A 56192-nucleotide genomic window follows, 5' to 3' on the forward strand; every position below is an offset into this window, starting at 1 on the left:
CACCGCGCTGTTCAGGGCCGGAAGGTTCGAGCCCTTGTGCCCGTTGAGCAGGATGATCCGGTCGAACCCGTGGCGCGCCAGGCTGCGGGCCACGTCGCGGATCAGCAGGGTCAGCGTGTCGGGGCGGATGGTGATGGTCCCGGGGAACGCGCCGTGGTGCGACGAGTCGCCGTACCAGATCGGGGGTGCCACCAGCACGCCCGTGCGCTCGGCCACGTCCTCGGCAAGCGTCATCGCCACGTAGGAGTCGACGCCGAGCACGCCGGCGGGGCCGTGCTGCTCGGTGCTCCCAACGGGCACGATGACGATGCGCTCGTGCTGGAGGTAGGAGTCAACTTCTTCCCAGGTCAGGTCCTGGATCCAGACCGAGGGTCGGTCGGCGGTCATGGCGACTCTCACTTTCGAAGGGTAGACGTCTGACGTCTAACCTAGACTCGCTCGAGGCCGAGAGCGAGGAGTGTGATGGACGGCGCGACCAGCACGGATGAGTCCACCGACGGGGAACGCCGGGCGGTGCGGCTCCGGGTGCCTCCGCTCCTGGGGGCCGCCGTCCTGATGGCGATGAGCGCGGCCGGTCCCGGCTTCATCACCCAGACCGCCTCGTTCACCGTTCTCTACGGTGCCTCGTTCGCCTGTGCGGTGGTGGTGTCGATGCTCATCGACATCGCGGTGCAGATGAACGTGTGGCGGATCCTCGGGATCTCCGGCCAACGGGCTCAGGACCTGGCCAGCAAGGTCTTCCCCGGCGCGGGCCAGGTGCTCACCGTGTTCGTGGTGCTGGGCGCAATCGTGTTCAACATCGGCAACATCGCGGGCGCGGGCCTCGGCCTGCACGACCTGCTGGGCATCGACAGCCGGATCGGGGCCGCGATCAGCGGCTGCCTCGCCATCGCGATCTTCCTCGGCAAGGCGGTCTTCACCGCCGTCGACCGGGTGATGGTGGTGCTCGGCCTCGTCAAGATCTGCCTGATCATCGTCCTGGTGGTGGTCACGGCTCCGCCGGTGGGGCAGGCCGTGGTTGGCGTCGTGGCCCCGCACGGGCTGCCGTTCCTGCCGATCCTCACCCTCATCGGCGGCACGGTCGGCGGCTTCATCACCTACTCCGGGGCCCACCGGCTGATCGACTCGGGCATCACCGGGGCCGACAACGTCTCGCGGATCAACCGCGGGGCACTCACCGGCATCCTCGTGGCGTGCGTGCTGCGGATCGTGCTGTTCCTCGGGTTCTTCGGGGTGGTGGCCACCGGGGTGCACCTCGCCAACGCCAACGACGCGGCGGGCTCGAGCTTCCTGGCCGCGTTCGGCCCGGTGGGTCTGCACCTGTTCGGCCTGGTGTTCTGGGCAGCGGGGATGACCAGCACCATCGGCAACTCCTACACCACCGCGACGTTCCTGCGGTCCTACGCGGCTCCGATCCGGCGGCACATGAACCGCACGGTGATCGTGCTCGTCGCGCTGGCCACCGTCGTGTTCGTCGCCGCCGGGCAGACGCCGCAGTCCATGCTGGTGTTCGCGGGAGCCATCAACGGCCTGGTCCTGCCGATCGGCCTGGCCATCATCCTGTGGGTCGCGCTGCGCCGGCGAGACCTCATCGCCCACCACACGTATCCGAAGGTCCTGCTCGGCGCAGGCGTCGCGGCCTGGCTGTTCACCGCCTACGCCGCGGTGGTGTCGCTGACGTCGATCGGATCGATCTTCCACTGAGGAGCACCATGACGATCCAGGCCCCGACCGGCGCCGCTGACGCCGCCCCCGCCACGATCAGCCCCGCGCAGGCGCGCAGCCGGTTCCGCGCCGGGGCACGGGTGCCCACCGCGGGCTGGGCTCCCGGCTACGCCCAGGCCAACATGATCATCGTCCCGCGGGAGTACGCCTACGAGACGCTGCTGTTCGGGCAGCGCAACCCCAAGCCGTGCCCGATCATCGACGTGACCGAGCCCGGCAGCCCGTACACGGCGCTCGCCGAGGGTGCCGACCTGCGCACCGACCTGCCCGCCTACCGCGTCTGGCGCGACGGGGAGCTGGTCGACGAACCCGACGAGATCACCCGCTACTGGTCCGACGACCTGGTGGCGTTCCTCATCGGGTGCAGCTTCACCTTCGAGACGCCGATGCTCGCCGCCGGCATCGAGGTGCGCCACATCAGCGCCGGGAGCAACGTGTCGATGTACAGCACCAACCGCCCCTGCCGCCCCGCCGGGCGGCTGCGCGGGCCGCTGGTCGTGTCGATGCGGCCCATCGCCGCCGACCGCGTGGCCGAGGCCGTGCGGATCAGCGGCCGGTTCCCGGCCGTGCACGGCGCGCCGGTGCACATCGGCGAGCCGGAGGCACTGGGCATCACCGACCTGTCGAAGCCCGACTTCGGCGACCCCGTGGAGATCCGCGAGGGCGAGGTGCCGGTCTTCTGGGCCTGCGGGGTCACGCCGCAGGCGGCGATCATGACGTCCCGGCCGCCGTTCGCGATCACCCACGCGCCGGGGCACATGTTCATCACCGACGTGCCCGACCACACCTACGCGGTCTGACCGCGGAGGCTCATTCCGGCCAGTCGGAGCCCAGGATCACCTCGACGAAGTCACCACGGCGGAAGCCCGGCACGAAGTGGGCGAGCACGTCGGCGTTCACGGTGCCGAACGTGGTGGCCGGTCGGTCCTTCATGCCGTCGGTGAACGCCGCGAGGATCTCGTTCTTGAAGTTCGGGCGCGGGTGCGCCGCGACGACCGCGGCGCGCTGCGCGTCGGTGATCGCGTCGTAGCCGATCCCGAGCACGTCCAGCTCGACCCCGCGGGTGACCAGCGCGATCTCCGGCGCCATGTGCAGCGGGGTCTCCGGGGTGGTGTGCAGCGCGATGGCGGTCCACACGAGCTCGGCGTGCGAGGCGTCGAGTCCGTGCTCGAGCAGGAACCGGCGCGCCTCGTCGGCCCCGTCGATCTCGAAGCGCTGGTCGGTGCGCCGGTACGTCGTGGTCAGCCCGAGGTCGTGGAACATGGCGCCCACGTAGAGCAGCTCGGGGTCGAACTGCAGTTTCTGCTCCCGGCCCCGCAGACTGGCGAACAGGTAGACCCGCCGGGAATGGTGGTAGATCAACGGAGGTGCCGCCTCGCGCACCAGCTCGGTGGCCTCGGCGACCAGTCGGGTGTCCGGGATCTCGATGTCGGAAATCGTCTCTGTCATGCGTCCAGCATCGTCGGTGGCGGCATCAGGCACCATGTCGTCAGGGACGGGACAACCACAGATCCGGACACGGGCGGAGGACGGGGCGTGGCACCACATCGGGTCGGGATCCTCGTGTTCGACGGGGTGACCATGCTCGACGTCAGCGGTCCGGCCGAGGTGCTGGGAAAGGCATGCCAGTTCGGCTCGTCCTACGAGGTCGTCCTGCTCTCCCCGCGCGGGGGCGACGTGCAGACCTCGGCCGGGCTGCGGCTCGGCCCCACGACGGCCGCCCACGAGGTAGGCGCGTTGGACACCGCGATCATCGCCGGCGGCGACCGGCTGCCGGTGCAGCTCATCGAGGAGGAGCTGCTCGCCGCCGCCCGGCTGGTCGTCTCGGCGGCGGGCCGGGTGGCGTCGGTCTGTACGGGGGCGTTCGTGCTGGCCGCGCTCGGGGAGCTGGACGGGCGCCGCGCCACCACGCACTGGCGCCACGCGGAGCGCCTGGAGCGGCGGTACCCGAAGGTGCTCGTCGAACCCGACGCGATCTTCGTGGCGGACGGCGAGGTGGTGACCTCGGCCGGGGTGAGCGCCGGCATCGACCTCGCGCTGGCACTGGTGGAGCACGACGAGGGCGCGGAGGTGGCGCGGCAGATCGCCCAGGAGCTCGTGGTCTTTCTGCAGCGACCGGGGGGCCAGTCCCAGTTCTCCGTGGCCACCACCACGCCCGTGCCCCGGAGCGCGCCGATCCGGGCACTGCTCGCCACCGTGGTCGCCGCCCCGGACGGCGACCACTCGCTCACGGCGATGGCCGCCGCCATCCCGACGAGCACCCGCCACCTGGCGCGCCTGTTCCAGGACGAGGTGGGCACCACCCCGGCGCGCTGGGTGGAGCGCACCCGGTTGGAAGCGGCTCAGCGGCTCCTGCTCGAAGGTCACAGCATCACCGCTGCCGCCCGGCGCAGCGGTCTGGGCAGCGACGAGTCCCTGCGCCGTGCCTTCGGCAGGCACCTCGGCATCACCCCGACCGAGTACCGGCAGCGGTTCGCCAGCACACGGCGGCAGCCGAGCCGGCCGTGAGCGATCACGACGGCTGATAGCCGCCAGCGGGGCACCGGTCCGGCCGGACAACATCAGCGAGTGACCACGACGACGACCGCGTTCCGGATCCACACCGTTCCCGACGAGGTCCTGCACAGCGCGCGGAACAGCGGGGCCGATGCCTTCGGCACTCCCGTCGAGCATGTCACCGCGGAAGGCGACGAACCTCTGCGATGCTGCCTGCGCGACGCCCGGCCCGGCGAGGAAATGATCCTCTTCGGCTACGAGCCGCCGATCCCGTCCAGCCCCTACCGCGAGATCGGGGCGGTCCTCGCCCACGCCGAGCCCTGCGCCGGCCCCGACAGCCTCGAGCGCTACCCGCCGGACTGGTACGGCCGCCCCCAGGTCCTGCGCGCCTACGACCACCGCGGCTGGATCCACGCCGCCACGACGGACCACGACGGCCGGCACCCCGAGGCGCTGATCGCCGCACTGCTCGCCGAGCCCGGTGTGGCGCAGATCCACAGTCGCAACAGGAACTGGGGCTGCTGGATGTTCACCATCACCCGAGCGGAGTGACCCCCCGGGCGGCGCGCGGTCAGGCCCAGCTGGGGTTGTCGGCCGGTTCCTTCACGGTGACGTTGAGGCGGTTGAAGAAGTTGATCGTGGCGATCATCAGGACGATGCCGGCGAGCTGTTGCTCGTCGTAGTGCTCGCCTGCCGCGTCCCAGACCTCGTCGGGCACGCTCTCGCCGGGGTGGTCGGCGAGGCGGGTGGCGCACTCGGCGAGCGCCAGCGCGGCGCGTTCGGCGTCGGTGAAGAACGGCGCGTCCCGCCAGACCGCCACGGTGGCCAGCCGTTCGGCGGTCTCGCCCGCCTTCTCGAGCACCTGCACATGACCGACCACACAGGCGCTGCAGCCGTTGATCTGACTGGCTCGCAGGGCGACCAGTTCGAGGGTCGAGCCGGGCACGTTGCTCCGGCTCGTGGCCGTGAGCAGGTGCTGGATGCCCGTCATGGCGTCAGGGAGGACGAGAGCCGGGTTCTTCATGCGTGCGGTCATGCTGGTTCTCCTCGGGGTGTTGGTCGTGTGTCACATCGACGGCGTCCTGCGGGTCACTGCTCTGACACCGGGCGACGGAGGAATGTGACGGATGGACCAGCACGACTTTCTGGCGGCGCGCTTCGAGGAACACCGACCCCACCTGCGGTCGGTGGCCTACCGGCTCCTCGGCTCGCTGAGCGAGGCCGACGATGCGGTCCAGGAGACCTGGCTGAGGCTCAGCCGCTCCGACACCGATGAGGTGGCGAACCTGGGCGGGTTTCTCACCACGGTCGTCGGCCGGGTGGCCCTCAACATGCTGCGGTCCCGCAACCAGCGACGCGAGGAGCCCCTCGACGTCCGGGTTCCCGACCCCATCGTGACCCGGCTGGACGGTGGTGACCCCGAGCACGAGGCGCTGCTGGCCGACTCGGTCGGCCTCGCCCTGCTCGTGGTGCTGGAGACCCTGACACCGGCGGAGCGGCTCGCGTTCGTCCTGCACGACCTGTTCGCCATGCCCTTCGACGAGATCGCCGCCGTGGTCGGGCGCACCGAGCCCGCGACCCGCCAACTCGCCAGCCGTGCCCGCCGCCGGGTGCAGGGAGCGGCCCCCACCCCGGACCGTGACCGGGCCCGTCAGCGCGAGGTCATCGACGCCTTCCTCGCCGCCTCGCGGGGCGGCGACATCGACGGGCTCCTCGCGATCCTCGATCCCGACGTCGTGGTGCGTTCCGACGGAGGCGCCCTGCGCCCGAGCAGCGTCCTGCGGGGATCGGAGGCCGTGGCCCGGGGTGCTGTCGTTTTCGCGCAGATCGCCGAGCTCACCCGCCCCGCACTCGTCAACGGAGCGGTCGGGGCCGTGGCTATGTCGGAGGGCCGTCCGCTGTCGGTCGCCGCGTTCACGGTGGTGGGCGGGAAGGTGGCGCGGCTCGACATCCTCAGCGACCCCGAGCGACTGGCCCGGATCGACCTCTCGGTGCTCGACGAGCCATGATCGTTCCGAGATCCGGCTGTGCGCCCTGGTGGGGGCGGATGTGCGGATCTCGCAGCGTTGGCTCCGATTCTGTCGGGGCAGGCAGCTATTATCGAACGTATGTTCGAGATCGACTCTCACTGGCTGGTGCCGCGGTCCGCGCCACTGGTGTGGACCGAGGTCGCTCCCGACGGTATGGCGGCGATGGTGCTGGACCAGGCCGCTCCGCCCGTTGATTCGTTCGAGGCGTTGGAGCGGATCGGGGCGTGGGAGAAGGTCATCGCCTGGGCGCAGGCCCGCCAGTTCGCAGAGATCGCCCAGTTCGTCGCGGCCGCCGAGGCTGCTCCGGCTGCGGGACTCACGGCGGCGCAGGCGGTGGAGTCCGCGCAGGCCGAGGTCGGGATGATGCTGCGGCTCTCGCCCGGCGGCACCGCGTGGCGGGTCGGGGAAGCCCGGCAGTTGGTGGAGGAGTTCCCGGACACGTTCGCCTCCCTGGCGACCGGGGCGATCACATTGCCGAAGGCGCGGATCATCGCCGAGGCCTGTACCGACCTCGACCCTGTGGCCGCTGCGGCGGTGGAACAGAAGGTGTTGCCGCGGGCGCCGCAGCAGATCACCGGGCAGCTGCGGGCCGCGCTGCGGCGGGCGGTGCTGCGCGCCGACAGTGAAGCCGTCGCCCGGCGTCGTGAGCGCAAGCGGCGCGAGCGTGCTGTGGTGTTGTATCCCGAGCGCGATGGGATGGCCACCCTGTCGGCGACGTTGGCGGCGGCGGAGGCGGTGGGGGTGTTCGCGGTGCTGGATCAGCACGCCCGCGGCTGCGGCAGTGCTGATGAGCGGCCGATGGCGGCCCGGCGGGCCGATGCGCTGGTCGACCTGGTGCTGCGAGAGACGGGGTTCTGCAGCACCGCGGCGGCAACGGCCTGCTCGGCCGACGGTCTGACCGGCGATGAGAGCTCAGCACCGTCCGCGCCCGGCTCGGACCGGCTGCCCGGGCTGGCGCCCGAGGGTGGTGTCCCCACCGTCACCAACAAGGTGTCGATACAGATCCGGGTCACCGTCCCCCTCGACACCCTGCGCGGCGTCTCCGAGGAACCTGGTGAACTCGCCGGGTACGGCCCCATCCCCGCCGACCACGCCCGCCAGTTGGCCGCCGACCCCGACAGCGTCTGGCGACGCCTGGTCACCGACCCTCTCAGCGGCGCATTGCTCGACTACGGCACCACCCGCTACCGGCCACCCCCGCACCTGACCGAACACGTCATCGCGCGGCACCAGTACTGCCAAGGGCCGGGCTGCCGGGTGCCCGCGAACCGGTGCGACCTCGACCACAACGTCCCCTTCGACCCCGTCGCCGGGGAAGGTCCGACGTCGGCGGCCAACCTCGGCCCGAAATGCCGGCCGCATCACCGGTTGAAGGGCATGCCGGGCTGGAGCGTGAGCCAGTACCCCGACGGATCGATCCTCTGGACCACACCCAGCGGCCACACCTACCGGGTCGAACCACCACCACTCACCGAACCCCGCACCCCGAAGGAGGCCACGAGCACCGGCGCCGACGAACCACCACCCTTCTAGCGCATGTCCTGATCCCGGTATGAGCTACTTCGTTCCCTCGGGCAGAGTCTCGGTCGGCGGAGTGCCCTTCGCCTTCACGTAGAAGACGGCTAGTTTTGCGGGTTGTGTCGCACTGGCATTGCGGCTCACGAGGTGAATATCTGTAGGAGACTCGTAGTAGGCGCCGCCGGTGTTGATCGTCTGGGGGTTGCCGCCCTTCAGTTGTGTCACGACACTTCCTTCGAGCACGTAGACGAAAAGATCGCAGTTGTGTCGATGCACCTGGGAGGCTTCGCCCGGAGCGGAATCGACGATTTCGATCATGCCCTCCTTACCGGGCACATCGGGGAGGTCCTGGGTCATCACACGGGTCACCGACCCCGCACCGATGCGATGGACGCCCCCCTGGTCATGGGCGCCGTCGGCCGCTGGGGCGCTGCCGGCCGCTGGGGGACTGGCAGGCGCTTGGCCCGTGCCCGTGCCCGTGCCCGTGCCGCACGCCATCACGCTGCCGAACGCCAGCACGGAAACCAGTCCCATCTTGACTACGCTGTTCATGTCCTGCTCTCCTTCGTCGGATCGTTGTCGTGTTACCGGAAATCGTGACCTTGTACGCCTCGGCAGTGAGCTTCACGCATCCCACGCTCGATGCGTGGACCGGGAGGAACTCCGTGTCTTCCGGTGCGCTGCTCGTTGTCACATCTGCGACGCTACGGGCCCGATAGCGCTGGGATCTGGGTCATTCCCTCGGCAGATTGCTGGGCCAATTCAGTGGCCGGCCCATCCGCGTTCGCTACCGGCAGCCGGCCTGGGGGCGATTCCGCCGATGGCGAAATGAGGTCGCAGGACCCGTTCAGCTGTCTACGGTCGCAAGCCTCGGACCGAGGGGGAGGCATGGAGACGATCACCGGTACTGCGGCAGGCGTGCCGTTCACGGCGCTGCCACCGGCCGGAGCCGGCGACGGCCCCGCGCCGTTGATCGTGACGTGGCACATGCTGGACGCGCCGCGTACGGACGCGGCATTCGCGGCCGCCCTGCCGATGACCGGGGTGCCTGCCTGGCGGGTGCACCTGGGCATGCCGATGTGTGGGGCGCGGATGGTCGACGGCGGCGTCGACGCCGTCATCGAACTCGCCCGCGAGGACGCGCTGATGGCCTTTCTGGCCCCGTTCACCCATCAGGCGGCCGCCGAGTTCCCGGCCGCGCTCACCGCGCTGCGCGAACAGCTACCGGTCGACGACGAGCTGGTCGGTGTTCTCGGCGCATCGCTCGGCGGAGCCGTGGCGCTGCAGGTACTGGCCGCGGGCGAGGTTCCGATCGCGTCGGTCGCGCTGGTCAACCCGGCCGTGCGGATACGGTCGGCCGTCGGGCTCGTCGAGGACCTCGCCGGGCGGGCGTACCGGTGGACCGCGGAGTCGCGCACGGCTGCCGACGAACTGGACTTCGTCGCCCGTGCCGGGGACTTCACGACACAACCGCCACTGCTGCTGGTCAGCGGGGAGAGGGACCACCCGGAACTGCGCACGGACGCGGCCGCCCTCGTCGATGCACTGCGCGAGCGCTATGCGCACCCCGAGGAGGTCGAGCTGGTCACCGTGGCGGACCTGGCGCATCCGTTGGCCGATGAACCGGGCCTGGAACCGGCTCCCCAGCTGCCCACGGCGAGGGTGGTCGACGAGGTCGTGACGCGGTGGTGGCGCCGGCAGCTCGCGGGCTGACGTGACGGCGGTGCCGATCCTCAGCCCGCTCCACGGCCGGCCAGCTGCCCGGAGAGCCAGCCGAACATCCGGTGTGCGGTCTGGCGGGGTGCGAGGGGCTGGCAGTGGAAGTTCGCCCCGTCGGCCACGCCGAACGACGCGATCTCGTGGGGGGCTGTGAGCAGGGCCGCGAGCTGCTCGGACTGGCCGGGCCAGAACTGCTCGTCCTCGGGGTCGGTGATCAGCAGGGGAGTGCGGATCTGCGCGGCGACGTCGCGGAGCTGGTAGGTGCGCAGGGTCGTGAACAGGTCGAAGGGGTCGTCGATGCCGTACGGGCGGGCGCGGAACGCGAACGTCCGGTCCATGTCGGGGTCGCTGCCGGCGAACTCGGCCATGTACCCGTTGAACGTGTCCTTCCGACCGCCGTCGAGCAGGGCGATCATCTCCGGCGGCATGTGGTCCAGCCACGAGGTCGAGACGTCGACGACCCCCGGATCGGCGACGGCGGCGACGAACCGGTGCTCGAACGCCAGTGCCCGGGGGAGCCAGTAGCCGGCCTGGCTGATCCCGTACGCGGTCAGAGCGGAGGGGTCGACGTCGGCCCGGGCGACCAGCGTGTCGACCACGGGGGTGAGCACGGCCTCCCAGTCCGGCCGGAACGGCACGCCGCGCTCGAACAGCAGGGACTGCTGGCCCGGCCCGTCGTAGACGAAGGCGTTCCAGCCGCGCGCGAGAGCCTCCGCTGCCCCGCTCGACCACAGACTGCTCAGCGGACCGTCGCTGCCGTTGGTCATGACGAAGGTGGGGCGCGCTGCTCCGCCGGCATCAGGGCGCAGCAGGTAGCCCGGCAGGGTGTCGCCGTCGTAGGGGATCGCGACCCGGACGAACCTGCCGCCCGATGCGTCGATCATCGCGTCCCACGCCCGGCGGGAGCTGCGGAACGTCGGGAGCATGACCGCGCCGGTCCGGTCCCGCGGCAGGCCGTCCACCGCCCCGAGTGCCTGGGAGTAGGCGGCGGAGGCCGCGAGGTACGCCCACATCGCCCCGGGTGCGTCGCCGTCGCCGTCGGCGGCCGCACCGAGCGCGGAGAACCGGTCGCCCCGCTGCGACCACGCGGTGAACCAGCCCGGGCGGTCGCCGTCGGCGATGCCGGCGACGGTGGCGAGCACGCTGCCCGGGTCGCCGACGCCGTAGGTCGTGGCGCCGAGCGCCAGCCGGGTCTCGAAGTCGAAGTCGGGGTCGCCGAAGAACCCGGTCGTGAGGGCGTGGGAGGCTGCGGGACGGACGGACGGCGAGGTCGTCATGGTCGGTCCTTCCGCGGGGCCGCGCCGGTCATGCCGTCCGGCCGGACGGCCGCTCCGCCGGGTGGCCCGGGCCCGGCCGGGTGGTGTCGTCCGGGCGCTTGCTGAGCCGGTTGGTGTAGCGCACCGCCCACCAGATCAGCGCTATCGGGAGAACCCAGTTGAAGACGAGGTCGAGCGGCCGGGACGGCACCGTGGTGCCCGGTTCCGCGCCGCGCAGCAGCGAGGCCACCAGGTGGCCCACCCCCGTCGAGGCGATCGCGACGCCCCACGCCGCGCTGATGCGCCGGTTGACCGACCGGAACCGCTCGGTGTGCCAGAACTCCTTCGGCACGCTCTCCCTGGCGTACTGCTCGGTGAACGGCATGATCGGCAGCATCGCGAAGATCACGACGGCCAGCGTCCACGTGGCGATCGAGCGGCCGTAGGCGGCCAGGAACGCGTCCGCCCGCGGGTCGACCAGGGACGCGACGGCGATCCCGGCGAAGGCGACGGCCCCCGTCACCTCGAGCACCTTCGGTGACTCGCCGCGGAGGACGGACCGGAGGATGAAAGCCGCCGCGACGAGGAACGCCAGGAACCCGGCCGTGGCGACCGCTCCCGTCCCCGTCCGGGTCGCGACGAGGCTGAAGACGATCCAGGGTACGAATCCGGCGAACACCTTGAGCATCGACATGCGGCAACTCTTCCGCCGCGTAGGCGCCGGGGCAGCCGCCGAACCGCTCCTTTCCGGGGGCGATCTGCCGCCATTCCAGCGAAGCGGGATGTGCAATCGGTCCATTCCTCGGCAGAGCTGGACCGGACGGTGCCCCGGCCCGCCGCGGCGAACCGGGGCCCGCAGCGGACTACATGTCCATTCCGCCGTTGACCGAGACCACGGAACCGGTGATGTAGCCGGCCTCGTCCTCGATGAGGAACTGCACCGCGCGCGCGATCTCGTGCGCCTGCCCGAGCCGGCCCACGGGGATTCCCGTGATGATCTTCTCGAGCGCCTTCTCGGGTACCGCGGCCACCATCTCCGTCTCGATGTAACCGGGCGCCACGCAGTTCACGGTGATTCCCTTGCGGGCCACCTCACGGGCGAGGCTCTGAGTCATCCCGAAGAGGCCGGATTTCGACGCCGCGTAGTTGACCTGGCCGATGTTGCCCGTCTGCCCGATCACCGAGCTGATGTTGACGATGCGTCCCGACCCGCGTTCGAGCATGTGGTCGAGCACGGCTTTGGACATGTAGAAAGCGCCTGACAGGTTGATCCGGAGCACGGCGTGCCAGTCGTCCACCGACATCTTCCGCATCGTCTTGTCGACGGTGATACCGGCGTTGTTGACCAGGTGGTCGACGCGGCCGCGCTCGGCCAGCACCTCGTCGACCACCCGCTGGCAGTCCTCGGGCTCGCCGACGTTGCCCTGGTGCACCGACACCGAGCAGCCGTCGGCCTTGAGCTTCTCGGCCAACTCCTCGGCCGCCTGGTTGTTGCTGCTGTACCCGGCTGCGACGTGCACACCCGAGCGGGCGAGTGATGTGGTGATCGCCGCGCCGATCCCGCGCGCGCCCCCGGTAACGATGGCCACCTTCTGGTCGGTCATGTCGCGTACCTCCTCGTCGACGTGCACCCCGCCCCGTGGCCTGCCGGCTCCGGGCCGTCCTCCAGTCGTCCTCGCCCGGGCCCGTGCCGTGGCCCCGACGCCGTGCCGTGCTCACCTGCCGCGCCGTGCTGAGCTGCTGTGACGTGAGCTGCCGTGACGTGCCGTGCTGCCGTGACGTGCCGTGCTGCCGTGACGTGCCGTTTCTCAGACGCCGTGCCGTTCCGGACGCCGTGCCGTTCTCATTCGCCGAAGGCGACGCGGACGTCCTCGCTCGTGGTGGAGACCGACGTGCGCATCGCGGACGCCGTCCCGTTCCCGTCGGGGCCGGCCTCCGGCGCGATGATCGCCGGATCCATCGTGAGCACCGCGTAGCCGCCGACGGCGCCGGCGCCGAAGCCGGGCGCGAACACGCGGGTCGGACCGGTGATCACCCCGTCGGTGACGGCGTCGTGCAGCGCGATGGGGATGCTCGCCGCCGAGACGTTGCCCATGGTGGCGATGTTGAAGTAGAGCTGTTCCTCCTTGAGCCCGGCCTTGCCGGCGAGGTCGACGATCATCGTCTTGTTGGCCTGGTGGGGCACGATCAGCTCGATGCTGTCGAGCAGCGACCTGTCGGAGGCGTCCGGGTCGCTCTGTTCCTCGAGCTCGGAGATCATCTGGGCGAGGTAGCGCCGCACCAGTGACTTCACCTCCGGCCCGTAGACCGTGATGTCGTTGTCGAACTCCGGGTTGGGCCAGACGATGGAGTTCACCTCGGTGCCCGGGCCGCTGGCGTAGGTCTGGAGCACCTGCACGTCGCCTGTATCGCCTGGTTCAGCAGGTGCGACGACGATGGCCGCGGCGCCGTCGCCGAAGATCATGCGGGAGGTCCGGACGCTGCCGATCTTGTCTGAGAACTTCTCGACGCACACGAGCAGGACCGGACGGCGTACCTCCTGCAGCAGCCGCACCGCCTCCGAGAGCCCGTAGGGCAACCCGGCGCACGCCGCGACCAGGTCGACCGACGCATGGGTCTGCAACATCCCGAGCTCGCCCGAGAGCCAGCAGGCCGTGGACGGGATCAGGCGGTCGCTGGTGCAGGTGGCCACGAGCACCGCGCCGATCTCCTCCGGTGCCCGCCCGGCGTGGGTGAGCGCCGCCAGCGACGCGTCGAGCGCGAGCTGCTCGATCGGGCGGCCGGAGTAGCGGCGCTGGTCGATGCCGGTCTTCGCGCTGATCTCCGCGGCACTCATCGGAGACCAGGAGAAGCTGGAGTTGCGGATGACGTCGTCGTTGCTGCAGATGTGCTCGCCACGGACGACGGAGAGCGCCTCCAGCTTCGGCATCACGGTGAACGTCTCCCGCACGCGGACGGGCGGGTACGGCCGCACCGGAGGGCGGGCGTCGAACGCCGGGACGCTCGCCTGCCGGGTCGCGGCCGGTGCGGCGTCGGACTCGGCCGCCCGCACCCTGTCGATGAACGCCAGCACCTCGCGGTCCCGCGGGTGGTAGAGGATCACGAAGTCGTCGTCACCGATCGTGCTCACCGGGCGCAGCTCCCCGTCCGAGCGTTCCCACGGGTACTGGTTGTGCAGCACCATCGACCACCGCAGGAGCGCCTCGAGCTCGGGCACCTCCTCGTTCGCGTCGAGGATCTCGTCGGGGGTGAACACCCGGTAGTCCGGGTCGTGGCGGGGCAGGACGAGGGTCAGTGCCTCCGGCCGGGCGAGCGCCTCGGCCACGGTCGGCGGGATCGGCGGCAGTTCGGTGGCGTGGTGGCGCTTGTGCCGGAAGACGTCGAAGAGCAGCGCGAAGACGCGGTCCTCGGCGTCGGCGTCCCACCGTGCCGGCAGCGCGTCGTAGGCGCTCTCGACGGCCGAGATCTTCCGGTCGGCGTCCTCCCAGGGGGTGAGCAGGGGCAGGAAGAGATCAGGGCGGTGGCGCGGAACGTCACGCCAGCGGGTCGGCTGCTTCTCGAACATGGGCAGCGTGTAGCGGTTGACCCAGTACAGGTTCTGGCCCAGCTCTCGTAGCAGGGCAAAGCGGTTCCGGTACTCGCCGGACGCGACGTGGGTCAGGATGTCGGTGCCGGTCGGGGCCTTGGCCTCGAAGTCGCGTCCGATCACCGCCCGGAACTGGTCGATGGTGTCGATCACTGAGAAGTCGAGTGCCCCGAGCACGTTTGCCGGGAAAACCATCCGCCCATGTCGGTTCACGACGAACGGCTTCATCGCAACCACCCCCTCCTGCGATGAGGCTTACCCAACTCGCCGGAGCCACGGACGCGCAACCGACGAGTGGGGGAACCCCGTCGCCGGATCGCGCGGCCCCGGCGGCCGGGCCCTCCGGGTGGTCGCCGGGTGATCGGCGCATACGGTCTACACCTGCAGTGACTGTGCTGACGCCGAGAGAGTCGTGCCTCGATCGTGTCGTCTCGGTGTCGCTTCAGCGTCCGATCCTTAGTATGAGTTCATGCCTCAGTCATCATTATTTATCTTTGGTGTTTCGCCCCGTCTCCTGGATATTGACGGTAGCTTCACAGCTACTGGAGATCATCCCCTTCGCGGTGATTCCTCATGATGGTGCGGAATACGGGTCTGGAGGGCGTTTTGGTCCTCGAACCGACCCCTCACCGGGATTCTCGTGGTTTCTTCACCCGTACGTTCGACGTCGCTGTCGCCCATGCTGCGGGGCTGCGGCCGGAAGCGTTCGTGCAGGACTCCCAGTCCCGTTCATATCGGGGAGTCGTGCGCGGTCTGCACGGGCGGGGCGGGGACGGCGAGGCGAAACTGGTGCGCTGCTCGTTCGGCGCGGTCCACGACATCGTCGTGGACGCCAGGCCGGAGTCGGCCACCTTCGGACGCTGGATGGCCACGCGGCTCGACGACCAGGACCTGGTGCACCTCTACATCCCGCCCGGGTTCCTGCACGGCTTCCAGGCGCTGACCGAGGTGGCCGACGTCTGCTACCGGATCGACCGCGAGCACGAACCCGCGGAGGACCTGGCCGTCCACTTCGAGGACGCGGACCTCGGCATCCACTGGCCTGCCGCGGTCGGGTGCGTCAGTGAGCGGGACAGGAACGCGGGTAGCTGGTCGGAACTGTGCCGGCTGCTGGCGAGCCGCGTCGCATGATCTGGACAGAACGTATTTTCAGAACCAACCAGACATCAGGGACATCGAGTTCTCGCCCTGAGAGGAATGGTGTTCGTTGACTACTTCCGACCAGGTCGACGTCGTGGTCATCGGGTCCGGCTCGGCCGGTTCCGTGCTGGCCAACCGGCTCAGCGCCGACCCGGCCAACCGCGTTCTGCTGCTGGAGGCCGGGCGGCCCGATCACCTGTGGGACCTCGTCGTGCACATGCCGGGGGCGCTGGGGTTCCCGGTGGGCAGCCGGTTCCACGACTGGTGCTACGAGTCCGAGCCCGAGCCGCACATGCACGGCAGGCGGCTGCAGCATCCGCGCGGCAAGTTGATCGGTGGTTCCAGCAGCATCAACGCGATGGTCTTCCAGCGTGGCCACCCGCTGGACTACGACCGGTGGGGCGCCGACCCCGGCATGGACGGCTGGGACTACGCCCACTGCCTGCCGTACTTCAAGCGGCTGGAGAGCAGCGCGATCGGTTCGGCCGGCTCGGTCCGTGGCTACGGCGGGCCGCTGCGGCTCGAGCGGGGCCCCGTCACCAACCCCCTCTTCGACGCGCTGTTCGCCGCTGCCGAGCAGGCCGGTCATCGGCTCGCCGCGGACCTCAACGGCCTCGACCCGGAGGGTTTCGGGGCCTGGGAGCGCACGATCCGGCGGGGCCGGAGGCTGTCGGCGGCGCGCGCGTTCCTCCACCCGGTGACCGATCGGCCCAACCTGCAGGTGCGCTCGAACGCACTGGTCACGCAGGTGCGGATCGCGGGCACGAGGGCGGTCGGTGTGCGGTACGAGCACCGCTCGGGCCGGGTCGTCGACGTCACGGCAGGCGAGGTCGTGCTGGCCGGCGGGGCCTTCAACTCCCCGCATCTCCTGCAGCTGTCGGGGATCGGCGACGCCCGCGCGCTCGCGGCGGCCGGGGTCCGCGTGGTGCACGACCTGCCGGGTGTCGGGGCCAACCTGCAGGACCACCTGGTGGCCAAGGTCCAGCACGCCTGCACGGAGCCGATCTCGATGGGCGCGATGCGGCACAAGCGCAACTGGCCGGGGATCGGGCTGCAGTGGCTGGCCGGCCGGGGGCCGGCGGCCACCAACCTCTTCGAGGCGGGCGGGTTCGTCCGCAGCCACCCGGAGGCGCCCTACCCGGACCTCATGCTCGGCTTCGCGCCCGTCGCCATGAACTTCCACGACGGCGCCCCGGAGCACGGCTACCAGCTGATCATGGCCGGCATGCGGGCCGAGGCCACGGGCACCGTCCGGATCGCCTCGGCCGACCCGCACCGGCCGCCCGTCCTGCAGTTCAACTACCTGTCCACCGAGCCCGACCGGCGGTTCTGGGTCGACGCGTTGCGGATCACCCGGGAGATCCTGGGGCAGGACGCGTTCCGCCGCCTCGACGCGGGCGAGACCTGGCCCGGGCCGGCCGTGACGGCCGACGAGGACGTCGTCGACTGGGTCCGGAGGACGGGTGAGACGGACATGCACCCGACGAGCACCTGCCGGCTGGGCGTCGGGGACGACGCCGTCCTCGACCCGTCGACGATGCGGGTGCACGGCCTCGACGGCCTGCGGGTGGTGGACGCCTCGGTGATGCCCTACTGCCCGAACAGCGCCACCCACGCTGCCACCATGATGGTCGCGGAGAAGGCGGCGGACCTCATCCTCGGCAACACCCCTCTACCGCCGGAGCGGCCACCACGGCCCCCGGCGAGCGAGGAGCCGGGACGACGGGTCCCGCTGTAGCAGTGTGCGCAGGCCTGCCGCGGAGGGCGGCGTGGACGTCGTACCCGTGGATCCAGGCGAGGTCCTGAGGGAGGCGGGCCAGCGCGCGGTCGCGTTCGTCGGCCGCGGGGCCGTCCGGCAGGTGCAGCAGGGCGTTGGTCGTCCAGGAGCTGCGCTGGATGCGACGGGTCCGGGCGCGCCGCAGGGTCTGGTAGGCCGCGAGGGCCCCGGGTAGGCCGGTGGCCGTGCTCTCCCGCGCGATGAGCGCGGCGAGCGCGACGGCGTCCTCCACGGTCGTGTTCGCGCCCTGGCCCTGGTGGGGGAGCATCGCGTGCGCGGCGTCGCCGAGCAGGACGGCCCGGCCCCGGTGCCACCGCCGCAGCGGTGCCACGGCGAACAACCCCCACCGGACGGTGTGCGTGACCGCTGCGATCATCGAGGTGACGGCCGGGTGCCAGCCCTCGAACGCCCGAAGCGGGACGTCCCCGGCCACCTCGGCCGTCCAGCCCTCCGATCCGGTCCACGCCGCCGGCCCCTCGACGACCGCGAGGAAGTTCACGAGCTCGCCGGACGAGCCGATCGCGTAGTGGAGCAGGTGGGCGCCGGGACCCATCCAGAACTGGATGGCGCCCGGGTCCGGGAGGTCCGGGAGCCGGTCGACCGGCACGATCCCGCGAAAGCCGCTGGTGCCGGAGTAGATCTCGTGGGCGCCGCCTGCGACCCACCGCCGGACGGTCGAGCGGATCCCGTCGGCACCGACCACGAGTTCCGCGTGCTCGGCGCGCCCGTCGGCGAACCGGAGCACCATCCCGTCGGAGCGCTCGCCGAGCTCGACGAGACGGCAGCCCAGGTGCACCGTCCCCGGACCGAGAGCGGCGGCCAGTACCGCCTGCAGATGGGCCCGATGGATGCCGTGGAAGGGAGCGTGGAAGCGGTCCCGGTACCAGGACCCGGTGCCCACGGGGTGCGCGGCAACCTTCCTGCCGTCCCGCCAGCGCCGGTGGATCAGCTCCGTTGGCGTGGTCGACGCCGCGGCGAGGCCGGCACCCAGCCCGATCCGCTCGAGCTCGCGCGTCGCGTTCGCCGACAGCGCCACGGCCGCACCGATCTCGGCGAGCCGGGGTGCCTGCTCGTACACGTCCGCGGTCAGTCCTCGTTCCCGCAGCGCGAGAGCGAGGGTCAACCCGCCGATCCCGCCGCCGATGATCGCCACTCTCGGTGTCGCAGCCATGACGGAAACCGTAAGTGGAAAGGACGGACTCCACGTATGGGTCGAACGCATCCCCCGGTCCGGGCCTGCCACAACAGGCGCGAATCAGCCATCCTGCACGGCATGCGTCCGAGACCACTCGTCATCGCCTGCCTGCTGTGCGTGCCGATCGCCGGGTGCGTGAGCGGCACAAACCCCGCCCCGTCAGCGGCTCCGGCCCCCAATGAGCCCGCGGGTGTCGGGCAGGCGAGCGGGACGTTCTCCGCTCCTCCCGGGCTCGCGGTGACCTATGACCAGGCGCTCGTCCCGGTCGGCGCGACCGCTGCCGTGAACACGACAGAGGACGACGGCAAGACCTCGGTCAGCCTGGACGTCACCGGGCTCCAGCCGAACCGGCGGTACGGCGTGCACGCGCACACGATGGCGTGCGGTGCCACGGGAGCGGACGCCGGACCGCACTTCCAGCTCAGGCCCGATCCGGTCACGCCCAGCGTCGACCCGGCCTACGCCAACCCCCAGAACGAGATCTGGCTCGACCTGACCACCGACGCCCAGGGCGCCGGCGAGTCCACCTCGACCGTCGACTGGGAGATCCCGGCCGACCGCCGCCCCGCGTCCGTGGTCATCCACTCCCTGCCGACCTCCACCGAGCCCGGCAAGGCGGGGATGGCGGGGGACCGCGCCGCCTGCATCACGGTGCCCTTCTAGGAGACCCCGCGGCCAGGAGACCCGGCGGCGCCCGTCAGTAGTGGATGCTGCCGCGGCTGCCGCCTCCGACGGCGATCGCGTCGCCGCTGATCGCGACGCTGCGGGGCGAGGCGAGGAACGTCACGACGTCGGCCACCTCCTCGGCGGTGATCAGCCGTCCGATGCTCGTGGCGGCGGTGAAGCGCGCGGCGACATCCTGCTCGGTGACGCCGTCGCGCTCGGCCAGACCCGCGAAGAGCTGCGGAAGACGCTCGGTCACGGTCATCCCCGGGTGGACCGCGGTGACCGTGATCCCGCTCGGCCCGAGCTCGTCGGCGAGGTTCTTCGTCATCGCGGCCACGGCCACGTTCCGGACGGACCCCACGATCGAGCCGGTCTGGCGGGCGTTGAGCCCGCTGACGTTGATGATGCGGCCGAAGCCCTGGGCGACCATGTGCGGCGCCACCGCGCGGGCGCAGCGCAGGTAGCCGAGCACCTTCGTCTCCATCTCCGACCGGAGCGCATCGTCGGACAGTTCGGCGAGCGACGGCACGGGGTCACCGGCCGGCTCCGCGGCGGCGTTCACCAGGATGTCGACCCCGCCCAGCGTGCCCACGACCTCCGCCACCATGGCCCGGACCGCCGCGTCGTCGCGCGTGTCGGTGGGGCGCGCCAGCACGGTGGTGCCGTGCCGCCCCACCCGCGCGGCAGCCTGTTCGAGCACGTCCTTGTCGCGGGCCACCAGCGTGACCGCTGCCCCTTCCGCGGCGAGCTGATCGGCCACCGCCAGTCCGATGCCGCGACTGCCGCCCGTCACCACGGCGCGCTTTCCGGTGAGTTCCAGGTCCACGCGCTCATCTCTACCACTCGCCGCGCCGGGGTCCCGCGGCGTCGCCCGGTGGGGGTGGTCACCGCAGTCGGCGGTATGTCGCATCTGCGCAATACCACACTGTGGATCATCGGTGTCCGCCGGGTTCATCACTCTTGCCGCGGCGGTCTGTTCGGGTGATGATCTCTTCGCACCGTGAGGAGCACCTCCATCACGGAGAGTGATAAGCGGTGGGTACGGCGGCAAGGGAGACGACGATGTCGGGCGATCACGAGTACTCCGGTGATTACGGCTACGACCTGCTCCACGAGGTGCGGACCGCGGTCCACATCCCCGCCGCCCGCACGGTTCTGCCGGTCCGCGGCCTCCGCGCCCCTGGTGCAGAGCTCGACCCGGACGGCGACCTCGGCTACGACCAGGCGCACGAGCGCTAGCAGCGCTCGTCCGGACGGTCGGGCCCGGCGGCACTGCGGGCCGACGGTCAGATCGCGCCACCGTTGGCGTAGAGCACCTGGCCGTTGATCCATCGGCCGGGACCGGCCAGGAACGCGACGATCTCGGCAAGGTCGGCGGGCTGACCCAGCCGCCCCAGCGGCGACTCGCCCGCGATCCTGGTGATCAGCTCGTCGCTCTTGCCGTCGAGGAACAGCGCCGTCGCCGTCGGACCCGGCGCCACGGTGTTCACGGTGATGTCGCGTCCTCGCAGCTCCCTGGCCAGGATGAGGGTGATGGCCTCGACCGCGCCCTTGCTCGCGCCGTATGCCGTGTACCCGGGCCGGGAGAACCGGGTGAGCGAGCTCGAGAAGTTGATGATCGCGCCGCCGGGCCGCAGCCGCCTGGCCGCCTGCTGGTCCACCACGAACGTCCCACGGACGTTGGTCCGCAGCACCCGGTCCAGCACGTCCAGGTCCAGGTCCACCAGTGGGGCCAGCGGCATGATGCCAGCGGCGTGCACCACGACGTCGACCCCTCCGAAGGTCGACTCCGCCTGGTCGAACATGCTCGCCACGGCCACCTCGTCGGCCACGTCGGCCTGGAATGCGATGGCTCGGGCGCCTGCCCGCTCGAGGTCCTCGACGGCCGCGTCGGCCTCGACCTTGTTCGAGGCGTAGTTCACGACCACGGCGAACCCGTCGTCGGCCAGGCGCGCCGCAGTCTGCCTGCCGATGCCACGTGACCCACCCGTCACGATCGCCACCCTGTCAGCCGTCCTCGGTGCGGTCATGGTGCTTCCTTCCTCTCGAGGGTCTGTGACTCGTCGTCGGTGGTGCCGAACGGCCAGCGCCGCGCGATCCCGACGTGCAGCACCACGGAGATGCCGATGCTGGTGAGGACGACGTGTCCGACCCATTGCTCGGGGGTCGCCATGGTCCAGGCCAGGTTGTCGGCCAGAATCGTGAACAGCGCGTAGAGGGCCACGGCGAGGAGCAGGATCGCCAGGAACAAGCCGGTTCTCGACCGGATCCAGCCCTCGAACAGCATGCCGATCACGAGTCCGGCGGCGATGAACGAGCCGGCCACCGCGGTGATCGTGGACGTGGGCAGGCCGGCGAGCCCGTAGCCGACCCCGAAGGTCAGAACGCCACCGCCGAGCACGGCGACGTTGCCCGCCACGATCCGCTGCCAGCGATGATGCCACTCCGCGAACGGCCAGCCCCGCCAGGCGACGAAGAGCAGCACCTGCCAGGCCCCGATCACGACGAGCACGGCCCCGACCTCGGCGCCGGAGAGCGGGCCGCTGTGGGCGGTCACGCCCGAGCCCGGCGGAGCCTCGACGCGGACGACCACGACGTACAGGGCCAGCGCGACGGCCCACGACACCACCAGGGCCGCGACCCCGGCGGTGAACCGTCCCAGCCGTCGCAGTGGCCAGCCCTCGCAGACGAGCGTCAGCTGGAGCATCGCGGCGAAGGCTGCACCGGCCAGCGGCAGCGTGGCCGGGTACGTCGGGAGGTGCCCCGGTCCCGGCGTGGGATCGAAGAGTCCGCGCAGGTCCACGTGTCCCACGACGAGCTGGCCGAGCATGGCCAGCAGGATCGCGGCGATGATGACGAGGCCGGTGTCGAGCAGCCCCGACCAGCCGGGACGCAGGCTCGAGCCCGGCCAGTCCTCCCACCAGAAGGCGATCATCGCCGCCGCCGGGAGCGCGAACGTGACCAGCGGCCCGAGCACCAGTGCCGAGGGTTCGGGCCCGCCCGCGCCCACCGCGACGAGGACGGCCACCGGGACGACGAGCACCAGGCCGGCCAGCCCGAGGCCCGGCTGCTGTGCGAAGAGCCCGCGCCCGCGGTGGGCGGACGGCTTCCGCGCCCGCGCGGGCGCGCTGATCGTCGGGCGGTCCGGGAGGTGCCGCCGGCGCGTCCTGACGAGATCCATCACTGCTCCTCGGAACGAGTCGGTCGGACCCGGACGTCCACCGGCGGGAGCCGCTGCGCTCAGCGTCCCAGCGGGAGCCGGCCCGCAGCGCCGCCGGAGGTCTCCCTGCCGGGGCGGACGGTCCGGACGATCGTGGCGGTGCCCGCCATGAACAGCCACAGAATGGCCGGGTACGCGGCGACCCGGTCCATGCCGCCCGGGCCGAGGCCGAGATAGAAGCCGGGACCGGCGTACTCGCCGACCGTCGAGAGGACGGTGCCCGCCAGCCCCAGGAGTCCCAGCACCAACCCGGCCACGCCGAGCCACCGGTCGGTCCGGCTGATCATCAAGAGGATGGCGACGCTGCCGAGCGGGACGTTCAGCGAGCCCATCAGGTGCAGGCCGATGTCCGTGTTCTCCGGGGCGAAGCCGATGAGGATCTTGCCGAAGCCCAGGAGGATCCAGAGGACCATGGCCGCGTCGATGAGCCATCCCGTCGGCCAGAACCTCCGGAGCAGGAGTGCCCCGACGATCACCAGTACGCCCGTGAGCACGAACGACGCGTTCACCACGTCGTGCAGCGGGGAGCACACGTATGTGGGGGAGGCGTTCGGCGCCGCGAACAACCCGCACTGCGTGTTCGCGAGGTTGCTCGTGCCGTTGTGCAGCCAGTCGTACCGCGGGACGGTCCACGCGTTCGCCGCGACGACGTGCGTCACCGCGTACTGGAGAGCCGCGAGGGCCCACAGGGACCCACCCGTCACGACGGCCGCGCGGGAGACCCCGCAGGCTTCGCCGCCGGTCCTCACGCGGTAGATGATCTCGTCACTTGCCGTGGTCACTGCCTTGCTCGCCTGTCTCTCGTCGGTGCTTCTCGGGGCCGCCTCACGGCGATGTGGCGGGCGGCAGTCGGGGCCGAGTCTTCCGGCAGGCCCCCGATCCGGACATCAGTCATGTGACTACATGAACGGGCACAATGTGGTCGGCGGACGCCGGTCCCGCTCGTTCCTCGCGAACCGGGGGTGTCACGCAGCCAGGCCGAGGCGGCGCTTGCTGCTGTGGTAGCGAGCGACCAGGAGCGGCCGCAGCGCGCGGGTGCGGAACGGGATGCTGCTGAACATCGCCGCGTAGCCGACGGTCGGGGTCGGGTCGCCCATGAGCCCGAGGACCAGGTCGGGACGCGTGCCGGGGGCTTTGCTCACCGCGGCGGCGCGCAGGGTGCGGATGACCGGTTCGTCCAGCAACGGGAACAGCGCCTTCAGCAGCGCCTCCTCCTCGTCGAGATGGTCGACGAGGGTCCGGCTCGCGGCGTCCAGAGCGGCCGATGCGGCGGCGACGGCTTCCCGGTCGGGCCGGCCCGGCGTCGTACAGCGCTCCGTGAGGCGCTCGAGGCGCCGGGCGAGCCGGTCCAGCTCCCGGTCGATCTGGATGTGCTGAAGCGTCAGGTCGTGGAGCTCGCACTCGTCGGCAGGGGAGGCGGCGGCCAGCGGCTGCCACAGGATGTCGGCCTCGTTGCGTTGATGCTGGTGGATGTAGCCGACCAGCCACCGCCCGAGCCCCACGCAGGTGTCGACCTCGACGGCGGTGGCCGGGGGCAGGTCCAGGGCGGCCTTCAGCATGGCTGCTCCTCGGCGCACGACCGTGTGCACGGCGATCATCTCGTCGTAGAGCCGCTGGCTCTCGGACTGCGCGGTCGTCATCGCGGGTCTCCTCCGCAGGGACGCACTGAGGGGTGGAGGTCCGAGTGTGGGTGGGTGTCCGCACCTGAACATCCGTCAAATGACTCCGGGATCGGACGCGCATGACCTGCGTCGACGGCTCGTTCACGGTGAGCGACCGGGCCGCTGCGCTCCGGTGGTGGGGCACGGCTTGTGAGGGCGAAACCTCTCGCGCATGATGCACTCCCCGGTGCGCGGCGATCATCATCGTCGGCCGGGCCGCAGCCTGACCGCCGCAGTGGCGCGCTCGGGAAGGAACGAGAGGACTGCTGCCCATGACCGCCGACCCGGTCCCGTCCGAGCCGGTCCGTGTCCCGATGAGCACGGCGCTGCTGGCCACCCGGGTGGTGGCCATCCTCCGTGCAGGGGACTCCGCACGGGCCGAGGCGGTCGTCGACGTCCTGGTGGACGGCGGCATCCGCTGCATCGAGCTGACGATGACCACTCCTGGCGCCCTCGACGTCGTCGAGCGGCTCGCGGCGCGGGTTGCCGACGTCGTCGATCTCGGGGTCGGCACGGTGCTCACCGCCGCGGAGGTCGACCGCGCCGTCGACGCCGGCGCGTGCTTCGTGGTGTCGCCGTCGGTCGTGCCCGCGGTGATCGGGGCGGCCGCGCGCCACGGCATCGCGAGCTACCCCGGAGCGCTGACGCCCACCGAGATCCACGGTGCGTGGTCGCTCGGCGCGAGTGCGGTGAAGCTGTTCCCCGCCGGCTCGTTCGGTCCCGGCTATCTGGCGGCGCTGCGTGCGCCGCTGCCCCACATCCCGATCGTGCCCACGGGAGGGATCGGGGCCGGGGAGGCGGCGGCCTGGCTGGACGCGGGCGCCGCGGCCCTCGGCATGGGCGGGCCGCTGATCGGGGACGCCATGACGGCGACCGGTGATCTCGGGGCGCTGGCCGAGCGGGTCCGCGCGGTGTGCGCCGCCGTGGCGGGAGCGGGGCGGTGACCGGCGCCGGGGATGCGCAGGGGACCGGGCTGGTCACGGTGGGCGAGACGCTCGGGCTGCTCGTCGCCGAGGATGTCGGGCCGCTCTCGCTCGCCCGCGGGATGCGGCTGAGCATGGGAGGCGCGGAGTCCAACGTCGCCATCGGGGTGGCCCGGCTCGGGGTGCCGGCCACCTGGATCGGGCGGCTCGGCCGCGACCCGGTCGGCGACCTGGTGGAGCGCCACCTGCTGGCCGAACGCGTGCGGGCGCTGGTGCGCCGCGACGATGCGCCCACCGCTCTGATGCTGCGCGAGCGCCGTACGGGCGGCTCGTCGCACGTGTCCTACTACCGCCACGGCAGCGCCGGGTCGCACCTGTGTCCTGAGGACCTCCCGGAGGGTGTGATCGAGGGCGCCGGCGTCGTGCACCTGACCGGGATCACGCCCGCGCTCGGACCCGGGCCCGCCGCGACCGTCCGCGAGGCGGTGCGCCGCGCCCGGGCCGCGGGTGTCCCGGTCTCGGTCGACCTGAACTTCCGCTCCCGGCTCTGGGACGCCGCCACCGCGGGCGTGGTGTTCCGGGAGCTCGCCGCGGGCGCGGACATGCTGTTCGCCGGTGACGACGAGGCGCGGATCGCGCTCGGGGTCGACGACCCGGATGCGGCGACGCCCGCGGAGCTCGCCACCGCTCTGGCGGAGCTCGGCCCGTCCGAGGTGGTGGTGAAGCGGGGCCGCCACGGCGCCACGGCGCGGATCGAGGGCGCGGTGATCGACGTGCCCGCCGTGCCGGTGACCGCAGTCGACGCCGTGGGGGCGGGTGACGCGTTCGTCGCGGGCTACCTCGCCTCCCGGCTGACCGGGCGCGACGTCCACGAGCGGCTGTCCACCGCCGCGGTCACCGGGGCGTTCGCGGTGACGGTGCCCGGTGACTGGGAGGCGTGTCCGCGACCCCACGAGTTGACTCTGCTCACGTCGGGGGAGACGGTTCACCGCTGAGGATCACGTTCGCCGGAATCGTCCCGCCGCAAGGAGGCTCATCGATGGCCACGACGGACCGCAACGACGCGGTCACCACCGACCCGTCGCAGCTGTTCCCGACCAGGTACCTGCCCCGTCCCGAGGTCCGGGACCTGCCCGCCCCGCCCGCCAAGCAGTGGCGCTACGTCGGGCCCGGCATCGTCGCCGCCGGGGTGGGGCTGGCGAGCGGGGAGTTCATCCTCTTCCCCTACATCGCCTCCCAGGTCGGCCTGGTCTTCGTCTGGGCCGCCCTGCTGGGGCTCATCACGCAGTACTTCCTGAACATGGAGATCGAGCGGTACACGCTCGCCACCGGCGAGACGGCGATCACCGGCTTCAGCAGGCTGTGGAAGCACTGGGGCCTGGTGTTCGCGATCCTCGCCTACTTCGCGAACGTCTGGCCGGCGTGGGCCACCAGCTCCGCCACGTTGATCTCCTACGCGTTCGGCGGGAGCGCCGCCGTCATCGCCGTGGTGATCCTCGTGGTCGTCGGGCTCATCCTCACCCTGGCGCCGGTCGTCTACAACGCCCTCGAACGCGCTCAGATGATCAAGGTCGCCGCGGTGCTGGTGCTGATCCTCGTCGGCGCGTTCGTGGCGATCGGGCCGGCTTGGGCGGATGCGCCGCAGATCGTCACCCGGCCCGGGTTCCCCGCCGCCGAGCTCGGCTTCGCGGTGCTGATGGGCGCGCTGGCGTTCGCCGGGGCGGGCGGTGGCCAGAACCTGGTGCAGAGCAACTGGATCCGGGACAAGGGCTTCGGCATGGGCCACTACGTCCCGAAGATCGTGTCGCCGCTGACCAAGGAGGTGGAGGCCAGGGGACGCGTGGGCTACGTGTTCCTGCCGACCGAGCAGAACATGACGCACTGGCGGGGGTGGTGGCGCTTCGCCAACCGCGAGCAGCTGTACACGTTCGTCCTGATCTCGTTCGTGTCGATCGTGTTCATGTCGCTGCTCGCCTACGCCACGGTCTTCGGCAACGACGCGGTGCAGAACAACATCTCGTTCCTCCAGGTGGAGGGGCGGGTGCTGATGGAGCGCGTCGGCACCTGGTTCGGCTACTTCTTCTGGATCGTCGGTGCGGTCGCGCTGTTCTCCGCGGCACTGGGCATCGTCGACTACACCAGCAGGCTGGCCGCCGACGTGCTGAAGACCATGTACTTCCCCGACGCCTCGGAGAGCAAGATCTACGCCGGTCTCGTGTGGGGCCTGGTGGTCGTCGGGATCATCGTCATCTCCCTCGGCTTCTCCCAGCCGATCACGCTGGCCGTCATCTCGGCCTGCACGGGCGGCACGATGATGTTCATCTACTCCGCGCTGCTGATCGTGGTCAACCGCAAGATGCTGCCGAAGGAGATCCGCATCAGCGGTCCCCGGATCGCTGCCCTGGTCTGGTCGTTCCTGCTCTTCGGCGTACTGGCCGTGCTCACCGTGTACCAGCAGATCGGCAACCTGATCGGCGGTTGATACCGCCGGATTCCGCCATTCGGGGCCCGGGCGTCGCGGTCGTGTGGACTTTCCCACACCGTGGGCCCGGGCCTCGCCCGCAGGGTGTGGACCGGGCGCCCGAGAATGGTGCGCCTGTCCGGCCGATACACGCTTGTCCGATTACTCGCGGCGCTCCGTGCGGGCGTGCTGTGCAAAGATTACGTCGATCAGCAAATCGGCCGGTCGGGCCACCGGAACACCCCCGTCCGCATCCTTGCTGAGACCGATTGGCGCAGGTTAGGGTTTTTTTCCTGCCGAGGAGTTCGTGCTGACCCGGTGCCGTGGAGCACCGGGTCCCGGACGGTGAAGTGCCGGGGTCACAGAGTTGTGACCGGCACGCCGGCCCTCGGTGTCGAGCGTGGTCCCGCACCGCCTGCCGGTGCGGCGACCGGATGCGGTCGATCTGTCCAGAGCTGCTGGCTACTGGCGTGGGTAGTGCCATCTTCTGGAGGCTGTACGTGTTGAGCGATCCCGACTCTGGTCGACGGGGCATCGCCGCCGCCCTCGTCGGGCGCGACGACGATGTCGAGCGGGTCCGGTCGTTCCTGGACGCGGCGGCGCTGCGGGGGGACGCCCTGCTCCTGGTCGGGGAAGCGGGTGTGGGCAAGTCGGTGCTGATGGACGCCGCGGTCGAGGCGGCGTCGGAGATGGGCACGCTGGTCCTGCGTGCGGGTGGCGCGGAGTTCGAGGCGGATGTCAGCTTCTCGGGCCTGAACCAGGTGCTGCTCCCGTTGCTGGGTGAGTTCCCCCGGCTCCCGGAGGCGCACCGGGTGGCGTTGTCGGTGGCGCTGGGGATGGGGGAGGGGCTGCCCTCGGACCGGCTGGTGGTGTCCAGCGCGACGCTCGGCCTGCTGCGCACGGTCGCGGCCGACCGGTCGGTACTGGTGGCTGTCGACGACGTGCACTGGATGGACCGGGCCAGCGCGGCGGTACTGGCGTTCGTCGCACGCCGGCTCGCCGGCAGCCGGGTGGGCTTCCTGGCCTCGTCGCGGACGGGGATGGAGAGCTTCTTCGAGGGGGTGGGCCTCCCGGAGCACGAGTTGCAGCCGCTGGACGACGACGCGGCGCTCGCGCTGGTGGCTGTCCGGTTCCCCGCGCTGGGGACGAAGCTGCGCCGTCGGGTGCTGACCGAGGCCCGCGGCAACCCCCTCGCGCTGCTGGAGCTCCCCGTCGCGCTGACCGGCCCCCAGCGACCAGCGCTGAGCGCGTTGCCGCTGGTGCTGCCGCTGAGCCGGCGGCTGCAGGCCCTGTTCATCTCCCGGATCTCGGAGCTCCCCGCCGCGTCGAGGCAGCTGCTGCTGCTCGGTGCGCTGGACGGCTCCGCCGACCTGAGGGTCCTGAAGGCGGCCACCACGGAGCCCGGTGACTCCGACCCGCTCGCGCCCGCGGAACACGCCCAGCTGCTGCAGGTGGAGGAGAGCACGGGCCGGCTGACCTTCCGCCACCCCCTGACCCGCTCGGCGGTGGTGGAACTGTCCACAGCCGACCAGCGCAGGCAGGCCCACCTGACACTGGCCCAGATGGCGCAGCGACCCGAGCACCGCGCATGGCACCTCGGGGAGGCGACGATCGAGCCCGACGAGAGGGTGGCCGGCCTCCTCGACGACGCCGCCGACCGCATACTCGGGCGGGGCGACCCGGCGGGCGCCGTCGCCGCGCTGACCCGGGCGGCCCACCTCAGCCCGCTGCGATCGGACCGGAGCAGGCGGCTGGCCGAGGCCGCCTTCATCGCTCTGGAGACCGGTGACATGGAGGGCGCGTCGCAGCTGCTCGGGGACGCCCGGCGGGCCGACCCGGCGCACGGGGGCGGCTCCCTCTACGCCGCCGCCACCGCCGCCTACCTCCTGAGCAACGGTGACAACGACATCGAGACGGCGCACCGACTGCTGACCAGGGCGATCGAGACCCGCACCGACCCCGACAGCGGCGCGCTCATCGAAGCGATCTGGACCCTGGGGCTGCTGTGCTGGTTCGGCGGTGACGCGGCGATGTGGGAGCCCTTCCACGCCGCCGTCGCCGAGCTGGGCCCGCGAGTGCCGCCGGACCTGGCGCTGACCAACGCGGCATACGTCGACCCGGTGCGCACGGCGGCTCCGGTCCTCCCGAAGCTCACCGCCGCGATCAGCGGCCTGCGCAACGAGGTCGACCCGGTCCGGATCCTGCGGATCAGTTACGGCGCGGTCTACCTGGACAGGCTGGGGGGCTGCCGGGACGCGCTGTGGCGGGTGGTGTCCCGGTCGTCGGACGGCGGGTCGGTCCCGCTGGCGGTCGCCGCGCTGGTGCACCTGTGCCTCGACGACTTCTTCACGGGCCGGTGGGACGAGATCGGCCAGCTGTCCGCCGAGGGACTGGAGACCGGCGAGCAGCACGGGTACTGGCACTACGCCTGGCAGTACCACTACTACCTGGCGCTCGTGGCCGCGGCGCGCGGCGACCAGGAGGCCTGCCGGGCGCGGGTCGACGAGCTCTTGCGGTGGGCCACCCCGCGGGGGGCGAAGGGCGTGGAGCACTACGCCCGCCACGCCCAGGGCCTGGCGGCACTCGCACGCGGTGACTACGAGGAGGCCTACCGGCACGCGGTCGCGATCAGCCCGGCGGGCGAGTTCGCCTCGCACGTGCCGGTCGCTCTGCGGGTGATGATGGACCTGGTCGAGGCGGCGGTCCGCACCGATCGGCGGGCCGAGGCGGCCGCGCACGTGGCGGCGATGCGGGACGCGGAGATCGCGGAGCTGTCGCCCCGGCTGGCGCTGCTGGTTGCCGGGTCGGAGGCACTCGCCGCAGCCGAGGACGGTGCCGCCGCGTTGTTCGAGCAGGCCCTCGCCGTGCCCGGCGTCGAGCGGTGGCCGTTCGACGTGGCCAGGGTGCGCCTCGCGTTCGGGGAGCACCTGCGCCGGGCGCGGGCTCCGGTCCGGGCCCGCGCGCAGCTCACCGCGGCGATGGAGACGTTCGAGCGGCTGGGTGCCAGGCCATGGGCGGAGCGGGCGAGCAACGAGCTCCGAGCCACCGGCTCCGGCACCACGCACTCCGCCGGTCCCGGCGTCCTCACTCCGCAGGAACGGGAGATCGCCGTGCTGGCGGCCGCCGGCCTGTCCAACAAGGAGATCGGGCAGCAGTTGTTTCTCTCCCATCGCACGGTGGGAGCCCACCTGTACCGCGCTTTCCCGAAGCTCGGTATCAGCTCCCGTGCCGCGCTCCGGGACGCGCTCGCCGCCCTGCCCGCCGGGTCGCCGGAAACGGAATGAACAGCGGGATTCGGAACTCTGTTCCCGGTCTCCGATATCCGGATCGGATGTGGGCTGCTCTGCGCGGCCTGCCTATGATGATCAGGTGCCCTCGCAGACAGCCGATTTCCGCGCTGCTCGAGAAGATCGAAGCGGAATGCATGTATCGCCTCGAGTCCGGGGCCCCGCGGCGCACTCTCGACGACATGGGAATCGCGACGGCGCGATTCGGTGGCGGAAGGGAGCCGAGGGCCCCGGTGAGCACAACCAGTCGTTGCACAACATGCGCAGGGCGGGTTTCAGCGTGCGCTACGAGCGGGCCAACTGGGTGTGGCGGCTGTAAGCCGGCGCCGGTTGACCTGCTGGGTTTCTCCCCAGGACCGTAGGATTCGCCTATGAGGCGCACATCGTTCGCGCAGTGGCCGTGCTCGGTCGCGCGCACCATGGACCTGCTGGGCGACTGGTGGACCCCTCTCGTGCTGCGCGAGGCCTTCTACGGCATCCAGCGGTTCGACGAGTTCCAGAAGGGGCTGGGCATCGCCCGCAACACGCTGGCGGACCGGCTGCGCAGGCTCGTCGACGAGGGGCTGCTGGAGAAGCGGCCCTACCAGGCCGACCCCGTCCGTCACGACTACGTGCTCACCGAGAAGGGGCGTGACTTCTTCGGGGTCCTCGCGGCGATGAGCCGCTGGGGCGACCGCTGGCTGGCCGGGGACGACGGGCCACCGATCGCGTTCCACCACGAGCGCTGTGGCGCCGACACCCACGGTGAGGTCGTCTGTGCCCACTGCCGGGAGCCGTTGACGGCCGAGGACACGTCCATGCGGATGGGTCCCGGCTACCCGCCCCGGCTCGCCCGGCACCCGGAGGTGCAGCGCCGGTTCGGTGTCCACCCCACCGAGGAGCCGGACGCGACCGGAACGGGCTGAGCCCGCGACGTTTGACAGGTCAGTTCATCTACGCAACTCTACTGGTAGCAGGGGGCGAGGATGAGGGAGCGCGCGCGTCATGGAGTGGACCGGGGCCCGGTACGCCGACAAGCCGACGGCTGAGGCCGAGACCTGGATCGACGCGCCACCGGAACGTGTGTGGTCGCTCGTCGCAGACGTCGGGCAGATGCCGGAGATGAGCACCGAGCTCCGCTCGGTCGAGTGGTGTGACGGCGCCACCGCCCCGGCCGTGGGCAACCGGTTCGTCGGCCGCAGCAAACACCCCGCCTTCGGGGAGTGGGCCACCACCTCCCATGTCATCGAGTGCGAGGAGCCGCGGGTCTTCGCGTGGGCGGTGGAGGATCCGGAGTTCCCGACGGCGGTCTGGCGGTTCACCCTCGAGCCCGCCGACGGCGGTACCCGGCTGCGCCAGTGGATGCAGATGGGACCGGGCCGCTCCGGGTTGAGCGTCGCGATCGACGAGATGCCCGACAAGGAGCAGAAGATCGTCTTCGTCCGCATGCGCGAGTTCGAGAGCTCGATCATCGGGACGCTCGCCGCGATCAAGCAGCGGGTCGAAGGCTGAGCCGGATGCGCACCGCCACCACCATCGAGGCCGGCCAGGAGCACGGTTGGCGGGAGACGCTCGACTTCGCGCTCGAGGCCGAGTCGCTCGGGCTGGACATCTGCTGGGTCGCCGAGGCGTGGGGATCCGACGCGCCGTCCGCGCTGGGCTACCTCGCCGCGCGGACCGACCGGATGCTGCTCGGCTCGGGTGTCGTCCAGCTCGGCACCCGCACACCGGTCGCGATCGCGCAGGCGGCGCTGACGCTGGCCGAGATGTCGGAGGGGCGGTTCCTGCTCGGCCTCGGTCCGTCCGGTCCCCAGGTGATCGAAGGCCTGCACGGAGTGCCCTTCGCCGCTGCACACGCCCGGATGCGTGAGACCGTCGAGATCATCCGGCTGGCGTTCGCAGGCGAGAAGATCTCCTACTCGGGCACGCGGTTCCAGATCCCGCTGCCCGGTGGGGAGGGCCGGCCGATGCGGCTCTCGATCGGCCCCGGCCCCGACATCCCGATCTACGTGGCCGCGATGTCGCCGAAACTGCTGCAGCTGACCGGAGAGGTCGCCGACGGCTGGCTCGGCACCAGCTTCGTCCCCGAGGGCTCGGCCGCCTACTTCACCCACCTCGACGCCGGCCTGGCCGCCTCCGGGCGGTCCCGCGCGGACCTCGACGTGTGCCAGGGTGCCGAGGTCGCCTTCGCCGAGGACGAGGACGAGCTGCGGCGGATGGTCGTCCCGCGGAAGAAGAAGCTCGCGTTCAGCCTCGGCGGCATGGGCTCGGCGAGCACCAACTTCTACAACAACGCCTACAGCCGGCAGGGCTGGGCCGAGGTCGCCGCCGCGGTGCGGGAGCGCTGGCAGGCAGGCGACCGGGACGGCGCCGCGGCGCTTGTCACCGACGAGATGGTGCTCGGCACCACGTTGATCGGCACCGAGCCCATGGTCGCCACCCGGCTGAGCGTCTGGCGCGACGCGGGCGTCGACACCGTCCGGCTCTACCCCGCAGGGGACACCCTCGATGCCCGGCTCACCACGCTCGGCCGGGCCCTCGACCTGGTTCAGGCCCTCGACCGGGCCTGACCGACCTCAGGAGAAGACATGGCCGCCGAGTGGCACAAGACCGCATGCAGCCTCTGCTACGTCAACTGCGGGCTGGAGGTGCAGATCGAGGGCAGGTCGATCACCCGCGTGCGCGGCGACAAGGCCAACCCCCGGTCGGAGGGGTACCTGTGCCAGAAGGCGCAGCGACTGACCTTCCTCGGCAACCACAACGACCGGTTGACCACGCCGCTGCGACGCCGGCCCGACGGCACCCACGAGCCGATCGACTGGGACACCGCGCTACGGGAGATCGCCGAGCGGCTCACCGCGGTGCGCGACGCCGACCGCGCGGCGGGCCGGCCCGGGTCGTTCGCGTACATCGGCGGGGGCGGCCAGGGCAACCACTCCGGCGGCGGCTACGGCAAGTCGCTGCTGAGCTGGATGGGCGGCACCCGGTACTTCAACGCGCTGTCGCAGGAGAAGACCGGGGACTTCTGGGTCAACGGCCGGATGTTCGGCGACCAGACCTGCCACACGGCTGAGGGTGTCGAGGAGTGCGACCTGCTGCTCGTGATCGGCTGCAACCCCTGGCTCGCTCACGGGTTCACCAACGCCCGCAGCACGATCAACACGATCAAGAACGACCCGGACCGGAAGATGATCGTGATCGACCCGCGCCGCACCGAGACCGCGGAGGCGGCGGAGCTGCACCTGGCGGTGCGGCCGGGCACCGACGCCTACCTGCTGTCGGCGATCCTCGCGATGATCATCGAGCGGGGCGGCCAGGACGCGGAGTTCCTCGCCACCCGCACCGAGGGCTTCCCCGACGTGGCGGCCGTGCTCGGCCGGGTCCCGGTGGACGAGTGGATCGCCCACGCCGAGGTGGAGCGGGCCGACGTCGAGCGAGCCGTCGACATGATCCTCGCTGCGCGGGCGATGACCGTCCGGGTGGAGCTCGGCATCCAGCAGGGGCGCCACTCCACGCTCAACAGCTATCTCGAGAAGCTGCTGTACCTCGTCACCGGGAACTTCGGCCGGGAGGGCACGAACAACCTGCACACGTGGCTGTTGCCGCTGTGGGGCAACTCGCCCGGGCAGTACTCGGAGATCACCGGCTTCGAGTACATCGGCGGCCTGCTGCCGACGAACTCGATGGCGGAGGAGGTGCTCACCGACCATCCGAACCGGGTGCGGGCGCTGTGGGTGGAGTCGTCGAACCCGGCCAACACCTACGCCGACACGCGGCTCGTCGAGGAGGCTGTCGAGGCCTGCGAGCTGTCGGTGGTGGTCGACGTGGCCTACACCGAGACCGCCGCGCTGGCCGACTACGTCCTGCCGGCGGCGGCACAGCACGAGAAGTGGGAGTTCACCCTCTTCGACTTCGAGTGGCCCACCAACTACTTCCAGATCCGCCGGCCGCTGTTCGAGCCGCTGCCGGGCACGCTGGTCGAGGCCGAGATGTACGCGCGGCTGTTCGACGAGCTGGGGGTGCTGCCGGACGCCGCGACGCTGGCCGAGCTCGTCGAGACCGCCCGCAGCGACCGGGCGAAGCTGCTGCGGCGCGCCGGTGAGGTGATGGCGACCCATCCAGGGCTGGCGGAGATCGCCCCGGTGCTGCTCTACCGCACGCTCGGCGAGACCCTGCCCGACGGTGCCGCGGCGCTGGCCCCGCTCTGGGCGGGCTGCCACCGGACGGCGAAGCTGTTGACCACCGCGGTGCAGCGGGCGCTCGGCTCGGACTCGACCGCGCCCGAACTGGGTGAGCAGCTGTTCGACCGCATCCTCTCCTCGCCCAGCGGCACTCCCTTCAGCACGCACGAGTACGACGAGGTCTGGGAGCTGGTGAGGAACGACCGGGTGCAGCTGGCCGTGCCGGAGATGCTGGAGTGGCTCGACCGCCTCGACCCGGCCACCGAACGCCCGGACCCGCAGTACCCGTTCTCCCTGATCAGTGGCCAGCGCCGGTCGCACAACGCCAACCAGATCCTGCGCCCGCCCGCCTGGCGCAAGACCGACATGGACGGCGCCCTGCGGGCGCGCTCGGCCGATCTGGCCTCGATCGGCGCGGACGCGGGCGACTGGGTGGCGGTGGTCACCCGCACCGGGCGGATCGTGGTGCGTGCCGAGGTGGACGAGAGCATGCGTCCGATGCAGGTGGCGCTGCCGCACGGGTTCGGCATGTCCGTGCCCGACACCCACGGCGGCCGGGTGGTCAACGGCCCGAGGATCAACCTGATCACCGACGCCACCGACCGGGACCCCATCGCCGGGACCCCGCACCACAAGGACGTCCCGGTGCGGCTGGAACCGGCCACCGCCGCCGAGAGCGAGGCGGCCGAGCGTGACAGCGAGCGGGTCCGCGAGGTCGTCGCGGCGGCTCGGGCCTGAGCGTCCGTTCCCCGGCTCGGCCCGCCGGCCGGCCTGCAGCAGTAGGCCGGCCAGCGCGTCGAGCCGCATCGCCGGGGAGCCGAGCAAGATCGACGCAGGTGCAGCGGGGCACGTGGGCGGGCTGCTGCTGGGCCTTCCGGTCAGAGGTCGGCGAGTGCGGTGTCGACGTCCGGGAGCAGCGGCAGGATCTGCTGCAGGTTCATCGTCTCCCACGGACGGATCACGGCGAGGTTGTCGGGAGGTGCCACGAGGCGCAGGGCCGGCCGGGGGGTCGGGGCCTGCGTGGAGTACCCGGGCCCGGGGGTCGTGGTCGTGCGGCTGGCGATCTCGGCGAGCGTGCCGAGCCCGGAGGAGCCGAGGAAGCCCACCCCGGTCAGGTCGATCACCAGCGCGGTCAGGTCCGGCCACTGCAGGGTGTCGTCGACCACGGCCATCAGCTCGCGCGCGGTCTGCAGGTCCAGCTCGCCCACCACCGTCACCACGGCCGCCGATCCCCTGCGGGAGGCGTGCAGCGTCAGCAGGTCGCCCGGCGCCGGCGATCCGGGCGCCGACGGTTCGGAAGCAGTGTGGTCACTGTCGGTCACGCAAGCACCGTAGCGGCTCGCCGTACCCCGGCGCGTTCGGCCGGGTCCGGGGCTCGGTGCCGACCAGTGGCACAGCCGGACGAGGCGGTGGCCACAGCGCGGGCAGGCGCGGTCACGGAGACGGGGCGGCGGGGGTGTCGATGGCGACGGTGCGCCAGAAGATCCACTCCGGTGCTGCGGACCACGGTGTGCTGGTCGGGGCGGTGGCGGTGCCCGCCGCATCGCGCGCCGAGGACCGCGAGCCTGCCGAGCTCGCCCCCACGACTCTCACTGATCATCCTGCCGACGGCGGTTAGCTTGAAAATGTGAACGAGCGACAGCGGTGTGGCGCGCCCCTCGTCCCCCGACCGTCGGACGTCGAGTGGTCAGGGGACCGCAACGCTCGCGGACTGTCCGACCGGTCCGGTGGGGTGACCCGGTCGGAGATCCGGCGGCTATCCGCACCTCGTGATCGAGGCGTCGCGCCGCTGAAGCCCGGCGGGCTCGGTGGGGAGTGGTGACGCGGAGCGGCCCGGCCACGCCGGCCGACGCCGTCCGGCAGCGTGCTCCGGAGAGCGGCGGCTCGGAGCAGCGGCATGGACGGTGAGACCCACCGGCGCCGGGAACTGGGTGAGTTCCTGAGGGCCCGGCGTCGGCAGCTCGTGCGCGCCGACGTGGGCCTGCCCGTGGTGAAGGGGCGGATCGCGCACGGCCTGCGCCGCGAGGAGATCTCCTACCTGTCCGGTGTGAGCGCCACCTGGTACACGTGGCTCGAACAGGGCCGCGAGATCCGGCCGTCCCGGCAGGTGCTGGACGCGCTGGCGCGGACCCTGCGCCTGTCCGCCACCGAGCACAGCTACATCCTGTCGCTGGCCGGGTACTCCGCCCCGCGCCCGGCCCGGCCGATCCCCGGGACGGCCCCCGCAGGTGTGCAGCAGCTGCTCCGGGCGCTCTCGGACTATCCGGCGTACGTCCTCGCCCCGGACTGGGCGCTCACCGGTTGGACCCCGGCCTACACGGCGCTCTACCGGGATCTGGGCGCCGTGCCGGCCGCCGACCGGAACCTGTTGTGGCTGGTGTTCACCGACCCGTACCTGCGCGAGCTGATGCCGGACTGGGAGTTCTCCAGCAGGCGGCTGCTCGCGCAGTTCCGGGCCGGGGCAGGTCTGCGGCTGGGCGAGGCGTCCTTCTCCGCGCTGGTGACGCGACTGCGCGAGGTGAGCGAACCGTTCCGGGTGGGCTGGGAGAGCCACGACATCGAAGGGTTCATCTCGCGGGAGCGGCTGTTCCGCCACCCCCTCGTCGGCGACCTGCATCTCGAACAGCACCGCCTGACGCCGTCCGACCATCCCGATCTGAACCTGGTGGTCTACACGCCGGTGGTGACCACGGAGGCTCCCGCCAGGCTGCGCAAGCTGCTGGAGATCGTCTCCGAGTCCGCCGCGGGAAGCCCGGACCGCGAGGAGTAGCGCCCCGGCAGCGACGACGACCACCGCGTCAGGACGCGGAGCTCTCGAGAACTGCCGGCAGCAGGGCGCTGGGTGGGGTCCATGGTTTCGCCATGCCCGGCTCATCCGGCACCGGTTGGACCGCTCCGAGGTGCAGGCCGGCTCTTGACCACGCGGACGATCCAGCTCACTATGGGTACCTAACTGTTAGGGACCCTTAGACAGGAGATCGGATGAGCCGAGGACCGAACGGTGAACGCAACGACGAGGACCTCGCCGTGCTTCTCGTCTCGGTGTCGGCTCGTCTCACCCGGCTCTACGGCCGGGTGCTCGGCCAGCTCGACACGCCGCTGACCTTCCGGCAGCACCGCATGCTCCGGAGGGTCTCGGAGGGGCACACCTCGATGGCGGCACTGGCCGCCTTCGGGAACCTCACCGTCCCGACGGTGTCGGAGAGCGTCGAGGTGCTCGTCCGGCGCGGCTTGATGAAGCGGCAGGAGAACCCGCAGAACAGGCGGTCGCTGCTGCTGAGCCTCACGCCGGACGGGCTCGCCGCCAAGGAGGCGGCGGACACGGCGCTGGCCGCGGTGGGGGACCGGCTGCTCCATGCCGTTCCCGACGACCGCCACGAGCTCCTGCACGAGTCGCTGGCGGCGGTCTTCGACGCCGCCACGGACATCTTCCAGGAGCCGATCGGGACCGGTGCGCAGGCGGCCCCGGCCGTCCGAGGGCCGGAGCTCTGACCTACCAGGCACCGCAGTGACAGGCGCGAGAGGAGATCACAATGACGTGTTCGTGGCGGTGGCGCTGGCAGGTGGTACTGCTCGGTGTCGCGAGTCTCGCCCTGGCCGCCTGTGGCGGCGGCGGCGGTGGTGACGCCGAGTCGGCGGAGGCGGCGAGCTGCGCTCCGCTGGGCACGAAGCAACCGCTGACGCTGGGGGTCAACCCGGGCGCGCAGGACCTCGTCACCTTCGTGATGCAGGAGCAGGGCTTCGCCGAGAAGCACAACCTCGACCTGACCGTGAACTCGTTCCAGAACCCGTCCGCCCTGCACGCCGCGATCGGTCAGCACACGGTCGACGTCGGGTTCGGCGGCCTCACCGCGATGGCGGTGGCCCGCCAGCAGGGGCGCGGCGCGATGATCTTCGACGTTCTGACCAGCCCGTCGAACGTCGTGGTCACGCGCAACGACTCCGACGTGCAGAACTTCTCCGACCTGCGCGGACGCAAGCTCGGGGCGTTCGGAGGCCGGTCCAGCGCCACGTTCGCGATCACGTCGATCGTGGCGAAGGAGAAGTACGGGATCGACGACCTCGGCAAGGACGTCGACATCATCGAGGCCCCCGACGCCGCGATGCTCGGCCTGCTCGACGCCGGCAACATCGACGCCGCCCTGATCGGCACCACCGCAACGGTGCAGGCACTGCTCTCGGGCAAGTACCGCACGCTGAGCGACATCTCGCAGGACTACCAGGCCGCGTTCGGTGCGCTCCCCGGCCACGTCCTCGCGGCCACCACCGACGACTACGCCGAGTCGCACTGCGGCGTGCTGAACGCGTTCAGCGCGGCCCTCGACGACACGGTCGCGTTCATCCAGACCGATCCGGACGTCTGGAGCGTCTACGCGAAGAAGATCGAGCTCACCGACCCGCGGGCCCCGGAGATGCTGCACGAGCGCGTGGCGTCGCGCTACATCGCCGACTGGAACCAGGAGCAGGCCGACGCCGAGGCGAAGCTCATCGAGCAGCTCATCCCGGTGCTCGGTGCGGACGACTTCGTGCCGGCCGTGCCCGCCGGGCTGTTCCGGACCGACCTGCGGACGGCCACCTCATGAGCACCGTGGAGAGCAACCGTGACGTCCCGCTCGCGGGTGGGCCGGGCACGGTCCCGGTCGTGCCGGTGGCCAGCGAGACCGACCTCGTCCCGACGCCACGCCGCTCGTGGCGCGGAGTCTGGCTGCGGGCACTCTCCCTGGTCTCGCTCGTGGCGGTCTGGTTCATCGCGTCCCTGTTCTTCGACGAGAGCGTGCTGCCCGGGCCGATCAGGGTGTTCGGCACGCTGGTGTCGAACCTGGGCGACTCCGAGACCTACTTCCATCTCTGGACCACCGTCTACCGGGTGGTCGCCGGCATGCTCATCGCCGTCGTGCTCGGGCTGGTCATCGGCCTGGTGATGGGCCTGTCGAAGTTCGGCGAGGAGTTCCTCGACTCCTGGGTGCTCGTCGCGTTCACCGTGCCGTCGGTCGTGTACGGCATCCTCGCGATCCTCTGGTTCGGGCTGAACGACGCCGCGGCGATCGTCGCGATCGGGGTCACGGCGGTCCCGGCGGTGGCGATCAACATGTGGCAGGGCGTGAAGGCCATCGACCTGTCGCTGGTGCGCATGGGGCAGGCCTTCCACTTCTCGCGCTCGGCGATCCTGCGCAAGCTGGTGGTACCGCAGGTGATCCCCTACCTGCTCGCCGCTCTGCGCTACGCGCTCGGCCTGTCCTGGAAGATCGCCACCGTCGTCGAGCTGATCGGCCTGTCCAGCGGCGTCGGCTACCAGCTCAGCTACTGGTTCGGCCTGTTCAACATGACCCAGGTCCTCGCCTGGACGATCTTGTTCACGATCGTCCTGCTGCTCATCGAGTTCGTGATCCTCAAGCCGACGGAGTACTGGCTCACGCGCTGGCGCCCGTCGATGCAGAACTGACCAGGGAGCCACGGTGTCCGAGAAGGTGTCCCAGAGCGACGGCGACCAGCCCTACCTCGTGATCGACAACGTCCGCAAGCAGTTCCCGCGCCGCGGGGAGCCGCCCCTCACCGTCATCGACGGGCTGAACGTGGCGGTGGAGCACGGGTCGCTGCTGTCCATCCTCGGCCCGTCGGGCTGCGGGAAGTCCACGCTGCTCAACATGATCAACGGCCTCGACGACGTGACGTCCGGCCGGATCGTCATCAACAACCACGTGGTGAGCGCCCGATCGCGCTCGGCGGTCCGCATCGGCGTCGTGTTCCAGGAGCCGCGGCTGCTGCCGTGGCGCACGGTCCGCGACAACGTCCGCCTCCCGCTCGACGAGCTGAACGTGTCGCGGGACGAGGCCGACGAGCGGGTGCAGCGCTACCTCGATCTCGTCGGCCTCGGCGAGTTCGGCGACTACTTCCCGCTGCGCCTGTCCGGTGGCATGCAGCAGCGGGTGGCGCTCGCGCGGGGCCTGGCGATCGAACCCGACCTGCTGCTGGCCGACGAGCCGTTCTCCGCGCTCGACGAGATCACCGCCCGCAAGCTGCGCCGGGAGTTCACCGAGATCTGGCGCGCCACCGGGCGCACGGTCCTGTTCGTCACCCACAACATCCGGGAGGCGGTCTTCCTGTCCACGCGGATGCTGGTCGTCACCGCGCGTCCGTGCACCACGCACATGGACATCGCGATCGACGTCCCGTACCCGCGGGTGCCGGAGGACGACCGCCTCTTCGAGATCGAGAAGCAGGTCACCAAGGACTTCATCCAGATGGAGGAAGCGGCGGCCGGATGATGCTGAAAGGAAACGACGTGAACGGAGCAGACGACGCAGAGCAGGAGCTGCGCTATTCGAGAGTGCGCGCGGCGATGGCCGAGAACGGCCTTGACCTGCTGCTCGCGTACGGCCCGGGGTGGCGCCGGGAGAACATCCGCTACCTGACCGACGCCCGGGTCACCGGCAGCGCCGCACTGGTGCTGGTGCCGGCGGCGGGGGAGCCGTCGGCGTTCTCCGTGCGCCCGGCCGACCTGGGCGTGATCGCGCAGCGCGGCTGGGTCACCGACGTGGTGCGCCTGGACTTCCCCGCGTCCACGGTGCTGGTCGAGCGCCTGCGCGACCTCGCCCCCTCCCGGATCGGGGTGGCTCACCTGGAGCTGTTGCCGCAGGCGATCGCCGACGCGATCGCCGCGGGAGCCCCCGGCGCGGAGGTGGTGTCGGCCACCGGCCTGCTCGACGACGCGCGGATGGTCAAGAGCGACTGGGAGCTCGCGCAGATGCGCCGCTCGGCCGCCGTCTGCGCGGCGGGCTGGCAGAAGTTCGTCGACGTGCTGGAGCCGGGCCTGCCCGAGTACCGCATCGTCGCGGAGGTCGAGGCGGAGCTGAAGCGCCTCGGGGCCGAGGACAACTTCATGCTGATCGCCTCGGGTGGCGACGAGGTGATGGGGATGACGCCGCCGGGCCCGCGCCTGCTCGAAGAGGGCGACATGGTGCGCACCGAGCTCACCCCGCAGATGAACGGCTACTGGCTGCAGATCTGCCGCTCGGCGGTGGTCGGCCGGGCGAGCGACGCCCAGCGCCGCTCGTTCGACCTGTTCAACGAGGCCGTCGAGGCCGGGCTGTCGGTCGTGCGGCCGGGGATCACCGCGCACGAGGTGGCGGTGGCGGAGAACGACGTCTTCCGCAAGTACGGCTACGGCGAGTACTGCACGGCCAGGTACACGCGCGTGCGGGGCCACGGGCACGGGCTGCACCTGGACGAGACGCCGATCATCGAGGGCAACCACACGGTGCTGCCGGAGCGCGCCGTGTTCATCGTCCACCCGAACACCTACACACCGATTGCCGGCTACCACGTGCTGGGCGACCCGGTGGTGGTCACCGCCACCGGCTACGAGGTGCTGATCGAGACGGAGCGGGTGCTCTTCGAGACCCCGCAGGGGGTGGCGGCATGAAACGTGGACTCGTCGTGCTGGATTCGGCGGAGGTGCCGGAGCAGGAGCGTCCCGGGCGCGTGGCGCGGCTCCAGCAACGGCTGACCGACGAGGGGGTGACGCTCGGGCTCGTCTACGCCGACGTCCACCGCTCCGACGATCTCGGCTACCTCACCAACCTGTGCATCTACTGGAACGAGGGCATCCTCGCGGTGCCCGCCGAGGGCGAGCCCGCGTTCCTGATGAAGCTGTCGCCGCGGGTGCACGGGTGGATGCGGCGCTCGTCGACGCTGACCGACCTGCGCAGCGGCAAGGGGTTCACCGCACTCGTGCAGGGCCTGGTGGAGAACCGGGAACAGGGCGTGATCGGGCTCGTCGACGCCGCGCTGTGGCCGGCCACCGCCGTCGAAGAGGTGCGGGCCGCCGCTCCCGGCTGGGAGGTGCGCCCGCTGGGCGGGCTCGTGCGTGAGCAGCGGCTCGTCCCGTCGACGGCGGAGCTCGACCTGCTCGGCCGCGCCGCCGCCGCGCTGCGGACCGCCCTGGACGCGGGGACCGCGCCCGACCTGCCGGACGGCGAGCGCATCGCGATCCTCGAGCAGGCCCTGCGCGGCGCCGGCTACACCGACCTGATGGTCGAGGTGGTGCACGGCCCGGACGGGGTGTCGGCCGTGGAGGTGACCGGGCAGTACCGGTTCGGCTGGCTGCGCGTCGCGCGCCTCGTCGCCCCGCATGCGGGAGTGGCGCTGCCGTCCTGGGCGGCCGCGGTGCAGAACGCGCTGGCCGCCGCCCGCGGTGCCGTCGCGCCCGGGGTGCGGGCCGCCGCGCCCGCCGCAGCCGCGGAGAACGCGTTCACCACCGGCCTCCCCTCCGGGGCCGTCCTGCACGCCACGGTCGTGCACCAGGCCGACCTGTCCACCGGCGGCGACTACGCGAGCCCCGACGAGGAGCTGGCGCCGGGTGCCGTGGTGGTGGTCGGGGTGGAGGTCCTCTTCCCCGACGGCGGCCGCGTGGCCGTCGCCGACACCGTCCGCGTCGGTGTGACCGGCGCGGAAGACCTCGATGCCGAGGAGCAGCACGCATGAGGATTCTGTCGAACGCCGACATCGAGCAGGTGCTCACGCCCGGGGAGTGCCTCTCCGCGCTGGAGTCCGCCTACGTCGAGCTGGCGCAGGGCAAGGGCGCGAACCGCCCGCGCAACCACACCTACTTCCCGGTGGAGGATCCGCGCCATCCCGGCTTCCGGTTCCGGTTCAAGTCGCAGGAGGGCGGCACGGTCGGCAGCGGCGTGTGGGCCCTGCGGATCACCTCCGACATCGCGGGCGTCGAGACGCTCGCCAACGGGGTGCAGCGCCGCCGCCTGATCCCGGCCGCGCCGGGCGGGCGCTACGTCGGGCTCGTGACGCTCTACAGCATGACCACGCTGGAGCCGCTGGCGATCCTGCACGACAGCGTGGTGCAGAAGATGCGGGTGGGGGCCACCTCGGCGCTCGGCATCCGCGAGCTGGCGAGCGAGGACGTCACCGTCGCGGGGATGTTCGGGTCCGGCTGGCAGGCCGAGTCGCACCTGGAGTGCCTGCTGATGGTGCGCCCGGAGATCGAGGAGGTGCGGGTCTACAGCCCCACCCCCGGCAACCGGGAGAAGTTCGCGGCCACCTGGAGCGAGCGCACCGGGCGGCGGATCGTGGCGGTCGACGAGCCGCGCGGCGCCGTCGAGGGCTGCCGGATCGTCACCTGCGCGACCGCGGCCATGGACCCCTGCTTCGAGGGGGCCTGGCTGGAGCCGGGCAGCCACGTCACGGCGATCACCTCGCCGGACGGCACCGCCACCCGCCGCGAGCTGGACGACGCCACGTTCGACCGCGCCGACCGCATCGTCGTGCTCTCCCGCGAGCAGGTGCACCACGACAAGCAGTACGACATCCTCGGCCCGGTCGACCGCGGCCGGATGAGCTGGGACGACATCCACGAGCTGGGTGACCTGCTGGCCGGCACCGCACCGGGTCGCACCCGGCCCGACGAGACCACGATCTTCGCCAACAACACCGGCATGGGCCTGCAGTTCGCGGCGGTCTGTGCCAGGGCGCTCGCGCTGGCCGAGGAGCGCGGCCTCGGCCACGAGGTGCCCACCGACTGGTTCCTCGAGGAGACGTCCCCGTGAGTGAGCTTGTGAACGAACCATCGGCACGGCGCGAGCTTGCCAAGGGAGTCGTCGGCGGGACGGCGATCGTCTTCGGTGACGACGTCAACACCGACGTGATCATCCCGGGCCGCTACCTGGTCAGCATCGACCCGGCGGAGCTCGCCGAGCACGCCTTCGAGCCGCTCGGGCCGGAGCTGCAGCAGCGGCTGCGGGCGAGCGACGTGGTGGTGGCCGGGCGCAACTTCGGCTGCGGCAGCGCCCGCGAGCAGGCCTCGACGTGCCTCATCGGGGCCGGGATCAGCGCGGTCGTCGCGCGGTCGTTCTCGCGGGTGTTCTTCCGCAACGCGATCAACACCGGGCTGGTGGCCGTGGAGTGCCCCGACGCCGTGGACGCCGTCGAGGACGGTGCCGAGGTGCTGGTCGACTACGGCGCGGGCACGGTCACGGTGGGCGGGCAGAGCTTCGGCTTCGCCCCGTACCCGCCGGGCCTGCGCGTGATCCTCGAGGCGGGCGGGCTCATCCCGCACCTCATGCAGCAGGCGAAAGCAGGACAACGTGGGTAAGTCGTTCGCACAGAAGGCCCTGGAACGGGCGTCGGGGGAGAAGGACCTGGTTCCCGGCCAGATCGTCGACGCCTTCCCCGACCTGTACATGAGCCACACGGCCAGCTGGCGCTGCATCCGCACGCTGGAGCGGATGGGCGTCGACGAGCTGTACGACGTCGACCGGATCGCCATGGTGATGGACCACATCTCCCCGGCGGACAACGCGAAGACGGCGGGCTACCACGCGCTGTGCCGGGAGTTCGCCGATCGGATGGGCGTGCGCAAGTTCTTCGACGTCAACGCGGGCATCGCGCACGTCGTGCTGATGGAGCGCGGGCTGATCAAGCCGGGTGAGCTGATCATCGGCACCGACTCGCACTCCACGATCTACGGTGCGCTGGGCGCGCTCGGCACCGGCGTGGGCTTCAGCGAGATCACCGCCACCTGGGTCACCGGCAAGCTCTGGATGAAGGTGCCGGAGTCGATCAAGGTGGAGGTCGACGGGCCGCTCGCACGCGGCACGTATCCCAAGGACGTGATGCTGCGCCTGATCGGTGATGTCGGGGCCGACGGCGCCACGTACTGCTCGGTGGAGTTCCACGGCAGCTACGTCGAGCAGATGTCGGTGTCGGAGCGGATGACGCTGTGCAACCTCGCGATGGAGATGGGGGCGAAGAACGCCTTCGTCCCCCCGGACGACACCGCGCTCGCCTACCTCGACGAGGCAGGAGCCGACCGCGGCTCGTACGAGGTGCTGCTGCCCGACCCCGATGCGCAGTACCGGCAGGTCGAGCGGGTGGACGGCCGGTCGCTCGTGCCGCAGGTGGCGGTGCCGCACACCGTGGACAACGTGGTGGGGGTGGACGAGGTCGCGGGCACGAAGGTGGACCAGGTGTTCATCGGCTCGTGCGCCAACGCCAAGTACGACGACCTCGCGATCGCGGCGGAGGTGCTCGCCGGCAACACCGTGGCGCCCGGCGTGCGGCTGATCGTCACCCCGGCGTCGAGCATGATCATGGCGAAGGCCGCGTCCGACGGGATCGTCTCGACGTTGCTCCAGGCCGGTGCGCTCATCACGAACCCCGGCTGCGGGGCGTGTGCCGGCAGCGGCGGCGCGATGGCCGACGGGGAGGTCACCTTCTCCACGGCGAACCGCAACTTCCAGGGCCGGATGGGCAGCTACCAGAGCAGCATCTACCTGGGCAGCCCGGCCACCGCGGCGGCGTCGGCGATCCGTGGGGTCATCAGCAACCCGCAGGAGCTGCTGGCATGAACATGGTGGAGAAGATCCTCGCCCGGGCGAGCGGACGGCAGTCGGTCGAGCCGGGCGACGTGGTGGTGGCCGAGGTCGACCTGCTGATCATGCACGACCTGAGCGGCTGGCTCACCAGCCGCGTGTTCGACAAGCAGGTGGGCGGCCCCGTGCGCCATCCCGAGCGGGTGGCGATGGTGTTCGACCACCACTACTCCCCGCCCACCGAGGACGCCGCGGACATGCTCAAGGCGAACCGCGAGTGGGCGCGGCGCAACGGCATCCAGCTGTTCGACTGCGGCAACGGCAACATCCACCACACCGTGGTGCGCCGCGGGCTGGTCCGGCCGGGTGCGATCGTCGTCGGGTCGGACAGCCACACGCCGGTGCACGGCGCCCTCGGCGCGTTCGCCGCGGCGCTGGGCAACGACTCCCACGCCGGCACCGTGCTGCCCTACGGGAAGGCCTGGTTCCGGGTGCCCGAGACGGTGCGGGTGGAGCTCGTCGGCACCCCGCCGCCGGGCACCACCGCGCGGGACGTCGCGCTGTGGCTCGTCGGGCAGATCGGCGAGGGCGGCCTGATCTACGCGGCCGTCGAGTTCGCCGGCCCGTACGTCAAGGAGCTGCCGTTCTGGGACCGGTGGCTCTTCCCGCTGCTGTGCGTCGACCTCGGCGCCAAGTGCAGCTTCGTGGAGCCCGACGAGGTGACCGAGGAGTTCGTCCGCTCCCTCCCACCCGGGGCCGCCGACCGGCCGGCGCACAGCGACGGCGGCGAGGCCGCCCGCGTGCTGCGGTTCGACGTCGGCGGGGTGGCACCCCAGGTGGCGTGCCCGCCCACGGTCGGCAACCTCGCCGACGTCTCGGCGCTGGCCGGCACGCCGGTGCAGTACGCCGAGCTGGGCGGGCACGCGGGCGGGCGCCTGGAGGACTTCCGGGCCGCCGCGGAGGTGCTCCAGGGCCGCCGGGTGCACCCGGACGTCCGGTTCAACGTGGTGCCGTCGAGCCGGGAGGTCTTCACCGAGGCCGTCCGGGAAGGGCTGGTGCTCGCGCTGCACGAGGCCGGGGCCACGTGGTTCCCGCCGAGCACGGGCTCCAACCAGGCCTACAACATGGGGGCGATGGCCGCGGGCGAGTCGATGATCTCGACCCACGCCCGCAACTTCCCCGGCCGCAACGGCAGCGCCGAGGCGAACATGTACCTGGCAGCGGCCCGGACCGTGGCGGCATCGGCCGTCACCGGCACGATCACCGACGCAGGGGAGCTCGCATGACCACCGTCGAGGGGCCCGTGCTGCAGGCCCGCGGCCGGTGCTGGACGTTCGGGGACAACATCCCGACCGACCGGCTGGTGAAGACGAAGTACGTCGTCGAGCCGATGTCGGTGATCGTGGCGCACGTGCTCGAGGACCTGAACCCCCGCTTCCCGCTGGAGGTTCAGCCGGGCGACATCGTGGTGGCCGGCAAGCACTTCGGGCAGTCGTCCGGGCGGGCGATCGCGGTGAAGGCGCTCAAGGCCACCGGCATCGGCTGCGTCGTCGCCGACACGTTCGCGCGCACCTTCTACCGCAACGCGTTCGAGGTCGGGCTGCCGGTGCTCGAGCTGCCCGGCGTCTCGGAACTGGTCTCCGACGGCGACGTCCTCGCGGTCGACGTGGCCGCGGGCACGTTCCGCAACGAGGCGACCGGCCAGGAGCGCACCGTCGCGCCCCCGGACGCGTTCCTGCTGGAGATGCTGCGGGCGGGTGGCCTGATCCCGCTGGCCAAGAAGCGCACCGACCTCTTCGACCCCGCCACCTGATCGCCGCGAGATCCGGCTGTTCGTCCCGTTCAGGGCCGGCAGCCGGGTCTCGCCCGTTTTGTCACCAGGATCGTTAACAATCTGGTTGCCAATGGATCATCGTGGTGCCTATGCTCCAGACGCCCCCGGTGACCGGCCTGCAGAGCCGCGCCCCCCTCCCGTGGAGCGTGAGGTCGCAGTGCGACGTCCCGTCGATCGGTGGCGGAAAACTCGATGAGGAGTTGACGAGCCATGCGGTTGCGATCCCGTTCTTCCCGGACATTCGCGGCGATAGCCGTAGCACTTTCCGTCGCCCTGGTGGCGGCAGCATGCGGTGAGGTCAAGCAGGGTGCTCCCGGCACCACGATCCAGGCGGTCAACGCCTACGGCGGGAACTTCGCCACGGAGGGCACGCCCAAGAAGGGCGGCACGCTGCTGGTCGGCGAGGACCGCGAGATCATCGGCTTCGATCCCACGGTCCAGAACCAGAACCCGGCTGCCTCGGCGATCTACGACTCGCTGCTGAAGGCCAAGCCCGACGGCACCGTCGAGCCGTTCCTGGCCAAGTCGATGGACACCTCCGACAACGGCCGGACCTGGACGATGGGCCTGCGCTCGGGCGTCAAGTTCTCCGACGGCACGCCTTTCGACGCCCAGGCCGTGATGATCAACGTCCAGCGGCACATCGACAAGGCCAGCTCGCCCGCGCACCCGGCGGCGGCACTGATCGCCTCGATGACCGCCCCGGACCCGCTGACCGTGGTCTTCACGCTGAAGCAGCCGATGGGGGACTTCGCCCTCAACTTCGGGGGAGCGTTCTTCGGCGGCACGCTCGGGATGATCATCTCCCCGGCGGCCTTGCAGAAGTACGGCGACCAGATCGCGAGCCACCCGGTCGGCGCCGGCCCGTTCACCTTCGTCAGCTGGACGCGGGACTCCAAGCTGGTGCTGGCCCGCAACCCCGGCTACTGGCAGCCCGGCCTGCCCTACCTGGACGGCATCGAGTTCCGCCCGCTCCCCGACACGGAGACGCGCTACTCCTCGATCCAGAACGGGGACGTCGACATGATCTTCGGCGGGTACAACCAGGAGCTCGTGCGTGGCCTGGCCAACCCGAACCTCAACGTCTACTACGGGCCGGGCAGCGCGGGCGAGTACATGTACTTCAACCTGACCAAGGCGCCCTTCAACGACCGGAACATGCGCGAGGCGATCATCCGGGCGATCGATCTCCGGGCGCTGTCCGCCAGCCAGTACAACAACCAGATGATCCCGGCGAAGAGCCTGTTCATCGAGGACAGCCCCTTCCACACCCAAGCCGCCTCCGACGAGTGGCCGACGTTCGACCAGGCGAAGGCCAAGCAGCTCGTCGACGCCTACCGCGCCTCCGGCGGGAACCCGGACTTCACGTTCAAGACGACCACCGCGCGGCAGGCCTTCGCCGAGTTCATCCAGGCCCAGATGGCGGCGATCGGGATCAAGGTCGACGTCAAGACCTACGACCTGGCGCAGTTCTCCTCGTCGGTGCTGCAGGGCAACGACTTCCAGCTCACGAGCTGGGTCGGCCCCTTCGACTACCCCGACCCCGCCGTGGCGCGGATCCTGTCCACGAGCGGCACCGGCAACTACGGCAAGTACTCCAACCCGCAGGTCGACCAGTGGCTGACCGACGCCGCCGAGACCAGCGACCCGGCCCAGCGGACGAAGGACTACCAGCAGGTCGAGCTCCAGGTCGGCAAGGACCTGCCGCTCGCCTTCTTCACCCGCAGCTACCTGTCCACGATCACGAAGAAGGACGTGAAGGGCATCGACCGGTTCATCCTGCGGGACATGTGGTGGGCGACGACCTGGCTGGACCGGACGGCACCGTGAGGCAGGGTGTCACGGCGCTGAGAGAAGTCTGAGGTCGGTCGGCGACCGACGGTGGCGCCGGGTGGGTCGGGTCGGGTACCGAGAGGGCACGAGCCGACGCCGCCCGGCGCCGCGCCGATCGAAGGGACCCCGCCATGACGCAGGCACGTCCGATGCCGATCCACATGCGGCGTGACGGTTTCGACCCGCCGGCGGAGCTCGCGCAGGTGCAGGCCACCGCGGGTCTCACCCGGGTCGAGACGTTGTTCGGGTTCTCGGCGTGGGTCGTCACCCGCTACGCCGACGTCCGCGAGGTGCTGGCCGACGCGGTGCGCTTCAGCAACGGCAGGCGCCCGCCCGGGTTCCCCGGGCTCGCCGGGGCCGACACCGAGGGATCGCTGCTTCTCAGCGACCCGCCCGAGCACACCCGGCTGCGGAAGCTCCTGAGCCCGGAGTTCACCGTGCGGCGGATCCGGCGGCTGGAGCCGAGGATCACCGAGATCGTCGAGGACCATCTGGCGGCGATGGAGGCGGCCGGGCCCCCCGCCGACCTGGTGGAGTCGTTCGCGCTGCCCGTGCCGTCGCTGGTGATCTGCGAGCTGCTCGGCGTTCCCTACGCCGACCGTGCGGAGTTCCAGGGGCGGGCGCGCCGGCAGCTCGACGTGTCGCTCGACCTGGAGGTGCGCGCGCAGGCCCGGGTGGAGTCGCGGGCGTTCATGGCCGAGCTGGTGGCGCGGGCGCGCGTCGAGCCGGGGGACGACCTGCTCGGCATGCTCGTGCGCGAGCACGGTGACGCGCTCACCCCCGGCGAGCTCACCGGCATCGCGAGCCTGCTCCTCATCGCCGGCCACGAGACCACCGCCAACACCATCGGCCTCGGTGTCCTCGCCCTCCTGCGCGACCCCGAGCAGCTCCGGCTGGTGCGCGACCGGCCCGAGGGCGTCGAGGCAGCGGTGGAGGAGCTGCTGCGCTTCCTCTCGGTGGTGCACAGCGGCGTGCCGCGGTTCGCGAACGAGGACGTGGAGCTCGCCGGTGAGCGGATCGCGGCGGGCGACCTGCTGGTGCTGTCGCTGCCGGTCGCCAACCGCGACCCCGAGCTCGGCCAGGACCTGGACCGCCTCGACGTCACCCGCGCCGTCACCCGCCACGTGGCGTTCGGGCACGGCGTCCACCACTGCCTGGGGGCGCCGCTGGCCCGCGCCGAGCTGCGCATCGCCCTCCCCGCGCTCCTGCGGCGCTTCCCGGCGCTCGCCCTCGCCGATCCCACCGCCGAGGTCGAGTTCCGCTCCTACAACGTCGTCTACGGGGTGAGGTCGCTGCCCGTCACCTGGTGAGGCTCACGCCCTCGTCACCACGACGACCGGGATGACCCGGTCGGTGGCGGCCTCGTGGTCGGCGAAGAAGGGATAGGCCTCCTTCAGCGTGGACCAGAGGCGTTCGCGCTCGGCACCCGTGGCGGGGACGGCCGTGGCCTCGTAGGTCTCGGCGCCGACCTCCACGGTGACGTGGGGATCGGCCTCGAGGTTGCGGTACCACTCGGGATGGCGCGGTGCCCCCATGTTGGACGCGATGAGGAGCAGCCGGTCGCCGTCGGGATGGAACATCATCGGCGTGGTGCGCCGCTGCCCGGTGCGCCGTCCCGTGGTGGTGACCAGGACGAGGCGGTCCCGCTGCATACCGGGGATCTCGCCACCCGCCCGGAACTGCTCGATCGTCCGGCGGTTGATCTCCGCCATGTCGCTGGTGTCCGGTCTGCTCATTCGTCCTCCGTGTCTCGATCCGCCCGATCAGGGACATGATGGCCTGTTCATCCGACATGCGAGGACGCCTCGCGTAGCGTGACCCGCGGCGCGGCCGCGCCCGTGCTGACCGGGGGTGCTGCTGATGAACCTCGAGAAGGTGGTCTTCGGCTTCTTCGTGCTGCTGGCCGCCACCCTGAACTTCGGCTTCTTCATCGGCGACATCGCCAACCCCGCGTTGCACAACATCTACGAGCTGTTCGCGGCGGTCGTCGTCAGCCTGATCGCGACGGTCCTCAAGTTCGGCGACCGCACGCAGATCGGCGCCGTGCACCTGGCCACGAGCCTGGTGGCCGACCTGCAGCTCATCGCCGCGGCGCTCGCCTGGACCTACGCGGCCCACATCTCGACCGAAGGGCTCACCCCCTCCGCCATGGCCAGCGTCGTGTCGCTGTCGGGCGGCGCGCTGTTCGCGAACGTCGTGTCGGTGGTGCTGCTCGTCGTCGAGACCGTCTCGTACCACCGCCGGTAGGGGGTGCACTGGTGGGCAACCCACTGCTCTCGTTCTGGTGGCGCCTCTTCGGCCAGGACGAGCAGCGGACGGGCCGGTTGCGCAGGCGCATCCCGATGGCGTCGGCGGTGCAGGCCTCGGCCACGATCTTCCTGATCCTGCGCCGGATGCGCGTGCCGCTCATCATCCTGATCACGATCTTCGCGGTGAGCGTGCTCGGCCTGACCCTCGTGCCCGGCCGCACGGCCGAGGGACTGGCGTACCGGATGTCGTTCTTCGACGCCTTCTACTTCATGAGCTACACCGCATCGACGATCGGTTTCGGCGAGCTGCCCTACACGTTCACCGATGCCCAGCGGCTGTGGGTGACCGCCACGATCTACCTGACCGTCATCGGATGGGCCTACGCGATCGGCTCGCTGCTCGCGCTCGTGCAGGACCGCGCGTTCCGCCAGGCGCTCGCCCTGCAGCACTTCACGCGGAAGGTGTCGCGGCTGCGCGAGCCGTTCCTGCTGATCGTGGGGTACGGGCGCACCGGTGAGCTGCTCGGACGCTCGTTCGACGCGCTCGGCAGGCGGTTCGTCGTGATCGACTCCGAGAGCGAACGCATCGACGGTCTCGACCTCGACCCGTACCACGCCGACGTGCCGGGTCTCGTGGCCGACGCCCGCGATCCGGGTCATCTCGGCGTGGCGGGGCTCGGCAACCCGCACTGCGAGGCGGTGCTGGCCCTCACCAACGACGACGAGGCGAACCTGGCCGTCACCATGACCGCGGCCCTGCTGCGGCCGGACCTGCCGGTCATCGCGCGCACGGTCTCCACCCTGATCGCCGAGCGGATGCACGCCTTCGGCACGCCGACGGTCGTCAACCCCTTCGACCGGTTCGGCGACCACCTGCGGATCGCGCTGCGCGCGCCCGCCACCTACCAGCTGATCACGTGGCTGGAGAGCGGGCCGGGGGCCGAGCTGCCGCCCCGGGCCAGGCCGCCGGCAGAGGGCCGCTGGGTGGTGTGCGGGTACGGCAGGCTGGGCCGCGAGATCGTCGAGGACCTGCAGGCGGAGGGCCTGGACGTGACCATCATCGATCCCGTCGCCGACCGGCCGGCGGCTGCGGAGGAGGAGGCCACCCTCGTCTCCGGCCACGGGTTCGAGCCCGCGGTGCTGGAAGGGGCAGGCGTGGCGGAGGCGGTCGGTTTCGTCGCGGGCACGGACAACGACACGAGCAACCTGTCGCTCATCGCCGCCGCCCGGCGGGTCAACCCGGCCCTGTTCGTGGCGGCGCGGCAGAACCGCCCGTCCAGCGGGCCGTTGTTCGCCGTGATGGACGTCGACTCGCTCCTCGTGCCGACCGAGGTGGTGGCCCACGAGGTGTTCGCGCAGCTCAGCACGCCGTTGCTGTGGCGCTTCCTGAAGGAGGTGCCGCATCGGGGCGACCCCTGGGCGGCCGAGCTCGTCGACCGGATGACCGAGCTGTGCAGCCGGCACCTGGAGTCGCTGTGGAAGATCCGGCTCACCCACGACGAGGCGCCCGCCCTCACCACGTGGCTCGCGGGTGGCGATGCGCGGCTGGGTGATCTCCTGCGCGATCCCGACGTCCGCGAGGTGCGGCTGGACGTGGTCGTCCTGATGATCCTCCGGGACGACGAGTGCCTGATGACGCCGGACGACGACACGGTGCTCGCCACGCGCGACGAGCTGCTGCTCGCCGGGCGGCCCGCGGCGCGCCGCGCGCTCGACACGACCCTGGTCGTCGACGGGGCGCTGCAGTACGTCGTGACCGGCCGGCATGTTCCGGCCAGCTGGATCTGGCGCCGCCTCTCCCGCGAACAGGGGTAAGCATGGACAGCATGCGCGACTACCCGCAGTCGATGACCCCGCCCGAGGGCGTCGAGCCCGTGCCCCGGAGGGTGCGCGCCGTGCTCGCCGGCCGGGTCGTGCTCGACACCGTGCACGCTCTCTACGTCTGGGAGTGGCCGTTCTACCCCCAGTACTACATCCCGCTGTCGGACGTGGACCCGGACGTGCTCGTCGACGAGCAGCACGTCCAGCGCGTGAGCCGCGGCGTCACGCGGCTGCACGGGCTCCGGGTCGGCGACACCGAGCGGCCGGGCTCGGCCCGGGTGTACACCGACGAGGCCGTGGAGGGGCTCGCCGGGACGGTGCGGTTCGACTGGGCCGCGATGGACTCCTGGTTCGAGGAGGACGAGCAGGTCTTCGTCCACCCCCGCAACCCCTACACCAGGGTGGACGCGCTGCGCTCCACCCGCACCGTGCGGGTGGAGCTCGACGGTGTGGTGCTGGCCGAGTCGTCGGCGCCGGTGATGGTGTTCGAGACCGGCCTGCCCACCCGCTACTACCTCGACCGCACCGCTGTGCACTTCGAGCACCTGGAGCCGAGCGACACAATCACCCCGTGCCCGTACAAGGGCCGGACCAGCGAGTACTGGTCGGTGCGCGTCGGCGACCAGCTGCACCCGGACCTGGCGTGGGCCTACGACTTCCCGACCGCGGCGCTGCTGCCCATCGCGGGCCTGGTGGCGTTCTACAACGAGAAGGTCGACGTCGTCCTGGACGGTGAGCCGCAGCCCCGGCCGACGACGCACTTCTTCCGCTGACGGCACCGACGTCCACTTGGACCACCGGCGCGCCCACCTGGTCCTGATACTGGCGCTCACCTTCTCCACCGGTGTCGTCGACGCCGTCGGTTACCTGGACCTCGACCGCGTGTTCACCGCCAACATGACGGGGAACGTCGTGATGCTCGGGATGGCCCTGCTGGGCAGCGAGGACCTGCCGGTCGCCCGGCTCGCGCTGGCGCCCGCCGGGTACCTCGTGGGTGCCGCGCTGGCCGCGTGGGTGCTGCGCGCGGCACGTGGGGGCTGGTCGACGCGCACGTCCGCGCTCCTCGGGACCGTCGCAGGCGTCGTGCTGGTGCTGGCGCTGGTGCTGCCCCGGCTCGGGGCGCACCCCGCCGACCCCGTCGGGTCGGTCGTCACCTCGGTACTGGCCATGGCCATGGGCATGCAGGGAGCCACCGCCGGGTGCGTCGCGGTCGAGGACGTCACCTCGGTCGTGGTGGTCTCGACGATCACCGCGCTGGCCGCGGACTTCCTGCCCGGCAGGAAGGCGCTCTGGCGTCCCCACCTCGTCGTGGTTGCGCTGATCCTGCTGGGGGCCGCCGCCGGTGCCGGCCTGCTGCAGTGGAACATCACACCCGCGCTGATGCTGTCGTCGGTGATCACCGGCGGCGTCGCGATCGCGGGTCACCGGGCGGCCCGGGAGACCTGATCGCGCCGGCCGTCCGGCGTTCGTCCGCACCGATGGTGGGCATTCGTCCCCCACGCACCATGTTCTCCGGCGTAGGTGGGTAGACCGTCGGCAGCACTCGCCACAGCCGAACGGGGAGCTCAGCCGATGACGTCCGGGAACGAGCTGCGCGACCTGGTCGGATCGACGGCGTACGACCGGGCAGGGGAGAGGATCGGGACGGTCGGTCAGGTCTACGTCGACGACGACACCGGCCGGCCCACCTGGGTCACCGTCCAGACCGGGCTCTTCGGGACCTGCGAGAGCTTCGTCCCGGTGGAGGACGCCGAGTTCGGCGACGAGCGGGTCACCGTGGCCTACGACAAGGCGACGGTGAAGGACGCGCCCTACATCTGCGAGGACAGCCACCTGTCCCCGCAGGAGGAGGAGCTGCTCTACCACCACTACGGCATCGAGTACGAACGCGTGGCCCCGGCGGCGGGCCCGACAGCCGATCCCGACCCCGACGGCATGGACGACGACGAGGCCGACACCGCACTCGGCTGTGACACGGTCGGGGAGACCCTGCGTGATCAGCCACTTCCCGGGTATGTCCTCGCTTGCGACGCCGACGCGCGGCGTCGGCAGTGGAAGGGGCAACCTGACATGTCACAGCGCAACACCGTGGTTCGAAGCCTGCACGACCTCGGGCTGGCCGCCTGGTTCGGTGGCTCACTGGCCGGTGCCGTCGCCGTCAACGGGGCTGCCGCCGACGTCCCCGACGAGAAGCAGCGCCTCCGGGTGGCCAACGCCGGATGGGCGCGCTGGACCCCGGTCAACCTCGTCGCGATCATCCTCCATCTCGTGGGGGCGACCGGGCTCCTCCTGGGCAACAAGGGCCGGGTGG

Annotated in this window: 55 protein-coding genes (2 of these 55 running past the window's edge); 39 read left to right on the forward strand and 16 right to left on the reverse strand. The window is 71.2% G+C overall.

Annotation, left to right across the window (positions count from 1 at the left end):
• On the reverse strand, nucleotides 1–399 hold the beginning of the coding sequence (locus HF577_RS02750) for a creatininase family protein (protein ID WP_211173707.1). Its footprint begins 438 nt before the window's first position; 399 of the gene's 837 nt are visible here — the first part of the coding sequence; the start codon lies at nucleotides 397–399; its stop codon lies off the left edge, out of view.
• A gap of 63 nt (nucleotides 400–462) precedes the next feature.
• Here HF577_RS02750 and HF577_RS02755 point away from each other — a divergent pair, with 63 nt between their 5' ends.
• Together HF577_RS02755 and HF577_RS02760 are read left to right on the forward strand one after the other, a co-directional pair.
• Nucleotides 463–1704, forward strand: coding sequence for an NRAMP family divalent metal transporter (locus HF577_RS02755; RefSeq protein WP_169394099.1), 1242 nt, complete (start codon nucleotides 463–465; stop codon nucleotides 1702–1704).
• Between the two features lie 56 nt (nucleotides 1705–1760).
• A complete protein-coding gene (locus tag HF577_RS02760; protein WP_312858914.1) occupies nucleotides 1761–2525 on the forward strand; it encodes a putative hydro-lyase in 765 nt (254 codons plus the stop codon).
• A gap of 10 nt (nucleotides 2526–2535) precedes the next feature.
• On the opposite strand, the gene HF577_RS02765 is transcribed toward HF577_RS02760, so the two are convergent.
• A complete protein-coding gene (locus HF577_RS02765; RefSeq protein ID WP_169394101.1) occupies nucleotides 2536–3174 on the reverse strand; it encodes an HD domain-containing protein in 639 nt (212 codons plus the stop codon).
• Between the two features lie 87 nt (nucleotides 3175–3261).
• Between HF577_RS02765 and HF577_RS02770 the strand changes: the two genes are divergently transcribed.
• A complete protein-coding gene (locus HF577_RS02770) occupies nucleotides 3262–4233 on the forward strand; it encodes a GlxA family transcriptional regulator (protein ID WP_312858910.1) in 972 nt (323 codons plus the stop codon).
• A 60-nt stretch (nucleotides 4234–4293) separates the two neighbouring features.
• Nucleotides 4294–4773 carry a DUF1203 domain-containing protein gene (locus HF577_RS02775; RefSeq protein ID WP_169394103.1) on the forward strand — a complete coding sequence of 160 codons (480 nt, stop codon included), beginning with the start codon at nucleotides 4294–4296 and terminating at the stop codon, nucleotides 4771–4773.
• A 19-nt stretch (nucleotides 4774–4792) separates the two neighbouring features.
• Here HF577_RS02775 and HF577_RS02780 read toward each other — a convergent pair whose 3' ends face one another.
• A complete protein-coding gene (locus HF577_RS02780; RefSeq protein ID WP_169394104.1) occupies nucleotides 4793–5257 on the reverse strand; it encodes a carboxymuconolactone decarboxylase family protein in 465 nt (154 codons plus the stop codon).
• A gap of 91 nt (nucleotides 5258–5348) precedes the next feature.
• Here HF577_RS02780 and HF577_RS02785 point away from each other — a divergent pair, with 91 nt between their 5' ends.
• Together HF577_RS02785 and HF577_RS02790 are read left to right on the forward strand one after the other, a co-directional pair.
• Nucleotides 5349–6230: a sigma-70 family RNA polymerase sigma factor gene (locus tag HF577_RS02785; protein ID WP_169394105.1), complete on the forward strand. Its 882-nt coding sequence runs from the start codon at nucleotides 5349–5351 to the stop codon at nucleotides 6228–6230.
• Between the two features lie 99 nt (nucleotides 6231–6329).
• Nucleotides 6330–7784 (forward strand): HNH endonuclease signature motif containing protein, encoded by a 1455-nt coding sequence (locus HF577_RS02790; RefSeq protein ID WP_169394106.1) that lies wholly within the window; start codon nucleotides 6330–6332, stop codon nucleotides 7782–7784.
• A 24-nt stretch (nucleotides 7785–7808) separates the two neighbouring features.
• Here the strand turns inward: HF577_RS02790 and HF577_RS02795 are convergent, their stop codons facing one another.
• Nucleotides 7809–8321: a cupin domain-containing protein gene (locus HF577_RS02795; protein ID WP_211173708.1), complete on the reverse strand. Its 513-nt coding sequence runs from the start codon at nucleotides 8319–8321 to the stop codon at nucleotides 7809–7811.
• Between the two features lie 336 nt (nucleotides 8322–8657).
• On the opposite strand from HF577_RS02795, the gene HF577_RS02800 reads away from it, so the two are divergent.
• Nucleotides 8658–9482, forward strand: coding sequence for an alpha/beta hydrolase family protein (locus HF577_RS02800; protein ID WP_169394107.1), 825 nt, complete (start codon nucleotides 8658–8660; stop codon nucleotides 9480–9482).
• 20 nt (nucleotides 9483–9502) lie between these two features.
• Here HF577_RS02800 and HF577_RS02805 read toward each other — a convergent pair whose 3' ends face one another.
• The 4 genes from HF577_RS02805 to HF577_RS02820 all read right to left on the reverse strand — a co-directional run bounded on the left by HF577_RS02805 (nucleotide 9503) and on the right by HF577_RS02820 (nucleotide 14525).
• A complete protein-coding gene (locus HF577_RS02805) occupies nucleotides 9503–10765 on the reverse strand; it encodes an alpha/beta hydrolase family protein (protein WP_169394108.1) in 1263 nt (420 codons plus the stop codon).
• A gap of 28 nt (nucleotides 10766–10793) precedes the next feature.
• Nucleotides 10794–11438: a hypothetical protein gene (locus HF577_RS02810; RefSeq protein WP_169394109.1), complete on the reverse strand. Its 645-nt coding sequence runs from the start codon at nucleotides 11436–11438 to the stop codon at nucleotides 10794–10796.
• Between the two features lie 169 nt (nucleotides 11439–11607).
• Nucleotides 11608–12348, reverse strand: coding sequence for a beta-ketoacyl-ACP reductase (locus tag HF577_RS02815; protein ID WP_169394110.1), 741 nt, complete (start codon nucleotides 12346–12348; stop codon nucleotides 11608–11610).
• Between the two features lie 239 nt (nucleotides 12349–12587).
• A complete protein-coding gene (locus HF577_RS02820) occupies nucleotides 12588–14525 on the reverse strand; it encodes a 3-oxoacyl-[acyl-carrier-protein] synthase III C-terminal domain-containing protein (protein WP_246265541.1) in 1938 nt (645 codons plus the stop codon).
• A gap of 378 nt (nucleotides 14526–14903) precedes the next feature.
• Between HF577_RS02820 and rfbC the strand changes: the two genes are divergently transcribed.
• Together rfbC and HF577_RS02830 are read left to right on the forward strand one after the other, a co-directional pair.
• A complete protein-coding gene (rfbC, locus tag HF577_RS02825; RefSeq protein WP_169394112.1) occupies nucleotides 14904–15461 on the forward strand; it encodes a dTDP-4-dehydrorhamnose 3,5-epimerase in 558 nt (185 codons plus the stop codon).
• Nucleotides 15462–15537: 76 nt separating this feature from the next.
• Nucleotides 15538–17208: a choline dehydrogenase gene (locus HF577_RS02830; protein WP_169394113.1), complete on the forward strand. Its 1671-nt coding sequence runs from the start codon at nucleotides 15538–15540 to the stop codon at nucleotides 17206–17208.
• On the opposite strand, the gene HF577_RS02835 is transcribed toward HF577_RS02830, so the two are convergent.
• Entirely contained in the window at nucleotides 17123–18418 is a 1296-nt protein-coding gene (locus HF577_RS02835; protein ID WP_169394114.1) for an FAD-dependent monooxygenase, read from the reverse strand. The two genes, HF577_RS02830 and HF577_RS02835, sit on opposite strands and share 86 nt — an antisense overlap.
• A gap of 102 nt (nucleotides 18419–18520) precedes the next feature.
• Between HF577_RS02835 and HF577_RS02840 the strand changes: the two genes are divergently transcribed.
• A complete protein-coding gene (locus HF577_RS02840; RefSeq protein WP_169394115.1) occupies nucleotides 18521–19105 on the forward strand; it encodes a superoxide dismutase family protein in 585 nt (194 codons plus the stop codon).
• A 34-nt stretch (nucleotides 19106–19139) separates the two neighbouring features.
• Here the strand turns inward: HF577_RS02840 and HF577_RS02845 are convergent, their stop codons facing one another.
• Nucleotides 19140–19934: an SDR family NAD(P)-dependent oxidoreductase gene (locus HF577_RS02845; RefSeq protein WP_169394116.1), complete on the reverse strand. Its 795-nt coding sequence runs from the start codon at nucleotides 19932–19934 to the stop codon at nucleotides 19140–19142.
• A gap of 236 nt (nucleotides 19935–20170) precedes the next feature.
• Here HF577_RS02845 and HF577_RS02850 point away from each other — a divergent pair, with 236 nt between their 5' ends.
• Nucleotides 20171–20347 carry a hypothetical protein gene (locus HF577_RS02850; protein WP_169394117.1) on the forward strand — a complete coding sequence of 59 codons (177 nt, stop codon included), beginning with the start codon at nucleotides 20171–20173 and terminating at the stop codon, nucleotides 20345–20347.
• 47 nt (nucleotides 20348–20394) lie between these two features.
• Here HF577_RS02850 and HF577_RS02855 read toward each other — a convergent pair whose 3' ends face one another.
• The 4 genes from HF577_RS02855 to HF577_RS02870 all read right to left on the reverse strand — a co-directional run bounded on the left by HF577_RS02855 (nucleotide 20395) and on the right by HF577_RS02870 (nucleotide 23968).
• Nucleotides 20395–21138, reverse strand: coding sequence for an SDR family oxidoreductase (locus tag HF577_RS02855; RefSeq protein WP_169394118.1), 744 nt, complete (start codon nucleotides 21136–21138; stop codon nucleotides 20395–20397).
• Entirely contained in the window at nucleotides 21135–22289 is a 1155-nt protein-coding gene (locus tag HF577_RS02860) for a hypothetical protein (RefSeq protein ID WP_169394119.1), read from the reverse strand. The genes HF577_RS02855 and HF577_RS02860 overlap by 4 nt, the downstream gene beginning before the upstream one ends.
• 59 nt (nucleotides 22290–22348) lie before the next feature.
• The gene (locus HF577_RS02865; protein ID WP_169394120.1) at nucleotides 22349–23110 is read right to left on the reverse strand and encodes a hypothetical protein; all 762 of its coding nucleotides are present in this window, start codon (nucleotides 23108–23110) and stop codon (nucleotides 22349–22351) included.
• 183 nt (nucleotides 23111–23293) lie between these two features.
• Nucleotides 23294–23968: a hemerythrin domain-containing protein gene (locus HF577_RS02870; RefSeq protein ID WP_169394121.1), complete on the reverse strand. Its 675-nt coding sequence runs from the start codon at nucleotides 23966–23968 to the stop codon at nucleotides 23294–23296.
• A 293-nt stretch (nucleotides 23969–24261) separates the two neighbouring features.
• Between HF577_RS02870 and HF577_RS02875 the strand changes: the two genes are divergently transcribed.
• From HF577_RS02875 to HF577_RS02915, 8 genes are all read left to right on the forward strand, one after another.
• Nucleotides 24262–24933 carry a bifunctional 4-hydroxy-2-oxoglutarate aldolase/2-dehydro-3-deoxy-phosphogluconate aldolase gene (locus HF577_RS02875; protein ID WP_211173710.1) on the forward strand — a complete coding sequence of 224 codons (672 nt, stop codon included), beginning with the start codon at nucleotides 24262–24264 and terminating at the stop codon, nucleotides 24931–24933.
• Entirely contained in the window at nucleotides 24930–25907 is a 978-nt protein-coding gene (locus tag HF577_RS02880; RefSeq protein WP_169394122.1) for a sugar kinase, read from the forward strand. The genes HF577_RS02875 and HF577_RS02880 overlap by 4 nt, the downstream gene beginning before the upstream one ends.
• Nucleotides 25908–25951: 44 nt before the next feature.
• Nucleotides 25952–27394 carry an Nramp family divalent metal transporter gene (locus HF577_RS02885; protein ID WP_169394123.1) on the forward strand — a complete coding sequence of 481 codons (1443 nt, stop codon included), beginning with the start codon at nucleotides 25952–25954 and terminating at the stop codon, nucleotides 27392–27394.
• 482 nt (nucleotides 27395–27876) lie between these two features.
• Entirely contained in the window at nucleotides 27877–30657 is a 2781-nt protein-coding gene (locus tag HF577_RS02890; RefSeq protein WP_246265542.1) for an ATP-binding protein, read from the forward strand.
• 374 nt (nucleotides 30658–31031) lie between these two features.
• Nucleotides 31032–31565 (forward strand): winged helix-turn-helix transcriptional regulator, encoded by a 534-nt coding sequence (locus HF577_RS02900; protein WP_169394125.1) that lies wholly within the window; start codon nucleotides 31032–31034, stop codon nucleotides 31563–31565.
• Nucleotides 31566–31644: 79 nt separating this feature from the next.
• On the forward strand, nucleotides 31645–32151 hold the full coding sequence (locus tag HF577_RS02905; RefSeq protein WP_169394126.1) for an SRPBCC family protein: 507 nt from the start codon (nucleotides 31645–31647) through the stop codon (nucleotides 32149–32151).
• Between the two features lie 5 nt (nucleotides 32152–32156).
• Nucleotides 32157–33209, forward strand: coding sequence for an LLM class flavin-dependent oxidoreductase (locus HF577_RS02910; RefSeq protein WP_169394127.1), 1053 nt, complete (start codon nucleotides 32157–32159; stop codon nucleotides 33207–33209).
• A gap of 18 nt (nucleotides 33210–33227) precedes the next feature.
• Entirely contained in the window at nucleotides 33228–35558 is a 2331-nt protein-coding gene (locus tag HF577_RS02915; RefSeq protein ID WP_169394128.1) for a molybdopterin-dependent oxidoreductase, read from the forward strand.
• A 140-nt stretch (nucleotides 35559–35698) separates the two neighbouring features.
• Here the strand turns inward: HF577_RS02915 and HF577_RS02920 are convergent, their stop codons facing one another.
• The gene (locus tag HF577_RS02920) at nucleotides 35699–36142 is read right to left on the reverse strand and encodes an STAS domain-containing protein (protein ID WP_169394129.1); all 444 of its coding nucleotides are present in this window, start codon (nucleotides 36140–36142) and stop codon (nucleotides 35699–35701) included.
• Nucleotides 36143–36282: 140 nt separating this feature from the next.
• Between HF577_RS02920 and HF577_RS02925 the strand changes: the two genes are divergently transcribed.
• From HF577_RS02925 to HF577_RS02995, 15 genes are all read left to right on the forward strand, one after another.
• The gene (locus tag HF577_RS02925; RefSeq protein WP_169394130.1) at nucleotides 36283–36438 is read left to right on the forward strand and encodes a hypothetical protein; all 156 of its coding nucleotides are present in this window, start codon (nucleotides 36283–36285) and stop codon (nucleotides 36436–36438) included.
• Between the two features lie 279 nt (nucleotides 36439–36717).
• Complete coding sequence (locus tag HF577_RS02930; protein WP_169394131.1) at nucleotides 36718–37590, forward strand: helix-turn-helix transcriptional regulator; 873 nt, start codon at nucleotides 36718–36720, stop codon at nucleotides 37588–37590.
• A 212-nt stretch (nucleotides 37591–37802) separates the two neighbouring features.
• Complete coding sequence (locus tag HF577_RS02935) at nucleotides 37803–38312, forward strand: MarR family winged helix-turn-helix transcriptional regulator (protein ID WP_169394132.1); 510 nt, start codon at nucleotides 37803–37805, stop codon at nucleotides 38310–38312.
• A 41-nt stretch (nucleotides 38313–38353) separates the two neighbouring features.
• Nucleotides 38354–39403: an ABC transporter substrate-binding protein gene (locus HF577_RS02940; RefSeq protein ID WP_169394133.1), complete on the forward strand. Its 1050-nt coding sequence runs from the start codon at nucleotides 38354–38356 to the stop codon at nucleotides 39401–39403.
• Nucleotides 39400–40263 (forward strand): ABC transporter permease, encoded by an 864-nt coding sequence (locus HF577_RS02945; RefSeq protein WP_169394134.1) that lies wholly within the window; start codon nucleotides 39400–39402, stop codon nucleotides 40261–40263. Before HF577_RS02940 ends, HF577_RS02945 begins: the two co-directional genes overlap by 4 nt.
• Before the next feature lie 13 nt (nucleotides 40264–40276).
• Nucleotides 40277–41086 (forward strand): ABC transporter ATP-binding protein, encoded by an 810-nt coding sequence (locus HF577_RS02950; protein WP_169394135.1) that lies wholly within the window; start codon nucleotides 40277–40279, stop codon nucleotides 41084–41086.
• 17 nt (nucleotides 41087–41103) lie between these two features.
• Nucleotides 41104–42243, forward strand: a complete 1140-nt coding sequence (locus tag HF577_RS02955; RefSeq protein WP_169394136.1) for a M24 family metallopeptidase — start codon at nucleotides 41104–41106, stop codon at nucleotides 42241–42243.
• Nucleotides 42240–43304, forward strand: coding sequence for an aminopeptidase P family N-terminal domain-containing protein (locus HF577_RS02960; RefSeq protein WP_169394137.1), 1065 nt, complete (start codon nucleotides 42240–42242; stop codon nucleotides 43302–43304). The genes HF577_RS02955 and HF577_RS02960 overlap by 4 nt, the downstream gene beginning before the upstream one ends.
• Entirely contained in the window at nucleotides 43301–44380 is a 1080-nt protein-coding gene (locus HF577_RS02965; protein WP_169394138.1) for an ornithine cyclodeaminase family protein, read from the forward strand. The genes HF577_RS02960 and HF577_RS02965 overlap by 4 nt, the downstream gene beginning before the upstream one ends.
• A complete protein-coding gene (locus tag HF577_RS02970) occupies nucleotides 44377–44925 on the forward strand; it encodes a LeuD/DmdB family oxidoreductase small subunit (protein WP_312858911.1) in 549 nt (182 codons plus the stop codon). Before HF577_RS02965 ends, HF577_RS02970 begins: the two co-directional genes overlap by 4 nt.
• Nucleotides 44918–46180 (forward strand): aconitase/3-isopropylmalate dehydratase large subunit family protein, encoded by a 1263-nt coding sequence (locus HF577_RS02975; protein ID WP_169394139.1) that lies wholly within the window; start codon nucleotides 44918–44920, stop codon nucleotides 46178–46180. Before HF577_RS02970 ends, HF577_RS02975 begins: the two co-directional genes overlap by 8 nt.
• Nucleotides 46177–47430 (forward strand): 3-isopropylmalate dehydratase large subunit, encoded by a 1254-nt coding sequence (locus HF577_RS02980; RefSeq protein ID WP_169394140.1) that lies wholly within the window; start codon nucleotides 46177–46179, stop codon nucleotides 47428–47430. The genes HF577_RS02975 and HF577_RS02980 overlap by 4 nt, the downstream gene beginning before the upstream one ends.
• Nucleotides 47427–47957 (forward strand): LeuD/DmdB family oxidoreductase small subunit, encoded by a 531-nt coding sequence (locus HF577_RS02985; RefSeq protein WP_169394141.1) that lies wholly within the window; start codon nucleotides 47427–47429, stop codon nucleotides 47955–47957. The genes HF577_RS02980 and HF577_RS02985 overlap by 4 nt, the downstream gene beginning before the upstream one ends.
• 297 nt (nucleotides 47958–48254) lie before the next feature.
• Nucleotides 48255–49808 (forward strand): ABC transporter substrate-binding protein, encoded by a 1554-nt coding sequence (locus HF577_RS02990; RefSeq protein ID WP_312858912.1) that lies wholly within the window; start codon nucleotides 48255–48257, stop codon nucleotides 49806–49808.
• Nucleotides 49809–49942: 134 nt separating this feature from the next.
• Complete coding sequence (locus HF577_RS02995) at nucleotides 49943–51121, forward strand: cytochrome P450 (protein WP_169394143.1); 1179 nt, start codon at nucleotides 49943–49945, stop codon at nucleotides 51119–51121.
• 3 nt (nucleotides 51122–51124) lie between these two features.
• Here HF577_RS02995 and HF577_RS03000 read toward each other — a convergent pair whose 3' ends face one another.
• The gene (locus tag HF577_RS03000) at nucleotides 51125–51547 is read right to left on the reverse strand and encodes a nitroreductase family deazaflavin-dependent oxidoreductase (RefSeq protein WP_169394144.1); all 423 of its coding nucleotides are present in this window, start codon (nucleotides 51545–51547) and stop codon (nucleotides 51125–51127) included.
• A gap of 124 nt (nucleotides 51548–51671) precedes the next feature.
• On the opposite strand from HF577_RS03000, the gene HF577_RS03005 reads away from it, so the two are divergent.
• The 5 genes from HF577_RS03005 to HF577_RS03025 form a co-directional block, all read left to right on the forward strand.
• Complete coding sequence (locus HF577_RS03005) at nucleotides 51672–52058, forward strand: DUF6394 family protein (RefSeq protein ID WP_169394145.1); 387 nt, start codon at nucleotides 51672–51674, stop codon at nucleotides 52056–52058.
• A gap of 11 nt (nucleotides 52059–52069) precedes the next feature.
• The gene (locus tag HF577_RS03010) at nucleotides 52070–53875 is read left to right on the forward strand and encodes a potassium channel family protein (protein WP_211173711.1); all 1806 of its coding nucleotides are present in this window, start codon (nucleotides 52070–52072) and stop codon (nucleotides 53873–53875) included.
• A gap of 2 nt (nucleotides 53876–53877) precedes the next feature.
• Entirely contained in the window at nucleotides 53878–54654 is a 777-nt protein-coding gene (locus HF577_RS03015; RefSeq protein ID WP_246265544.1) for a DUF427 domain-containing protein, read from the forward strand.
• A gap of 16 nt (nucleotides 54655–54670) precedes the next feature.
• The gene (locus HF577_RS03020) at nucleotides 54671–55327 is read left to right on the forward strand and encodes a YoaK family protein (protein WP_169394146.1); all 657 of its coding nucleotides are present in this window, start codon (nucleotides 54671–54673) and stop codon (nucleotides 55325–55327) included.
• A gap of 126 nt (nucleotides 55328–55453) precedes the next feature.
• Nucleotides 55454–56192: the 5' portion of a PRC-barrel domain-containing protein gene (locus HF577_RS03025; protein WP_169394147.1), read on the forward strand. Its footprint extends 329 nt past the window's final position; 739 of the gene's 1068 nt are visible here — the first part of the coding sequence; its start codon is at nucleotides 55454–55456; its stop codon lies beyond the right edge, outside the window.

Origin of the sequence: Pseudonocardia xinjiangensis (assembly GCF_012911925.1) — a bacterium.
Classification (GTDB): domain Bacteria; phylum Actinomycetota; class Actinomycetes; order Mycobacteriales; family Pseudonocardiaceae; genus Pseudonocardia; species Pseudonocardia xinjiangensis.

What these genes read in the sequence shown, in the direction of transcription:
- HF577_RS02755 (WP_169394099.1), top strand. Translation starts at nt 463, where the DNA reads ATGGACGGCGCGACCAGCACGGATGAGTCCACCGACGGGGAACGCCGG.
- HF577_RS02765 (WP_169394101.1), bottom strand. Translation starts at nt 3,174, where the DNA reads ATGACAGAGACGATTTCCGACATCGAGATCCCGGACACCCGACTGGTC.
- HF577_RS02780 (WP_169394104.1), bottom strand. Translation starts at nt 5,257, where the DNA reads ATGACCGCACGCATGAAGAACCCGGCTCTCGTCCTCCCTGACGCCATG.
- HF577_RS02785 (WP_169394105.1), top strand. Translation starts at nt 5,349, where the DNA reads ATGGACCAGCACGACTTTCTGGCGGCGCGCTTCGAGGAACACCGACCC.
- HF577_RS02790 (WP_169394106.1), top strand. Translation starts at nt 6,330, where the DNA reads ATGTTCGAGATCGACTCTCACTGGCTGGTGCCGCGGTCCGCGCCACTG.
- HF577_RS02795 (WP_211173708.1), bottom strand. Translation starts at nt 8,321, where the DNA reads ATGAACAGCGTAGTCAAGATGGGACTGGTTTCCGTGCTGGCGTTCGGC.
- HF577_RS02800 (WP_169394107.1), top strand. Translation starts at nt 8,658, where the DNA reads ATGGAGACGATCACCGGTACTGCGGCAGGCGTGCCGTTCACGGCGCTG.
- HF577_RS02805 (WP_169394108.1), bottom strand. Translation starts at nt 10,765, where the DNA reads ATGACGACCTCGCCGTCCGTCCGTCCCGCAGCCTCCCACGCCCTCACG.
- HF577_RS02810 (WP_169394109.1), bottom strand. Translation starts at nt 11,438, where the DNA reads ATGTCGATGCTCAAGGTGTTCGCCGGATTCGTACCCTGGATCGTCTTC.
- HF577_RS02815 (WP_169394110.1), bottom strand. Translation starts at nt 12,348, where the DNA reads ATGACCGACCAGAAGGTGGCCATCGTTACCGGGGGCGCGCGCGGGATC.
- HF577_RS02820 (WP_246265541.1), bottom strand. Translation starts at nt 14,525, where the DNA reads ATGGTTTTCCCGGCAAACGTGCTCGGGGCACTCGACTTCTCAGTGATC.
- rfbC (WP_169394112.1), top strand. Translation starts at nt 14,904, where the DNA reads ATGATGGTGCGGAATACGGGTCTGGAGGGCGTTTTGGTCCTCGAACCG.
- HF577_RS02835 (WP_169394114.1), bottom strand. Translation starts at nt 18,418, where the DNA reads ATGGCTGCGACACCGAGAGTGGCGATCATCGGCGGCGGGATCGGCGGG.
- HF577_RS02840 (WP_169394115.1), top strand. Translation starts at nt 18,521, where the DNA reads ATGCGTCCGAGACCACTCGTCATCGCCTGCCTGCTGTGCGTGCCGATC.
- HF577_RS02850 (WP_169394117.1), top strand. Translation starts at nt 20,171, where the DNA reads ATGTCGGGCGATCACGAGTACTCCGGTGATTACGGCTACGACCTGCTC.
- HF577_RS02855 (WP_169394118.1), bottom strand. Translation starts at nt 21,138, where the DNA reads ATGACCGCACCGAGGACGGCTGACAGGGTGGCGATCGTGACGGGTGGG.
- HF577_RS02860 (WP_169394119.1), bottom strand. Translation starts at nt 22,289, where the DNA reads ATGGATCTCGTCAGGACGCGCCGGCGGCACCTCCCGGACCGCCCGACG.
- HF577_RS02870 (WP_169394121.1), bottom strand. Translation starts at nt 23,968, where the DNA reads ATGACGACCGCGCAGTCCGAGAGCCAGCGGCTCTACGACGAGATGATC.
- HF577_RS02875 (WP_211173710.1), top strand. Translation starts at nt 24,262, where the DNA reads ATGACCGCCGACCCGGTCCCGTCCGAGCCGGTCCGTGTCCCGATGAGC.
- HF577_RS02885 (WP_169394123.1), top strand. Translation starts at nt 25,952, where the DNA reads ATGGCCACGACGGACCGCAACGACGCGGTCACCACCGACCCGTCGCAG.
- HF577_RS02900 (WP_169394125.1), top strand. Translation starts at nt 31,032, where the DNA reads ATGAGGCGCACATCGTTCGCGCAGTGGCCGTGCTCGGTCGCGCGCACC.
- HF577_RS02905 (WP_169394126.1), top strand. Translation starts at nt 31,645, where the DNA reads ATGGAGTGGACCGGGGCCCGGTACGCCGACAAGCCGACGGCTGAGGCC.
- HF577_RS02910 (WP_169394127.1), top strand. Translation starts at nt 32,157, where the DNA reads ATGCGCACCGCCACCACCATCGAGGCCGGCCAGGAGCACGGTTGGCGG.
- HF577_RS02915 (WP_169394128.1), top strand. Translation starts at nt 33,228, where the DNA reads ATGGCCGCCGAGTGGCACAAGACCGCATGCAGCCTCTGCTACGTCAAC.
- HF577_RS02925 (WP_169394130.1), top strand. Translation starts at nt 36,283, where the DNA reads ATGGCGACGGTGCGCCAGAAGATCCACTCCGGTGCTGCGGACCACGGT.
- HF577_RS02930 (WP_169394131.1), top strand. Translation starts at nt 36,718, where the DNA reads ATGGACGGTGAGACCCACCGGCGCCGGGAACTGGGTGAGTTCCTGAGG.
- HF577_RS02935 (WP_169394132.1), top strand. Translation starts at nt 37,803, where the DNA reads ATGAGCCGAGGACCGAACGGTGAACGCAACGACGAGGACCTCGCCGTG.
- HF577_RS02940 (WP_169394133.1), top strand. Translation starts at nt 38,354, where the DNA reads ATGACGTGTTCGTGGCGGTGGCGCTGGCAGGTGGTACTGCTCGGTGTC.
- HF577_RS02945 (WP_169394134.1), top strand. Translation starts at nt 39,400, where the DNA reads ATGAGCACCGTGGAGAGCAACCGTGACGTCCCGCTCGCGGGTGGGCCG.
- HF577_RS02960 (WP_169394137.1), top strand. Translation starts at nt 42,240, where the DNA reads ATGAAACGTGGACTCGTCGTGCTGGATTCGGCGGAGGTGCCGGAGCAG.
- HF577_RS02965 (WP_169394138.1), top strand. Translation starts at nt 43,301, where the DNA reads ATGAGGATTCTGTCGAACGCCGACATCGAGCAGGTGCTCACGCCCGGG.
- HF577_RS02980 (WP_169394140.1), top strand. Translation starts at nt 46,177, where the DNA reads ATGAACATGGTGGAGAAGATCCTCGCCCGGGCGAGCGGACGGCAGTCG.
- HF577_RS02985 (WP_169394141.1), top strand. Translation starts at nt 47,427, where the DNA reads ATGACCACCGTCGAGGGGCCCGTGCTGCAGGCCCGCGGCCGGTGCTGG.
- HF577_RS02995 (WP_169394143.1), top strand. Translation starts at nt 49,943, where the DNA reads ATGACGCAGGCACGTCCGATGCCGATCCACATGCGGCGTGACGGTTTC.
- HF577_RS03000 (WP_169394144.1), bottom strand. Translation starts at nt 51,547, where the DNA reads ATGAGCAGACCGGACACCAGCGACATGGCGGAGATCAACCGCCGGACG.
- HF577_RS03005 (WP_169394145.1), top strand. Translation starts at nt 51,672, where the DNA reads ATGAACCTCGAGAAGGTGGTCTTCGGCTTCTTCGTGCTGCTGGCCGCC.
- HF577_RS03015 (WP_246265544.1), top strand. Translation starts at nt 53,878, where the DNA reads ATGGACAGCATGCGCGACTACCCGCAGTCGATGACCCCGCCCGAGGGC.